The 44,849-nt window shown below is 60.4% G+C and carries 42 protein-coding genes; 11 read left to right on the top strand and 31 right to left on the bottom strand.

Features of this window, described 5'->3' with window-relative positions:
- A partial coding sequence (locus VMN77_11815; protein HTN44472.1) for a universal stress protein occupies positions 1 to 534 on the bottom strand: 534 nt, incomplete at its 3' end.
- 155 nt (positions 535 to 689) lie between these two features.
- Here VMN77_11815 and VMN77_11810 point away from each other — a divergent pair.
- Positions 690 to 2,024 (top strand): cyclic 2,3-diphosphoglycerate synthase, encoded by a 1,335-nt coding sequence (locus VMN77_11810; GenBank protein ID HTN44471.1) that lies wholly within the window; start codon positions 690 to 692, stop codon positions 2,022 to 2,024.
- Between the two features lie 16 nt (positions 2,025 to 2,040).
- Here VMN77_11810 and VMN77_11805 read toward each other — a convergent pair whose 3' ends face one another.
- The 22 genes from VMN77_11805 to gltB form a co-directional block, all read right to left on the bottom strand.
- Positions 2,041 to 2,361, bottom strand: a complete 321-nt coding sequence (locus VMN77_11805) for an antibiotic biosynthesis monooxygenase (protein ID HTN44470.1) — start codon at positions 2,359 to 2,361, stop codon at positions 2,041 to 2,043.
- A gap of 80 nt (positions 2,362 to 2,441) precedes the next feature.
- Complete coding sequence (locus VMN77_11800; protein HTN44469.1) at positions 2,442 to 2,948, bottom strand: hypothetical protein; 507 nt, start codon at positions 2,946 to 2,948, stop codon at positions 2,442 to 2,444.
- A gap of 52 nt (positions 2,949 to 3,000) precedes the next feature.
- Positions 3,001 to 3,393: a nuclear transport factor 2 family protein gene (locus VMN77_11795; protein ID HTN44468.1), complete on the bottom strand. Its 393-nt coding sequence runs from the start codon at positions 3,391 to 3,393 to the stop codon at positions 3,001 to 3,003.
- A gap of 139 nt (positions 3,394 to 3,532) precedes the next feature.
- A complete protein-coding gene (locus VMN77_11790; GenBank protein HTN44467.1) occupies positions 3,533 to 4,402 on the bottom strand; it encodes an ADP-polyphosphate phosphotransferase in 870 nt (289 codons plus the stop codon).
- Positions 4,403 to 4,595: 193 nt separating this feature from the next.
- Positions 4,596 to 5,912 (bottom strand): AAA family ATPase, encoded by a 1,317-nt coding sequence (locus VMN77_11785; GenBank protein HTN44466.1) that lies wholly within the window; start codon positions 5,910 to 5,912, stop codon positions 4,596 to 4,598.
- An 86-nt stretch (positions 5,913 to 5,998) separates the two neighbouring features.
- Positions 5,999 to 6,637 carry a thiopurine S-methyltransferase gene (tmpT, locus tag VMN77_11780; GenBank protein HTN44465.1) on the bottom strand — a complete coding sequence of 213 codons (639 nt, stop codon included), beginning with the start codon at positions 6,635 to 6,637 and terminating at the stop codon, positions 5,999 to 6,001.
- A gap of 117 nt (positions 6,638 to 6,754) precedes the next feature.
- Positions 6,755 to 7,012 carry a type II toxin-antitoxin system RelE/ParE family toxin gene (locus VMN77_11775; GenBank protein ID HTN44464.1) on the bottom strand — a complete coding sequence of 86 codons (258 nt, stop codon included), beginning with the start codon at positions 7,010 to 7,012 and terminating at the stop codon, positions 6,755 to 6,757.
- Positions 7,009 to 7,281 (bottom strand): hypothetical protein, encoded by a 273-nt coding sequence (locus VMN77_11770; GenBank protein ID HTN44463.1) that lies wholly within the window; start codon positions 7,279 to 7,281, stop codon positions 7,009 to 7,011. Before VMN77_11770 ends, VMN77_11775 begins: the two co-directional genes overlap by 4 nt.
- 197 nt (positions 7,282 to 7,478) lie before the next feature.
- A complete protein-coding gene (locus VMN77_11765) occupies positions 7,479 to 8,120 on the bottom strand; it encodes a hypothetical protein (protein ID HTN44462.1) in 642 nt (213 codons plus the stop codon).
- Positions 8,121 to 8,182: 62 nt separating this feature from the next.
- Complete coding sequence (locus tag VMN77_11760; protein ID HTN44461.1) at positions 8,183 to 9,697, bottom strand: tetratricopeptide repeat protein; 1,515 nt, start codon at positions 9,695 to 9,697, stop codon at positions 8,183 to 8,185.
- Between the two features lie 468 nt (positions 9,698 to 10,165).
- The gene (locus tag VMN77_11755) at positions 10,166 to 10,981 is read right to left on the bottom strand and encodes an OmpA family protein (protein ID HTN44460.1); all 816 of its coding nucleotides are present in this window, start codon (positions 10,979 to 10,981) and stop codon (positions 10,166 to 10,168) included.
- Between the two features lie 216 nt (positions 10,982 to 11,197).
- Positions 11,198 to 12,253, bottom strand: a complete 1,056-nt coding sequence (locus VMN77_11750) for a PDDEXK nuclease domain-containing protein (GenBank protein ID HTN44459.1) — start codon at positions 12,251 to 12,253, stop codon at positions 11,198 to 11,200.
- A 268-nt stretch (positions 12,254 to 12,521) separates the two neighbouring features.
- Positions 12,522 to 12,950 carry a GTP pyrophosphokinase gene (locus tag VMN77_11745; GenBank protein ID HTN44458.1) on the bottom strand — a complete coding sequence of 143 codons (429 nt, stop codon included), beginning with the start codon at positions 12,948 to 12,950 and terminating at the stop codon, positions 12,522 to 12,524.
- Between the two features lie 314 nt (positions 12,951 to 13,264).
- Positions 13,265 to 14,083, bottom strand: a complete 819-nt coding sequence (locus tag VMN77_11740; GenBank protein ID HTN44457.1) for an OmpA family protein — start codon at positions 14,081 to 14,083, stop codon at positions 13,265 to 13,267.
- A 501-nt stretch (positions 14,084 to 14,584) separates the two neighbouring features.
- Positions 14,585 to 15,856, bottom strand: a complete 1,272-nt coding sequence (gene proS, locus VMN77_11735; protein ID HTN44456.1) for a proline--tRNA ligase — start codon at positions 15,854 to 15,856, stop codon at positions 14,585 to 14,587.
- 75 nt (positions 15,857 to 15,931) lie between these two features.
- Positions 15,932 to 17,014, bottom strand: a complete 1,083-nt coding sequence (gene ispG / locus VMN77_11730; protein HTN44455.1) for a flavodoxin-dependent (E)-4-hydroxy-3-methylbut-2-enyl-diphosphate synthase — start codon at positions 17,012 to 17,014, stop codon at positions 15,932 to 15,934.
- Positions 17,015 to 17,041: 27 nt separating this feature from the next.
- Positions 17,042 to 18,178, bottom strand: a complete 1,137-nt coding sequence (rseP, locus tag VMN77_11725; protein HTN44454.1) for an RIP metalloprotease RseP — start codon at positions 18,176 to 18,178, stop codon at positions 17,042 to 17,044.
- 68 nt (positions 18,179 to 18,246) lie between these two features.
- Complete coding sequence (locus VMN77_11720) at positions 18,247 to 19,410, bottom strand: 1-deoxy-D-xylulose-5-phosphate reductoisomerase (GenBank protein HTN44453.1); 1,164 nt, start codon at positions 19,408 to 19,410, stop codon at positions 18,247 to 18,249.
- A 1-nt stretch (position 19,411) separates the two neighbouring features.
- Positions 19,412 to 20,233 carry a phosphatidate cytidylyltransferase gene (locus tag VMN77_11715; protein HTN44452.1) on the bottom strand — a complete coding sequence of 274 codons (822 nt, stop codon included), beginning with the start codon at positions 20,231 to 20,233 and terminating at the stop codon, positions 19,412 to 19,414.
- The gene (locus tag VMN77_11710; protein HTN44451.1) at positions 20,233 to 21,036 is read right to left on the bottom strand and encodes an isoprenyl transferase; all 804 of its coding nucleotides are present in this window, start codon (positions 21,034 to 21,036) and stop codon (positions 20,233 to 20,235) included. The genes VMN77_11715 and VMN77_11710 overlap by 1 nt, the downstream gene beginning before the upstream one ends.
- A gap of 138 nt (positions 21,037 to 21,174) precedes the next feature.
- Positions 21,175 to 22,626 (bottom strand): glutamate synthase subunit beta, encoded by a 1,452-nt coding sequence (locus tag VMN77_11705; GenBank protein ID HTN44450.1) that lies wholly within the window; start codon positions 22,624 to 22,626, stop codon positions 21,175 to 21,177.
- Positions 22,619 to 27,151 carry a glutamate synthase large subunit gene (gltB, locus tag VMN77_11700; protein ID HTN44449.1) on the bottom strand — a complete coding sequence of 1,511 codons (4,533 nt, stop codon included), beginning with the start codon at positions 27,149 to 27,151 and terminating at the stop codon, positions 22,619 to 22,621. Before gltB ends, VMN77_11705 begins: the two co-directional genes overlap by 8 nt.
- 136 nt (positions 27,152 to 27,287) lie before the next feature.
- Here gltB and VMN77_11695 point away from each other — a divergent pair, with 136 nt between their 5' ends.
- From VMN77_11695 to VMN77_11675, 5 genes are all read left to right on the top strand, one after another.
- A complete protein-coding gene (locus VMN77_11695) occupies positions 27,288 to 28,529 on the top strand; it encodes an ABC transporter permease (GenBank protein ID HTN44448.1) in 1,242 nt (413 codons plus the stop codon).
- Between the two features lie 66 nt (positions 28,530 to 28,595).
- The gene (locus VMN77_11690; GenBank protein ID HTN44447.1) at positions 28,596 to 28,790 is read left to right on the top strand and encodes a hypothetical protein; all 195 of its coding nucleotides are present in this window, start codon (positions 28,596 to 28,598) and stop codon (positions 28,788 to 28,790) included.
- A gap of 169 nt (positions 28,791 to 28,959) precedes the next feature.
- A complete protein-coding gene (locus tag VMN77_11685; GenBank protein HTN44446.1) occupies positions 28,960 to 29,496 on the top strand; it encodes a thioredoxin family protein in 537 nt (178 codons plus the stop codon).
- A 19-nt stretch (positions 29,497 to 29,515) separates the two neighbouring features.
- Positions 29,516 to 32,320 (top strand): PAS domain S-box protein, encoded by a 2,805-nt coding sequence (locus VMN77_11680; protein HTN44445.1) that lies wholly within the window; start codon positions 29,516 to 29,518, stop codon positions 32,318 to 32,320.
- A 358-nt stretch (positions 32,321 to 32,678) separates the two neighbouring features.
- On the top strand, positions 32,679 to 32,930 hold the full coding sequence (locus VMN77_11675; protein ID HTN44444.1) for a Fe(2+)-trafficking protein: 252 nt from the start codon (positions 32,679 to 32,681) through the stop codon (positions 32,928 to 32,930).
- 17 nt (positions 32,931 to 32,947) lie between these two features.
- Here the strand turns inward: VMN77_11675 and VMN77_11670 are convergent, their stop codons facing one another.
- Positions 32,948 to 33,631: a sulfite oxidase-like oxidoreductase gene (locus VMN77_11670; GenBank protein HTN44443.1), complete on the bottom strand. Its 684-nt coding sequence runs from the start codon at positions 33,629 to 33,631 to the stop codon at positions 32,948 to 32,950.
- A gap of 320 nt (positions 33,632 to 33,951) precedes the next feature.
- Between VMN77_11670 and VMN77_11665 the strand changes: the two genes are divergently transcribed.
- The gene (locus VMN77_11665) at positions 33,952 to 35,931 is read left to right on the top strand and encodes an ABC-F family ATP-binding cassette domain-containing protein (protein HTN44442.1); all 1,980 of its coding nucleotides are present in this window, start codon (positions 33,952 to 33,954) and stop codon (positions 35,929 to 35,931) included.
- Here the strand turns inward: VMN77_11665 and VMN77_11660 are convergent.
- Positions 35,918 to 36,295, bottom strand: coding sequence for a hypothetical protein (locus VMN77_11660; GenBank protein ID HTN44441.1), 378 nt, complete (start codon positions 36,293 to 36,295; stop codon positions 35,918 to 35,920). The genes VMN77_11665 and VMN77_11660 overlap by 14 nt on opposite strands.
- 66 nt (positions 36,296 to 36,361) lie before the next feature.
- Positions 36,362 to 37,300 (bottom strand): transketolase family protein, encoded by a 939-nt coding sequence (locus tag VMN77_11655; GenBank protein HTN44440.1) that lies wholly within the window; start codon positions 37,298 to 37,300, stop codon positions 36,362 to 36,364.
- Positions 37,301 to 37,531: 231 nt separating this feature from the next.
- On the opposite strand from VMN77_11655, the gene acs reads away from it, so the two are divergent.
- From acs to VMN77_11635, 4 genes are all read left to right on the top strand, one after another.
- Positions 37,532 to 39,481 (top strand): acetate--CoA ligase, encoded by a 1,950-nt coding sequence (acs, locus tag VMN77_11650; protein ID HTN44439.1) that lies wholly within the window; start codon positions 37,532 to 37,534, stop codon positions 39,479 to 39,481.
- Between the two features lie 45 nt (positions 39,482 to 39,526).
- Positions 39,527 to 40,273 carry an SDR family NAD(P)-dependent oxidoreductase gene (locus tag VMN77_11645; GenBank protein ID HTN44438.1) on the top strand — a complete coding sequence of 249 codons (747 nt, stop codon included), beginning with the start codon at positions 39,527 to 39,529 and terminating at the stop codon, positions 40,271 to 40,273.
- Positions 40,274 to 40,328: 55 nt separating this feature from the next.
- The gene (locus VMN77_11640; protein HTN44437.1) at positions 40,329 to 41,399 is read left to right on the top strand and encodes a zinc-binding dehydrogenase; all 1,071 of its coding nucleotides are present in this window, start codon (positions 40,329 to 40,331) and stop codon (positions 41,397 to 41,399) included.
- 94 nt (positions 41,400 to 41,493) lie between these two features.
- Positions 41,494 to 41,892 carry a CBS domain-containing protein gene (locus VMN77_11635; protein HTN44436.1) on the top strand — a complete coding sequence of 133 codons (399 nt, stop codon included), beginning with the start codon at positions 41,494 to 41,496 and terminating at the stop codon, positions 41,890 to 41,892.
- 7 nt (positions 41,893 to 41,899) lie between these two features.
- Here the strand turns inward: VMN77_11635 and VMN77_11630 are convergent, their stop codons facing one another.
- From VMN77_11630 to VMN77_11610, 5 genes are all read right to left on the bottom strand, one after another.
- Positions 41,900 to 42,319: a peptide chain release factor-like protein gene (locus VMN77_11630; protein ID HTN44435.1), complete on the bottom strand. Its 420-nt coding sequence runs from the start codon at positions 42,317 to 42,319 to the stop codon at positions 41,900 to 41,902.
- 8 nt (positions 42,320 to 42,327) lie between these two features.
- Positions 42,328 to 42,843, bottom strand: a complete 516-nt coding sequence (locus VMN77_11625) for a VOC family protein (GenBank protein HTN44434.1) — start codon at positions 42,841 to 42,843, stop codon at positions 42,328 to 42,330.
- 4 nt (positions 42,844 to 42,847) lie between these two features.
- On the bottom strand, positions 42,848 to 44,053 hold the full coding sequence (locus VMN77_11620; GenBank protein ID HTN44433.1) for a saccharopine dehydrogenase C-terminal domain-containing protein: 1,206 nt from the start codon (positions 44,051 to 44,053) through the stop codon (positions 42,848 to 42,850).
- Positions 44,054 to 44,161: 108 nt separating this feature from the next.
- Positions 44,162 to 44,665, bottom strand: a complete 504-nt coding sequence (locus VMN77_11615) for a MogA/MoaB family molybdenum cofactor biosynthesis protein (GenBank protein HTN44432.1) — start codon at positions 44,663 to 44,665, stop codon at positions 44,162 to 44,164.
- 54 nt (positions 44,666 to 44,719) lie between these two features.
- On the bottom strand, positions 44,720 to 44,849 hold a 130-nt coding region (locus VMN77_11610; protein ID HTN44431.1), incomplete at its 5' end, for a (2Fe-2S) ferredoxin domain-containing protein.

Below are 44,849 nucleotides of genomic sequence, written 5' to 3'. Positions count from 1 at the left end.
CCGGGAATGCTCGGAGAAATCGGTACAGAAAAGAATCCGGCCCAGGCGGACGGGATCCCGCTCGTGACCCGGACCGGCGAAGTCGTGCGCCGGTTTACGCACGACCAACACCGGGCACGAGGCCTTTCGAAGCACCCGCTCGGTCGCCGATCCCAGCATCAGGCGGTCGAATCCGCGCCGGCCGTGCGTTCCCATGACGATCATGTCCGCCTTCTGCGCGTCCGCAAAAGACAGAATCGCGTCCGAAGTTTCCCCTTGCTGCACAACGCATTCCGGCTCAATCTCCTCGTGTGTGTATTGCTTCACAAATGCCTTCAGCTGTTCCTTGCCCTTCTCGGAAAGTCCCCGGCAGAACTCATCAAAGGAATCCGCGGAGGGGGCATAGTAAACCGAAGGATGGTGCCCGAGCTCCACGATGTGTTGCACGAAAAGCTTGGCCCGATAATGCCGGGCCAGCGATAGGGCATAGCGATACGCACTTACGGAGAACTCCGAGAAATCCACGGGACAAACAATGCGCCTCAGTTCCAGCATGGCGGCTCCTTGCCGGCGTGTTTCTTGACTTCCACCCCCCCCCGGTTCCGCCTTCCTCGCGCGAGGCCGGAGAGGAATCTCCCGAGAAGAACGGTATTCCGACCCCCTTAGTTTACCATTGCCCGGCCGACCGACTCTATAGTAAATTATCACGAATGGAACGGATTCGTGTTCTAATCATGGGGGCCGCCGGCCGGGATTTTCACAACTTCAACGTGGCGTTTCGACAGAATCCTCGGTACGAGGTGGCGGCGTTCACGGCGGCGCAGATTCCGAACATCGCGGGACGAACGTATCCCCCGTCTCTCGCGGGGGCGCTGTATCCCGAGGGCATTCCGATCCACCCGGAGGCGGAGCTGGAGTCGCTGATCGAGGCCCGCCGGATCGATCGAGTCGTGTTTGCCTACAGCGACGTGTCCCACGAGGAGGTCATGCACGCGGCGTCCCGTGTCATCGCAAGCGGCGCCGACTTTGCGCTGCTGGGCCCGCGGGCCACCATGATCCCTTCCCGTAAACCCGTGGTGTCGGTCTGCGCGGTCCGAACGGGAGCGGGCAAGAGTCCGGCGGTTCGCGCCATCGCCCGGCGGCTTCGGGACGAGAGGCTCCGGGCGGTTGTGGTGCGTCATCCCATGCCTTACGGGGATCTCGCCAAGCAGGCGGTCCAACGCTTCGAATCCCTCGAGGATCTGAAACGGGCCGATTGCACCATCGAGGAAATGGAAGAATATGCCCCTCATCTTCGGGAGGGCGGGGTGGTCTACGCCGGCGTCGACTACGAGCGGATCATTCGGCAGGCCGAAGGCGAGGCCGATGTCATCCTCTGGGAGGGAGGGAACAACGACCTGCCCTTTCTCCGGTCCGACCTGGAGATCGTCCTCGTGGACCCGCACCGCGCCGGGCATGAAAGGACCTACTTTCCGGGAGAGGCCAACCTGTTGCGGGCGGATGTCTTGATCCTGACCAAGGTCGACACCGCCGGCGCGGCGCAGATCGACGCCGTGCGGGCCAACATTCGCACCTACAATCCGCACGCCGTCGTTCTGGAGTCCTCCATGCCGGTCGCGATCGACCACCCGGAGCGGGTTCGAGGGGCGCGGGTCCTCGTAATCGAGGACGGACCGACCCTGACTCATGGCGGGATGACGTTCGGGGCCGGCGTGCTGGCCGCCCGCCAGGCGGGCGCCCGGGAGCTCGTGGACCCGCGCCGGTATGCCGTCGGGAGCCTAGCGGACACGTTCGCCCGCTACCCGCACCTTGGGAATGTGCTGCCGGCCATGGGATACGGACCCGGCCAAATCGACGAGCTGGCCGAAACCATCCGCCGGACCGACTGTGATACGGTGGTGATCGCGACACCGGCGGACCTCCGGCGGGTCATCGAGATCCGACAACCGAGCTGCCGTGTCACCTACGAGTTTCAAGAGCGCGCGGGTCCTTCGTTGCGAGAGGTCCTGAGGGACGTGATCGCGAAGGCACGGGCCCAGGTCTGAGCCGCTGTGAGGGCCGTTAAGTCTCGGTCCCGTCCGTGATGATTTCATAATGCTGCGCCCGTTCGTCGAAACGGAGGAGGATCGCCCTCGCCCGGTCCGGGACCACGGCCGCCTCGTAATTCACTCCCGCAAAACGGCGCACGGCGTCCAGGGAATCAAACCGCATGATCGTGACGAATTCGACTTCTCCGCCGGCCTCGCGGCGGAGCAATTGTATATGCCTGAAGCCGGGAATTCGCCGATTCTGAATTCCGACGAAGATTTCATCCTTAAGCAGCGCCTCGTATTTGTCCGCGTCGTCCGGGGCTGTCCATCCGTGCCAGATTCGAGCCATCATTTTTTCCTCCTCACTTTCGAATTTAATTTCCCTTCGTGGGTCTCCCGCGGCCGCGCCCGGGGCCGGAGGGGGGCCGAGGTTCAATAGGGCCGGCCGGAAATCCAGGCGCGATCCACCACCTCGTTGAGGTCCAGCCTCCAGCGGCCGTCTTCGAGAACCAGGATGAAGGTTTCGCGTTCATACTCCGGAAGCATCGGCGCGAAGGGCGGCCGACTGATCGCGTACTTGGTATATTGATAGGCGACCGTGACCGAAACTTCAACCTGCTTCGGGTCGATCAAGCGCCCCTCGGCCTTCTGGAAACGCGTAAAGCAGCATTGAGGGCTTCGGGTCGCGTTTCGCATCAGGAAGGAGAAATGCTCCGCTGTCATCGAAGCCCGGAACCCTCTCGTCCCCAGCGCATACAGATCATCGTAGCGTTCCTCCTCCCATAACTCCGTCATCTTATCCAGACTCCGGATCGCCTCGGAGACCCGCTCCTCGATCTGTCTGTCCGTGAGGGCCGCCGCTTGCAGACCCGGCCCGTGCGATAACGTCCCGAATAAAACCGCCGCGCCCACGAAATAGGATCGGGATATCTTCATCATCGGCGGCACCCCGCCCCCTTTCGCAAGGACAAAGGCAGAGACGCTTCCCGCTCTATCGCCCCCCGGAATGATGCATGTGAACGACCTTCCATCCGTTTTTATATCGGCACAGGACGCAGGTCCAGCGGGTCTCGAAACTCCCGGCCTTGCTTCCGCCGACCTCGTTGTAGCGCAGGTCATACGCCGCCCAGGCCGTGTCCCCGTTCACCTTGATCGCGCTGTCGAGCGCCTCCGACTCGATCGCGCTCGTCTCGCGGAACTGCTCCTCGAACGAGGCCTTGATCGCGGGCCAGCCCACCTGCTTGTCCCCCGCCTGGGAGCCGTAGAAGACCATGTCGGGCTCGTGCGCCACCGCCGCTTCCAGCGCCTTGATGTCCCGCTTTTGAACCGCGTCCCTGAATTTTTCGATCACCGCCCTCACATCCTTCACCACCTGCGTTTCCATGATACACCTCCTCGATTGATGAATTCCGTTTCACCGAACATGTTCTCCTGCTTAACATCCCTCCTTTCCCCCGCGCGCGGAGAAAAAGGGGAGCCGGACTGGATTCTAAAACCCAAAAAGCCGAAGCCGACCCCGCCCCTCATTTGGCCAGCTGCGCGCGAAGGGCCCGCAATTCCCTCCGGCGCGCCGGGCTGGTCTCGGGATAACGCAGCCTGAGCCCCTGGAGCGTGTCGAGAATGATTTGCGAAATGACCAGGCGCGCGTTCTCCTTGTCGTCGGCCGGCACGATGTACCACGGCGCGGTGGGGGTGCTGGTCGCGCTCAGGCAGGCTTCATAGGCCTTCATATAGGCCCCCCATCGCCCCCTCTCGGCCAAATCGGCCCGGCTGAACTTCCAGTTCTTGTCGGGGTTGTCGATCCGGGCCAGGAGACGGCGGCGCTGCTCCTCCTTGGAGACGTGGAGGAAAAATTTCACGATCCGGGTGCCGTTGCGGTGTAGGTGCTTTTCCAGATCGAGAATCGACCGGTACCGGCCCGGCCAGATCTTCCCCTTGTCCAAAACCTCCTCCGGCAAGGCCTCGCTTCGCAGGACCTCGGGATGCACGCGCACGATCAGGACCTCCTCATAATAGGAGCGGTTGAAGATTCCGATCCGGCCCCGTTCCGGAAGACAGCGGGTCGTGCGCCAGAGAAAATCGTGCTCCAGCTCCTGCGGGCTCGGATGCGAAAAGCTGAAGACCTGGCAGCCCTGCGGGTTCACCCCGGACATCACGTGCTTGATCGCGCCGTCCTTCCCGGCCGCGTCCATGGCCTGAAAGATCAACAACAGCGCGTACCGATTGTGCGCGTACAGCATGTTTTGCAGCCGTCTGAGCCGCCCGATGTGGTCGGCCAGCAGCCGTTCGTAGTGCGCCTTCGACGCGTAAAAGGGTTTTACGCGCGTCGGCCACTTCCTGAGCTGCACCCCCTCCCCCTCACGAACCCGGAATGGCTTGACCTTGATTTTCATGCCCGGCCTATTCGAATATTGTCAATCGTAAATATTCTTTACGGCCATAACAAAACCCGTTAAAAAAACCCGGGCTGGTATGATTCCACTGCCCATGGCTCCATTCTCGAGCCCTCCCCCGGGCGTGAGGCCGGAGGGGGCGGAATACGTCGCACCGGACCCGCAGGGGCGCTTCGCGATGCGCCCCGCCGCGTCATGGCCCGTTATGAAACCGGGACACCGTCCCGTCCAGGATGATATCCGAAGGCTGGATGGGCTTCATCAAACGTATCCCTTCGATCGACCGGCAGCGGCTCAGGGCCACGTAGGTCTGCCCGTGCGCGAACGCGCCGCGCCCCAGATCGATGATCACGTTATCGAAGGTCTTGCCCTGGCTCTTATGGATGGTGATCGCCCAGGCGAGCTTGATCGGGTACTGCTTGAAGGAACCGGTCACCTTGGGCTCGATCCGGCCCTCGGCCTTGTTATATTCATAGCCGATTTTCTCCCACTCCGACGGCTCGACCGCGCAGGCGGAGTCGCCCAACGCGACGGTGATCGAATCGCGTGAAAGCTTTTGAACCACGCCGAGACTTCCGTTGACCCAGCGTTTGGAGGGATCATTCCGGACCATCATCACCTGGGCCCCCGCCTTCAGCTCCAAGCGTTCGTCCGTCGGGTAGGAGGCCTCGTCGAAATCCCCGTTCACCGCGGCGTCGAAGGCGTAGCCTTCCGAGTCCAGGGCCTCCAGACGGCTTCGATTGATGGCCGACGCACGCCGATTGGTGCTGGTGAGCGTGATCGCCGGACCCTCCTTCTCAAACCCCAAAGAGGGATCGCAGCGTCGATTGAGATCGACCAGATCGGATTCTTCGAGCTCGTTATTGCGGATTTTATTCAAGAGCCCGATAAAGCCGGAATCGCTCTGCCGGAACACCTTCCCCAGCTCGATCACTTCGAACTTATTTTCCTTAAACACACGGGCGTCGAAAAAGTACGGGCTCTCGTAGGTGTCGGCCAGATAATCCTGCAACTCCGGCTCGACGATGGGCGGGAGCTGGTAGAGATCCCCGATGCAGATCACCTGGACGCCCCCGAAGGCCTCGTCCGGGCGGTGGCGGTTCAATCGCAGGGCGTGATCGACGGCGTCCAAGACATCCGCACGCACCATCGAGACTTCATCGATTACGATCGTGTCCAAGGCGGCCAACAGCTTCTCCCGGCCCCGAACCCGCCTCAGTTCGTTCGGGGTGATGAGCCGGGGAGGAAAGCGAAAAAACGAATGGATCGTCGAGCCGCCCACGTTGATGGCGGCCACGCCCGTGGGGGCCAATACGATGACGTTCCGCGCGGTCTTCTCTTTGAAATATTGAAGGAGGGTGGATTTCCCCGTCCCGGCCTTCCCCGTTAGGTAGACGTGACGGCGGGAATGTTCCATCAGGTCGAAGGCATGTTCGATCTCCGGGGTGATTTCAAAATCGTCCGGGATGACGACAGCCTGTTGAGAAGCCATTTTTTTCACCGGGTCCATTCCGTCACTCCGCTCACCTATTTGATCTATGGATCACTGATTATACACGCCGTCCCCGGACACCGGCACTTAAAAAGATGCACCGATTAGTCTTTTTGTAGCAGCCAAACGTTCTCTTTGGCGGCGCATTTTCCCTTCAATCCACCCGGGACATCCGTGCTTGCCAGGAGCGTTAAATCATAACGATCTCTGTAGTGTTTTTTGACTTCCTCGTTGCTGACGGAAAAAGGAGGGCCGTCCATCAGGCTTTGGTCGTACTCATAGGAAATGAGTAGCTGCGGAGCATTATCCGTAATCGCCGTTAAGTGCGCGGTGTATCGAGGGCGCATGGCTTCGGGCAGTGCCACTAAAGCGGCCCGGTCATAGATTGCATCGACCGGGCCGAGCATCCTGCGTGACAAATCGAAAAAATCCCCCACATATATGTCGATATTTTCAGCGCCGTGGTGATCGGCTTGACCCACCCCCGATATTTTGGGTTCCACCCCAAGCTCCGAAAATAATTGCTCAACGGCTATTTTACTCAATTCGGCCCCAGCCACTCGATAGCCATGGGAAAGCAACCAGGCAATATCAAGAGTCTTGCCGCACAAGGGTAAAAATACGCGACGGCCTTTCGCCACCGAAAGCTCTTTGAAATATTTGACCAGGAGCGGGTTGGCTTCACGGGCGTGGAAAGGAATTTCATTTTTCTGCCACCGTTGGTGCCAAAAACTTGGATCCATAATAACTCCTTTCGAGCGCTATCCCTTCCAAACAAAGAAGCCGACCGTTAGGTATGCTGTCCCCGGAACTAAGGGAGCCGGAATGGATATACGCCGACCCCGTTATACTGAAAAGCATCAGCGGTAAACATCCCTGCGGTGCCGGACCCCCAGGATGCCGACCACTCCGGCCTTGTGATCCACCGCGGAGACGATCCGGTAATCGCCTTGACGCACCCGGCAGAGATTCTCTTCCCCGACCAGTTTTTTGGCGCCCACGGGGTTTGGCTGGAGCGCCAGCGCTTGAATGGTTTTATCGATTCGCACGAGATCTTTTTGTGGGATGCGGTCCAGATCCTTGAGCACCCGCTTCTCAAAGCGGAGGACGTAACTCATTTTTTGGCGAGCCGGCGTCGGATATAGCGATCGTATTCTTCCCGTGAGACGAACTCGGCATCGGCCAATCGACCGCGGGCCATCGCGACGTCCCGGATCTCCTCTTCCGCCTCCCCCAATTTATCCTGAAGAGCCCTTTTCACGAAATGGCTCATTTTCAGCCCGTGTTCCAGGCAGAACCGGTTCAGCTTCTCTTTAAGCTCCTTCGGAATCCGGGCTCCAAGCGCAACCTCCTCGGTTTTTCCCCTCTCTTTGACAACGGTTTTCATCGCCCCCCTCCTCCATTTGAAATCAAATGATATCATGCGATATCATTTGGTGTCAAGGATGTTCAGGAGAACGATTTTGTCTTATTCCCTCCCCAGGGGCGAGCGAGGCCGGAGGGAGAGGGGAAATAAATCTGTCCCCGTTTTTTTCCGTTTTTGTAGCCGGTCGCATTTCCTTTGTGCCCCTTCATCTTGATGAATCACGTCTCCTTTTTTTGTATTTCAATGGAGAATATGGCTTCATTCTCTCCGGTATATTCTCTTAAGATAAAACTCCTTTCCCCAAGGGCGTGCGCCCTTAACCAATGGAACCCCGGGCGCGGCAAACGAATGTCGTATACACTGCCGTAAGAACTAATATGGGTACTTCCCGAAAAGGAACAGGGGCGGTCTACATAAACCAGAATCAAGTATTCTCTGGACTCGGCATCAATGAAACTGCTCCCCCCGATGGCATTCCCTGTGTTCCGGTCATAGGCAAGGGTTGCCACACGGGCGAACCGTGTCGAGGGTGGATCGATCGTCAGCCCCTCTGTTTCAACGGTATTTTTCAATGTTTCCGCCGCCTCGTCCAGCCTCCTTGACATACGGCCTAAATCAAGCTGAAACTCGGAACCCTCGATCACCTGGAGGGTCTGCAGCGGTGGCGAGTTGAATGAGCCGTTAAACTGGCCGGGAATGTACGGAAAGTACAAAACGATATCCTTCGGAGGATGATCCACTTGAACCGGCCGCCGTGCATGGTCAACGAACTCCACCCGCGAATTTATTATATAGACCGTCGAGCCGTCCGGCATCAGCAGGCCGGCCCGCGGAAGCGCACACGCCGCCAATGCGATCAATAATGCAAGCCTGAGAACCCTCATCTTCCCAACCCACCCGGCGATGACCGTTGAGCGCTTAATTAGAGGTTCCCGCCTCGCCCTCCGGGTGCACCGATCGTGTCAAGCCATCGCTTGGCTTGATCGATCATTTGGCGCTTGGTCGGCGAATCCGGAGCCAGCCTTTCAAACTCTCTGATCTCTTTTTCTGCTTCGGACGCGTTTTTCTGACCCATGAGCGCCATCGCGAGAACATAGTGGGCCTGCGCATTGTTCGGATTCAGGCCAAGCGCGACGCGGTACTCCTTAATGGCTTCCTCAAAATCTCCTTTGCTGTAAAACACGGCCCCCAGATCCATGTGGGGATTAATTTCATTCGGGTTCAAGCGAATGGCTGTTCTGTATTCCGCGATCGCCCCCTCCAAATCCCCCTTGAAATGGAACGCAGCCCCAAGATTGGTGTGCGCTTTTAGGTCGTTCGGATCCAGGCGAAGGGCATAGAGATACTCGGAAATAGCCCCGTTGAGGTCCCCTTTCCGAAAGAGTGCGACTCCCAAATCAAAATGAGCCATTTCAAAATTCGGGTTCAGCCGTATGGCGGTGCGGTCCTCGGTTATCGATTCATCAAGTTTCCCCTTGTTAAGCAGTGCAATGCCCAAATTGAAGTGCGCGATCGAATTGCCCGGATCGATGCCGATTGCGGCGCGGTGTTCCGCAATGGCGCCATCAAGATCCCCCTTGCCGTTAAGGGCAACCCCGAGATTGGTGTGAGCCTGGTCATCCTTCGGATTCAGGCGAATGGCCGTCCGGAATTCCGCAATCGCGCCATCCAGGTCCCCTTTATCCGCCAGCACATTGCCGAGTCCGTCGTGCCCGTATCCATCACTCGGGTTCAGGCGGATGGCCGCGCGGAACTCCGCCATCGCCCCATCCAGATCCCTTTTGCGCGCCAGCACGGCCCCGAGGCCATCGTGCGAGTAGGTATCGTTCGGATTTAGCCGAAGGGCGGTCTCATACTCTTTGGTCGCGCCGTCGAAATCCCCTTTGCCCATGAGCACATTTCCGAGACCGTTGTGACCAAATGAATCGTTGGGAGCCAAGCGAACCGCCGTCCGGTACTCCGCCATGGCACCTTCGAGATCTCCTTGGTTCGCAAGCGTCGACCCGAGACCCATGTGGCCGTTTGCGTAATTTGGGTTCAGGCGAATGGCCGTACGGAACTCCGCCATCGCGCCAACGACATCTCCTTTGTCGCCTCGCACGGCCCCGAGATGATAGTGAGCGGCTGAATTGTTCGGGTTGAGACGAAGCGCGGTTTGCAACTCTTCCGTCGCTCCATCCAGATCCCCCTTTTTGCGGAGTACGACTCCGAGATTGAAGTGGGCCTCTGCATCGTTCGGATCCAGGCGAAGGGCCTCGCGATACTCTGTAATCGAACCTTCGAGATCCCCTTGATGCCGGAGCTTCGCTCCGGCCTCGTCGTGTTTCATGGCCTCCGTCGGCGCAGGCCGGGAACCAGCACAACCCGAGCCCACGGCCAGGAACGCGGCTGCCATCACCGCCATGGAGAGTTTCTCTTTCAAGTCAGCCCGCCTCATGTTTATTCCTTTAGGCCGAATTTAATTGCTCCCGCGCGAGGGCGGAGGGGAGCTCAATTTGTCCCTGTTATTTATGTCCTGTTATTTTATTTAATCTTTAAACCACTTTGGTTTGACAAAATAGAATAAAAGCCAAATCATAAAAAATACACCAATCATTCCTATGTCGAACATATGGATGTTGTTGGATTGAAGCCCGGCATTTCCTAGAAGAGCATCCAAGAAAGTTAATCCACCTAAAAATAGCACGGCCGAGATGAAAAAATTCCTGTACCATCTCTTTCTCATTTAAGAAATAAACTCAAAAACACGTCAAATCTTTTGTTTTATCCATCCTAATTATCCCCCGCGCGCGAGGCCGGAGAGGAGGCGGATATCGTTTCATTTACCCCAATGTGATATTTCAAGACCTGACCCTCGTTGCGATTTCCTTTCTTTTTCCCATCCCCCGCCACCCGTTCACGGCGGTCATTTTGTCTCGACCGCGGGCTCGGCCGGCGTTTCCGTCAACTCGTTGACCAGCTTCTTATCGTACAGCATGATGGCGATCCGCCGGTTCTTCTGGCGTCCTTCGGCCGTATTGTTCGAGGCCGTCGGTTCGTATTCGCCCCGTCCGGAGGCGATCATCGATTCCGGGGGGACCCCGGCCTCCTGAAGTATACGAACCACGGTGGTCGCCCGGAGAACCGACAGCTCCCAGTTCGACGGGAAGGTCGCATGCAGGGACTTGGGCACCGGCTTGTTGTCGGTATGGCCCACCACCCGGATGATCTTATCGTTGTAACCTTTCAAGGCCTCGCCCAGTTTCTTGAGGACCCTCTTCCCCTCCGGCTTGAGCGTCGCGCGGCCGGAATCGAAGAAGACCTGGTCCGCCAGATCGACCGTCAGCATGTTCTTGTACTGTTTCAGCTCGAGCTCGCCCTTCTGCACCTCGCTCGACAGTCCGGTCAGCAGCTTCTGGTACTCCTGCTGCTGCCCCCGGGCTGCCGCGATCAGATGGGCCTTATCAATCTCAAGTTGCTTCGCCTCACGGATCGCCGCCGCATTCTGCTGTTCCATGGCCGCGGCCCGCTGTTCCGCCGCCGCCGTCTGCCGCTTCTGATCGGCGACGTCCTTTTCGAGCGCGGTATTCTGCTGCTCGAGCACGCTTTTTTCCTGCCGGAGCGCCGCGATTTCCTGGTTCTTTTCCGTTTCTAGCTTTTTATATTTTTCCGAGCCGGCGCACCCGCCCACGATCATCCCCGCCGCCAGAACGGTGAGGCCGATAAAAAGATAATTTTTCACGTCGGTACCTCCTTTTTTGCCCGTACGATATGTTCAGGACGATTAAATCGCGAATTCCAGCGTACAAACGCAAATACCGGGAAAGCACGGGGACCTGCCCCTACGGATTCGGATGCGGGGGAATACAAGGGTTCGCCCCTACGGATTCGTATGCCCGGGCGTACGGCCGTACGCTTCTACAAGTCAACCCACGTGCCGTCACGACCCCCCCCTTCGCTATTCCGCCTCCTTGCTTTCCAGTTCCCGTCGAGCATGCCGGATGGCCTCATGAAGTTTTTTCTCCAAGAGCTTTCGGGGAGGAAGCCCGGTGAGATATTCCGCTACCCGGATGCCGCTTTTTTCCAGTTGCAGGAGCTCGACCTGTTCGGTGGATTTTCCGGCGCATAAAATGAGTCCGATCGGGTATTCTTCACCCTTTTGTTGTTCATGCCGTTCCAGCCAGCGGAGGTACAGTTCCATCTGTCCCTTGTCGGCGGGCTGAAATTTGCCCAGCTTTAATTCGATGGCAACCAATCGCCGCAGTTTGCGATGATAGAATAGCAGATCAAGGTAGTAATCTACATCCCCCACGGTAATTCTCTTTTGACGGGCCACAAAGGTGAACCCCGCTCCCAGTTCTAGAATAAAAGCCTCCATCTCCCTCAAGATCGCGGCTTCAACGTCTTTCTCGCTGTAGGTATCCTTCAAGCCGAGGAAATCCAGGAGGTAAGGGTCGCGAAAAACGAGGTCCGGGGTGAGCTGATCCTTCTCGCGGAGTTGCCGGAGTTCCATCTCGGCGAGTTTGGCCGGTTTCTTCGATAGGGCCGTTCGCTCATAAAGCATCCCGTTGATTTTCTCTCTCAGTGTGCGGACGCTCCAGCGTTCGATCCGGCACATCTCGGCATAAAATTCCCGCTGGAGAGGCTCCTTCAGCGGAATGATTTCGACGAAATGACTCCAGCCCAATTGTCTCGACAGCGTCGAGACAATTTCAAGGGCGGGGAAAACCTCCGCAAATTGGATCATTCGAAAGAGATTCGGCCTGGAAAACCCGCCTCCGAACTCGGGCGTTAATTTTCCCGACAGCGTCGAGACAATTTCTTCGCCGTACTCCGCGCGTTTCTTCTGCAGGATGTCCGTCCGAATTCGCTGTCCGACGCTCCAGTAAAGTATCACAAGCCCTGCGTTGACGGCTTGAGCCGCTTGGTTACGTGCCGCCTGAATGAGCGAACGAAGGTCTTCCAATAGTTTTTCGGGAACCGGCGCGGGAGAAGCCGTCCCTTGCTTTGTCAATAAACGATTTAATCTCCGCTTCAAAGAGTCACCCTATACCACCACCGAAGATTTATCCAATTACGTTTTCCTTCCGCCCCCCGCGCGACGGCCTCCGCCCCCGCGAAATTCGTCGATTATCTTTTTGTAGGGGCACGGCATGCCGTGCCCCTACGAATGCGGGCGGGCCCACGGGCCCGGCCCTACGAATCATGATAATCGGGCAGGCATGGGGACCTGCCTCTTCAAATCCGGGCGTACGGCCGTACGCCCCTACAAATTCATCCCGTCACCGATGCGCCGTGGCCAATCGCGCCAGTGCCGCCTTATATTTGGCGATCCGCTTCCGGTCTTTCGCGGTGGGCCGGGGACCCCGGCACTGCTCGATGTTGTCCGACAGGTCGGCCCGTTTCACCCGCCGGGCCAGCGGATGCGGAAGGATCCGCCCGATGAAATCGTCGTACGACTCGCCCTTGCGACGGGAGAGATGATCGACCGCCTGGACGACCGCGCGGCTGAAGCCCTCCTTCCGCAGATCCTTCAGCGACCAATCGGTTTGCTCGACCACGTCATGCAGAATCGCCACCGTCCGCTCCTCGTCCGTCCGCATCCGGAACATCACCCGAAGCGGGTGAAGCACGTACGGGACCCCGGGCTCGTACTCCTGCCCGCGGTGCGCCTTGACGGCGATCTGTATCGCACGGTCCAGCGTGCTCATATCACCGAAGACGCCGGCATGATGAAATTTTCATCGATTGATTGGTTCGGTAGGGGCGGTTCGGAACCGCCCCTACAAAACGATCTTGGTATTGGATTTTTGCGGAAGAAATATAAGAATAATGACGGGTGTGGCCGTTCAATGAGGCCTCCCGCCCTCCGGGGGATCGGACCGTGCGTAAAATATAGACGGCAGACATCGGGCAGGATCCCGTGCCAACGGAGTTCGATCCTGTTGCGCGGGATGGGCCCCGTTACAATGTCCGCACCGGAAGGGCTATTCTTGCCGGATTATAGTCCTTTCGGGCATACGGGTCAATCGTGACTGATCACGCTCATCTCGCTCAGCAGATTTTTATCGATCAGCATGATCTCGATCCGCCGGTTCTTCTGGCGATTCTCCGGCGTGTCGTTGGGCGCGATGGGTTGGTATTCGGCCCTTCCGGAGGCGATCATATCCTCGGGTGGGACGCCGATTTTTTGCAGGAAGCGTACGACGGTGGTGGCGCGGGCCACGGACAGCTCCCAATTCGACGGGAAGGTGGCCTGAAGGGATTTTTTGATCGCCTTGTTGTCCGTATGGCCCACGACCCGAATGATCTTGTCGGGGAAGCCTTTCAAGGCCTCGCCGACATCCTTCAAGACCTTCTGGCCCTCCGGTTTGAGCGTCGCACGGCCGGAATCGAAAAAGACCTGCTCCGCCAGCTCGACCGTCAGCATGTTCTGGTACTGCTTCACCTGGACCTGCCCCTTCTGCACCTCGCTCGACAGTGTATTCACCAGCGACTGGTACTGCTGCTGTTGCTGCCGGCTGGCCGCGATCAGCGAGGCGTTCTGCTGCTGAAGGGAACCCACCTGCTGCTCCGCCGCGGACTTCTGCGTCTCCACGGCCGATTTTTGCTGTTGCAAGGACCCGACCTCTTGCTCCGCCGCCGCTTTCTGCTGCTCGAGCGAAGCGACCTGCTGCTTCAGGTCGGCGTTGTCCTTCTCCGCCGCGGCTTTTTCCTGCTGGAGGGCGGAGATCTCCTGGTTCTTATCCGTCTCTAGCTTTTTGTACTTTCCCGAGCTGACGCAGCCGCTCACGATCAACCCCGCCGCGAGAACGGCAATTCCAATTCGAATATAATTCATCATGTCGAAACCCTCCCCTGATCTTTTTTTCATCCCGGAATCAAAATCCTTATGACCGGGCCGGAAAGATCTCTCTCCGGCGATCGCTATATTCATAATAATCAAAGCCGACCTTGTGCTTTCCGATCATTATCGTCTGCAAAAATCATGCAGTCAATAAAAAAATATTCCCCTCTTGCAGGAAGAATAAACTGGCCCGATGATTCAGTGTTTTAAACCGGAAAAAAGGATCCGGACTGCGCGGGTGGAAATGAATTGTGCGTGAAGGTCTTTAAAAGAGAGGTGTCCAAGGACTCAAATGATTTTTCGCGCGAAATAAGAAATTGAGCTGGATTTCAGGGAAATGAATTTGTCCAGGTCAATAAACACTTCTTGTCCGTAAGACAATCATATACGACCTATAGGCCCAATATGTCCTATATATATTATATATAATGATGCAGATCGAATATATTCGCCCCTTTGACGGGGGGATTTTGCGTCAAGGCGGGCCTTTCGGGCGGTTCATGATTCGGAGGGCTTTGAGTTGGGGAGGACTAGTTTTTTGACGAGATCGATCACCTCGTCGGTCGTGACCTTCGTGATTTTTCCGGTCCGGCGCTCCTTCAATTCCACGCGGCCCTCGGCCAGGTTCTTCTCACCGACCAGGATCTGGAACGGGACCCCGATCAGATCGGCGTCGTTGAACTTCACCCCGGGCCGCTCCGAGCGGTCGTCGATCAGGACCTCCACCCCCAGGTTGTTCAGCGTCCCGTAGATCAACTCCGAGGTGATCATCACGCGCTCCGACTGCTCGTTGACCGGAATGAGATGGACTTGATAAGGGGCCAGCGGAAGGGGCCAGACGATCCCCTTCGTGTCGTGGTTCTGCTCGATCGCGGCTGCGGCCGTGCGGCCAATCCCGATCCCGTAGCAGCCCATCACGCTCAAGGCCTCCTTGCCGTTGTGATCAAGGAAGGTCGCCTTCATCGCCTCGCTGTATTTCGTCCCGAGCATGAAGACATGGCCCACCTCGATCCCGCGTTGCGTGATCAGACGGCCCTTGCAGCGCGGGCAGTTCTTCCCCTTGACCTTTTCGACGTTGGCCGCAAAACCGCAGGACTCGCAGGCGACGAGGCTGTCCTCGCCCGTCTCGGCCAATACCATGAATTCCTGGGAATAGGTCCCGCCGATCACCCCGCTTTGGGCCTCGACCGGCTGGAACTTCAGACCGCAGCGCTCGAAGATCCGGTGATAGGCCTTGGACATTTTATCGTAGCTGGCCTTGGCGCTCGGCTCGTCCCGGTCGAAGCTGTAGGCGTCCTTCATCAGAAATTCCCGCCCGCGCATCAGCCCGAAGCGCGGACGGATCTCGTCCCGGAACTTGGTCTGGATCTGGTAGAGGATCTGGGGAAGGTGGCGGTAGGAACGCACATCGCCCCGCACGAGGTCCGTGATCACCTCCTCGTGCGTCGGCCCGAGGCAGAACTCCCGCTCGCCCCGGTCCTTGAGCCGCAGCAGCTCCTTCCCGTACTCGCCCCAGCGCCCGGTCTCAAGCCACAGCTCGGCCGGCTGGACCATCGGCATCAGCAGCTCCTGCGCGCCGGCGCGGTTCATCTCCTCGCGGACGATCCGCTCGACCTTCCGGATCACACGCAGGCCCAGCGGCAGATAGGTGTAGATCCCGGCCGCGACCTTCCGGATCATCCCGGCCCGGATCATCAGCCGGTGGCTGACGACCTCGGCCTCGACCGGCTCCTCGCGCAACGTGGGGATCAATAATTTCGAATAACGCATCGGTGTTCTCGTGGAAAACGCGGGCACGGCCAGCGGCGCCCCTACCTGTTCCTCCTTACTCCTTATTCTTTACTCCTAACTCCTTACTCCCTTTTCCCTCTCCCTGGCCATCGCCTCGACCTCGGCGACGAGGACGTCCGCCATCTCGGACTCCTTCACCTTTCCGACGATCTTTCCGCGCTTGAACAGCAGCCCGCCCTCTTTTCCGCCCGCGATCCCGATGTCGGCCTCCATCCCCTCGCCGATCCCGTTCACGGCGCAGCCGAGGATCGAGACGTTCAGCGGCGCCTTGATGTGGGACAGCCGCCGCTCCAGCTCGCCCACCAGCTTGAACATGTCGAATTCGAGCCGCCCGCAGGTCGGGCAGGCGATGAAATTGATCCCGTGGTGGCGAAGCTCGAGCGCTTTCAGGATCTCGAAGCCGGCCTTCACCTCCTCGACCGGATCGGCCGCGAGCGAGACCCGGATCGTGTCCCCGATCCCCTCGCCCAGCAGCAGGCCCATCCCGACGGCCGTCTTGATGCTTCCGGAGAAGGCCGTCCCGGCCTCGGTAATCCCGAGGTGGAGCGGGTAATCCGTTTTTTTCGAGATCAGCCGGTAGGCCTCGACGCAGAGGCCCACGTGCGAGGCCTTGAGCGACAGCTTCATATCGCGGAAGCCCAACTCCTCCAGCATCCCGACCGCGCGGAGCGCCGATTCGACCATCGCCTCGGGCGTGGGATAACCGTATTTTTTGAGAAGGTCCTCCTCCAGCGAGCCGGCGTTCACGCCGATCCGGATCGGGATCCCCCGGTCCCGGCAGGCCGAGACGATCTGTGCCACGCGGTCCTTCCCGCCGATGTTGCCCGGATTGATCCGGACGCAGTCGACGAAGGGCGCGGCCTGGAGGGCGAGGCGGTAATTGTAATGGATGTCGGCGATGAGGGGTATGCCGATCCGGGCCTTGATCGGCTTCAGGGCGTCGGCGGCGGCCTCGTCCACCACCGCCACGCGGACGATTTCGCAGCCGGCCCGCTCCAGTTTTTGGATCTGATCCACGGTCGCGTCGACGTCCCGCGTATCGGTCGTCGTCATGGACTGGACCGAGATCGGGGCGTCGCCGCCGATCTTCACCCCGCCGACCGTGATCGGCCTCGTTTTCCGACGTTCGATCCTCATGGAGACGTCCGCGCCCTTTTTTTGGGATCAGCCCGGTCTGACAAACAGGCGGATGATGTCGTTGTAAAACGCCAGGGCCATCAGAAGCAGCAGCAGCGCGAGGCCGACCTGCTGCGCGATCTCCCGTTTCCGGAGGCTGAGCGGCCGCCCGAGCACGGCCTCGATCACGAAGAAAAGGAGATGGCCTCCGTCCAGGACCGGGATCGGAAGGATGTTCATCACCCCCAGCGTGATGCTCAGGATCGCGATCAGAAAAAGCAGGCCCCCGATCCCCTGCGAGGCGGCCTGACCCGACATCTGCCCGATCAGGATCGGCCCGCCGATATTATCCATCGAAAGTCTTCCCTGAACGAGCCGGGCCAGCCCTTCCACCGTCAGGTAGGTCCATTGCCAGGTGGCTTGAAAACCCTTGACGAAGGCGTCCAGCGGATTGGAGGCCGCGATCTCCGCGCCGTGAGGGCTTTTGCCGATCCCGATCTGGCCGACGGTCTTCTTCCCCTCCCCGGTATCGATCGTCTTCTCGGCCGGCGTCACGGTCAGGGTCGTCGTTTGATGGTCCCGTTCCACCACGATCGTCAGGGGCTTGCCGGCGTTGCCGTAGATGATCTCGGTCATCTGGGCCCAAGTCGAGATCTTCCGGTCGTTGATCGAAACGATCCGGTCCCCCGGCTTAAAGCCGGCCGCCTGGGCGGGGGATTGATCGACCACGTTCTCGATCACCGGCATCAGGCTGTCGAAGTCCGGCACGTACATCGGGACGCCGATCGCAAGCGAGCCGGAGAAGATCAGATAGGCCAGGATCATGTTGAAGACCGGCCCGGCCGCCACGATCAGCAAGCGCTTCCAGACGGGCTGGTGCGAAAAAGAGCGCGCCCGGTCCTCCGCCGACATCGGGGCCGCCGCTTTTCCGGCCTCGTCCTCCTTTTCGGGCTCCTCGCCGAAAAGCTTCACGTACCCGCCCAGCGGAAGCGCGGAGATCAGATATTCGGTCTCGCCGACCGTCCGGCCGATCAAGCGGGGCCCGAAGCCCAGCGAGAATTTCAGGACCTTGACCCCCAGGCGGCGGGCCACCAGGAAATGGCCCAGCTCATGGAAGAAGATCAGGACGCTGAGCACGATCAGGAAATAAAACAGGTTGTTCAGGAAATGAAGCATGGATTCCATCGCGACGTCGTCACTCCTTTTCTTGACCCTTATGAACGTTCATCCATAGCCATCATCATTAAAGTATATTATACGGCCTTCAAGGCCTTTTCCCGGCCCCAGCGGTCGGCCTCGAGGACGTCCTCCAGGCTTTTCACGGCCTGGGGGACGTGCGCGTCCATCGTCTTTCGAATCAGCCGGGCGATCCCGAGGAACCCGATCCGGCCGTCCAGATAGGCCCGCACCGCCACCTCGTTGGCGGCGTTCAATACGGCCGGGAGCGACCCTCCGGCCTTGATCGCCTCGTACGCGTAGCCGAGACAGGGAAATTTTTTTAGGTCCGGCGGCTCGAAGGTCAGGGACCGGACCTTCGTCAGTTCCAGGGACGGAAGGCCGAGCGGCAGCCGTTCCGGATAGTTGAGCGCGTAGGCCAGCGGCCCGCGCATGTCCGGGACGCCCATCTGGGCGATCACGGAACCGTCCAGATATTCCACCATGGAATGGACGATGCTCTGCCGGTGGATGACGACGTCGATCCGGTCCGGCGGCATGTCGAAAAGCCAGCGGGCCTCGATCACTTCCAGGCCCTTGTTCATGAGCGTGGCCGAATCGATCGAGATTTTCGACCCCATGCGCCAGGTGGGATGCTTGAGCGCCTGGGCCGGTTTGATCGTCCGTCGTTTCGCGATCGGAAGGTCGAGGAGCGGGCCCCCGGACGCCGTCAGGATGAGCCGGCGGACGTCCCTCCGGCGCTGGCCGGACATCGACTGAAAAATGGCGCTGTGCTCGCTGTCGACCGGCAGCAGGGCGATCCCCTGACGTTGGGCCTCCTGTTGCAGGATCGGGCCGGCCATCACCAGCGGTTCCTTGTTGGCCAGCGCGATGGTCTTTTTCGCCCGGATGGCCGCGAAGGTCGGCACGAGTCCGGCCGAGCCCACGATGGCCGAGACGACCAGGTCGGCCTCCTCCATCGTCGCCACGCGGGCCAGGCCCTCCGTTCCGGACAGGATTTCGATGTCTCGATCGAGCCGATCCGGAAGCCGTTCGCAGCGTCGGCGCAAGCGGTCCGCGGCCGCGGGGTCCGCCAGCGCGACGCAGCGGGGCCGGAAGCGCCGAATTTGAGCCAGAAGTTTATCATTGTTGCTCCCGGCTGTCAAACCCACCACCCGGAAGCGATCCGGAAAATCGGCCGCCAGCCGGAGGGCGTTTGTCCCGACGGAGCCGGTCGATCCCAAGAGAACCAGATTTTTCATTTTAGATCACAATGACCCGGCCGTACTGTTTAACCCAAAGAAGATAATAATAGAACAAGGGCGTCGTGAAGATCAGGCTGTCCAACTTGTCCAGGATCCCGCCGTGGCCCGGAAGGAAATGGCCGGAATCCTTGACCCCCGCGGATCGCTTGAACATCGATTCGGTCAGATCGCCGATCTGTCCCGAAGCGCCCAGCAACAAACCCAGGACCACGCTGTCCGCCGTCGACAGGGACGGGAGAAACCATTGCCGGGCCAGGATCGCGGCGAGCACGCTGCCGGCCAGTCCCCCGACGGCCCCTTCGACGGTCTTGTTGGGGCTGAGCCGCGGGGCCAGCGGCCGGCGTCCGAACCCTTTTCCGGTATAATAGGCCCCCGCGTCGCAGGCCCAGGTCACCAAAAACAAAAAGAAGATGAGGTACTCCCCCTGCTCGAGCCCCCGGAGCAGGATCAGATGGCCCAGGAACCAGCCGACGTAGAAGACCCCCAACACCGTCACGGCCGCGTCGCTCAGGGTCGTCGCCACGTCCCGGTACGTCGCCAGCGGATAGACCAGAGCCGCCAGCACCAGCGCGGTCAGCACCTCCCGGTCCGAAAACAGCCCCGGCGCGTGAAAATGGGCGACCACCAGGGCCCCGCAGAGCAGGCCGAACAGGATCAAGCCCCGTCTCCCGACCGGATATTGAAGCCGGTAGAACTCCAGTTGGCCGAGCAGGACCGCGAACAACACGACGATGAAAAAGGCCGTCGCCGAAAGGTAGCGGACTAAAATGTAGAACAGCGGCAGGAAGAGGACGGCGGAGATGACGCGCTTGAGGTGCATCAACCCTGTCTCACCCCGCGTCGCGGTCGGATCTGATCTTTTACCAGGCCGAAACGGCGCTCCCGCTGCTGATAATTGATCAGGGCCTCCAGAAAATCGCGGCGGCGGAAGTCCGGCCACAAGGTCGGCGTGAAGTAGAGCTCGGTGTAGGCCAGCTGCCAGAGAAGAAAATTGCTGATGCGGTTCTCCCCGCTGGTCCGGATCATGAGATCGGGGTCCGGCAGGTCGGCCGTGTTCAGGTATTGACCGACGAGGGCCTCGTTCACCGCCTCCCGTTTGAACAGGCCCTTCTGAAGATCGTCATGCAGCTTTAAAATCGCCTCGACGATTTCGGCCCGGCCCCCGTAGCTCAGCGCGATCGTCAGGACCATCTTGTCGTTGGCGAGCGTGGCCGATTCGGCCTCTCGGATCCAGTGAACGACGGAGGGGGGCAGGCGATGGATTTGGCCGATCGTCTTGAAGCGGATCCGGTGCTCCATGAGCGTGGCCATTTCTTTCTGGAGGTAGCCCTCCAGCAAGGTCATGAGCTCCTTCACCTCGTCCTGAGGCCGTTGCCAGTTCTCCATCGAGAATGCATAGATCGTTAGAGCATAAATCCCCAGCTCCCGGCAGGCCGTGACGGCGTCCCGGACGGAATCGATCCCGGCGCGATGGCCGGCGATCCGGGGCAGCCCCCGCATCTCGGCCCACCGGCCGTTGCCGTCCATGATGATCGCCACGTGCCGGGGAAGGCGGGCCCGGTCGATCCGCGCCTCCAGCGGGCCGTCGCTCGATGCGTCGTTTCCCGATCCGATCTTTCTCATCTCGATTCCCGCATGGTTTTAAGCATACAACATTACCCCCATCCGGTCAAAAGGAATCGCGCTGTCGGGGAAAATGAAAAGGGCGACCGGCTGGATCGCCCCGGGAAAAACCGGCTCTGGCCCCCTCGCCGACACGGATCAGGCGGCCGGGACGGCGGGCCTTCGGGTGCGGAGGTATTGATCGATCCCTTTCGCGGCATCGCGGCCCTCGCGAATCGCCCAGACGATCAGGGAGGCGCCCCGTTTCATATCGCCGGCGGCAAAGACCCCGTCCACGCTCGTCATCTGGTTCTCGTCCACCGCAACGTTGCCGCGCGCGTCAAGCCGGACGCCGAGATCCGCGAGCAGGCCTTCCCGGACGGGGCCGGTGAATCCCATCGCCAGCAACACCAGATCCACGTCCAGATCGAATTCCGTGCCGGGCATTTCGACGAACCGGGTCCGTCCGTCCGGGTCCGTTTTCATCTCGACCCGGACCGCGTGGAGCTTCGTCACCCGTCCGTTTTGTCCCGAGAACCGAAGCGTGGAGACGCTCCATTCCCGTTTGCATCCTTCCTCATGGGCGTGGGAGCTGCGGAGCATCATCGGCCAGAGCGGCCACGGCGTCGACGGCGCGCGGGTCGCCGGGGGCTGGGGCAGCAACTCGAACTGGTAGACGTCCCTCGCGCCCTGGCGATGAGCCGTTCCGAGGCAGTCGGAGCCGGTGTCCCCCCCGCCGATGATCACCACGCGTTTGTCCCGGGCCGTGACCCGGACCGCCGGATCGATCGCGTCGCCGGCGTTGGCCTTGTTCTGCTGCGTGAGATAGTCCATGGCGAAAAGGACGCCCTCCAGATCCCGGCCGGGCACGGCCAGGTCGCGGGCGCTCATCGCGCCGCCGGCCAGGCAGACGGCGTCGAAATTCTTCCGCAGGCGGTCCGCCGGAAGATCTCGCCCGACGTCCAGGCCGGCTTTGAACACCACCCCCTCCGCGCGCATCTGGTCCAGCCGGCGGTCCAGGACGGATTTTTCCATCTTGAAATCCGGGATGCCGTACCGGAGCAGCCCTCCGATCCGGTCGGCCTTCTCGAAAACCGTGACCGCGTGTCCCGCGCGGGCCAGCTGCTGCCCGGCCGCCAGGCCGGCCGGGCCGGACCCGACCACGGCCACCTTGAAGCCGCTCGGTTTTTCCGGGAGCACCGGCGTGACCCAGCCCTCGTCGAATCCGCGGTCGATGATGTTCCATTCGACGATCCGGATGGCCACCGGTTCCTCGATGATCCCCAGCACGCAGGCCGATTCGCACGGCGCCGGACAGAGCCGCCCCGTGAATTCCGGAAAATTGTTGGTGGAATGAAGCATCTTCAACGCGTCCTTCCACCGCCCCTGAAAGACAAGGTCATTCCAGTCCGGGATCATATTCTGGACCGGACAGCCGTTGTGGCTCTGGCAGAACGGCACGCCGCAATCCATGCAGCGCGCGCCCTGGGCCTTGAGCGTTTCCTCGGAGATCGGCCGGTAGAATTCCCGCCAGTCGTGGACCCGCTCCTCGACCGGCCGGCGCATCGGGCCCTCCCTCCGGATCTTTATAAATCCCTTGGGGTCACCCATGAACGGCCGCCTCCTTCGACGCGGCTTTCTGGACCTTTCGTTGCTCGAGGACCTTTCTATACTCCACTGGCATGACGCGAACGAATTTCGGGAGCATGGCCTTCCACTGCTCCAGCACTTTCTTGGCCTTGGCGCTGCCGGCAACCTGGGCCTGCCGCTCGATCAGGTCTTTGAGAAGGGCCTGGTCCTCCCGATCCCGGACGGGCTCCAGCTCCACCATGCTCAGATTGCACCGGCGCTCGAAACCCCCGTCCGTGTTCAGCACGAACGCGACGCCCCCGCTCATCCCGGCCGCAAAATTCCTCCCGGTCCGGCCCAGGACGACCACCACGCCGCCCGTCATGTACTCGCAGCCGTGATCGCCCACGCCCTCGACGACGGCCTTCGCCCCGCTGTTGCGCACGGCGAACCGCTCGCCGGCCCGGCCGTAGATGTAGGCCTCGCCTCCCGTCGCGCCGTACAGGGCGACGTTGCCGATGAGGATCGTATCCTCCGGGACAAAAGTCGACTTCTTGAAGGGAACCACCACCAGCCGTCCGCCGGCCATCCCCTTGCCCACGTAATCGTTCGACTCGCCTTCCAGCTCCAGCGACAGCCCGTTGGCGCACCAGGCCCCGAAGCTCTGTCCGGCCGATCCGGTGAAGCGGAAATGAATCGTGTCGGGCGGGAGCCCCCCGGCCCCGTAGCGCCGCGCGATCTCTCCGGAGAGCATGGCGCCGACGGTCCGGTGAATGTTCCGGATCGGAAGCGCCGCCTCGACGCGGCGTTTCGACTCCAGCGCCGGACGGGCCAGTTCGATCAACTGATGATCCAGCGCGCCGGCCAGTCCGTGGTCCTGCGACTGAACGCAATGCGTGGGGACGTTTCCGGACGTATCCGGCCGGTACAGGATCGCGCCCAAATCGACCCCCCGCGCCTTCCAATGGTCGATCGCCTTCTGGGGCTTGATCTTGTCCGTGCGGCCGATCATCTCCTCGAACCGGCGGAAGCCCAGCTGGGCCATGATCTCCCGAACCTCCTCAGCGACGAAGAAAAAGTAATTCACGACGTGCTCCGGCTGGCCGGCAAATTTCTTCCGAAGGACGGGATCATGGGTGGCGATCCCCACCGGGCAGGTGTTGAGGTGGCATTTCCGCATCATGATGCAGCCCTCGACGATCAGCGGCGCGGTCGAGAAGCCGAATTCCTCGGCCCCGAGGAGCGCGGCGATCACGACGTCCCGTCCGGTCTTGAGCTGTCCGTCCGTCTCGATCCGGACGCGGCCGCGGAGATTGTTCATCACCAAGGTCTGCTGGGTTTCGGCCAGTCCCAGCTCCCACGGGATCCCGGCGTGCTTGATCGAGCTCCACGGCGAGGCGCCCGTGCCGCCGGAATCCCCGCTGATCAGGATCTTGTCGGCGTGGGCCTTCGCCACGCCCGCGGCGACCGTCCCCACCCCGACCTCGGCCACCAGCTTGACCGAGATCGCGGCCTGCGGGTTCACATTCTTCAGATCGTAGATCAACTGGGCCAGGTCCTCGATGGAATAGATGTCGTGATGGGGCGGGGGGGAGATCAGCTGGACCCCCGGTGTCGCGAACCGGAGCCGCGCGATCGTCTCGTCGACCTTGTGGCCGGGCAGCTGGCCGCCCTCGCCCGGCTTCGCGCCCTGGGCCATCTTGATCTGAAGCTCCCTCGCGTTTACCAGATAGTGCGTCGTGACCCCGAATCGGGCCGAAGCCACCTGCTTGATCGCGCTGTTCTTCGAATCCCCGTTCGGAAGCGGAATGAAGCGCTCGGGATCTTCGCCCCCTTCGCCCGTGTTGCTCTTGCCGCCGAGCCGGTTCATCGCGATCGCGAGGGTTTCGTGGGCCTCCTTGCCGAGCGCGCCGAACGACATCGCGCCGGTCGTGAAGCGTTTCACGATCGCCGTTGCGGGCTCCACCTCTTCCAGCGGAATGGGCGCGCCGGTTCGCAGCTCGAGCAGCCCCCGGAGATTCGACCGCCGCTCCGACTCGTCGTTGACCAGCCGGCTGAATTCCTTGAAGGTCGCGTAGCTGTCGTTCCGGGCGGCCCACTGGAGCTTGGAAATCGTCTCCGGGTTCCAGTTGTGACGCTCGCCCTGTATCCGGTAATGATACTCGCCGCCGTACTCCAGCTGGCGGATCGGCACGTCCTGGTAGGCGACCTCGTGGCGGCGAAGCACCTCCTCGGCCAGCGTCTCGATCCCGATCCCCTCGATCCGGGAGGCCGTCCCCGTGAAATACCGCTCGATCAGCCCGGCGCCTAGCCCGATCGCCTCGAAGATCTGGCCGCCGCAATAGCTCTGGACGGTCGAAATGCCCATCTTGGAAAAGATCTTTAAAAGCCCCTTGTTGATCGCCTTGATGTACTTGGACTCGGCGGTGGCGGCGTCGATCGTCTCGGGCAGATAGCCGTCGCGGGCCATGTCGGTCAGGGTCTCGAAGGCCAGGTAGGGGTTGACGCTCCCGGCGCCGTAGCCGATCAGACAGGCGAAATGGTGCACTTCTCTCGCCTCGCCCGTCTCGACGATCAGGCCGACCTCGGTCCGAGAGCATTCCCGGTTCAAATGATGGTGAACCGCCGAGATGGCCAGGAGGCTCGGAACCGGCGCCCATTCGGCATTGATGCCGCGGTCGCTCAGGATGATGAACTTATACCCGGCGCGAATCGCATCGGAGGCCTGGCGGCAAAGCCGCTCCACGGCCCCGGCCAGCCCGTGAGGGCCTTCGGCCACCTGGAACAGCATGCTCAGGGTCTGACTCTTGAAATAACCGTCCGCGATCGTCCGGATCTTTTCCAGGTCCGCGTTGGTCAGGATCGGCTGGTTTACCTTGATCCGGCGGCAGGACTCGGGCGTCTCGCCCAGGAGGTTTGCCTTGGGTCCGATGTTGGTCACGAGGGACATCACGAGCTGCTCGCGGATCGGATCGATCGGAGGGTTGGTCACCTGCGCGAACAGCTGCTTGAAGTATTTGAAGAGAAGCTGCGGCCGGTCCGAAAGGACGGCCAGCGGCGTGTCGGTGCCCATCGAGCCGACGGGCTCCTCGCCCGTGATCGCCATCGGCATCATGAGCATCTTCAAATCCTCGATCGAGTATCCGAAGACCTGCTGCCGTTGCCGGAGCGTCGCATGGTCCGGTTGCAGGACGTTCAAGGGCTCCGGGAGGTCCTCCAGGTTGATCCGGTTCGCGGTCACCCATTGGCGGTAGGGCTTGCGGGAGGCCATGTCCGACTTGATCTCCTCGTCGTCGATGATCCGCCCCTGCGCCGTGTCCACCAGGAACATCCGTCCGGGCTGCAGGCGGCCCTTGGTCCGGACCTCCTCGGGCGGAATCGGGAGCACGCCGGTCTCGGACGCCATCACCACGAAATCGTCCTTGGTCACGACATACCGGGCGGGCCGCAGCCCGTTGCGGTCCAGCGTCGCCCCGACCAGCTTCCCGTCGGTGAAACAGACCGCGGCCGGGCCGTCCCAGGGCTCCTGCATTGCGGCGTGGTATTCGTAGAATCCGCGGCGCTCGAGGTCCATGTTGGGATCGCCCGACCAGGCCTCGGGGATCAGCATCATCATGGCGTGGGGAAGCGAGCGTCCGCCCATCACCAGAAACTCCAGGGCGTTGTCCAGGCAGGCCGAGTCGCTCTGGCCTTCGGTGATGATGGGATAGAGCTTTTTGAGATCCTCCCCGAACAGATCGGAGGACATCCGGCCCTCCCGGGCGCGCATCCAGTTGATGTTTCCCTTCAAGGTGTTGATCTCGCCGTTGTGGCAGATATACCGGTAGGGATGCGCCCGGCTCCAGGTCGGAAAGGTATTGGTCGAAAATCGGGAATGGACGACCGCCAGCGCGCTGACGACGCTTTCATCCGCCAGGTCGGGATAAAAGAGCGGGATCTGGCTGGGCAAGAGGAGGCCCTTGTAAACGATCGTGTTGGCCGAAAGGCTGGGGATATAGAACGTCTCCCGGCCCTCGAGGGCGGAGCCCCGCACGGCGTGCTCGATCCGTTTGCGGATGACATACAGCTTCCGCTCGAACTCCGCCTCGCTTAAAATGTCCCTCGCGATGAAAAACTGCCGCATGCAGGGCAGGCTCTGCCGGGCTAGGTCGCCCAGGTCGGACTCCTTGACCGGCACATCGCGCCAGCCCAGAAGCCGTTGCCCTTCTTCATGGATGATTTTCTCGATCAGTTTCTCGCACGGCGTGCGTTGGGAAAGCGCGGTCGGAAGGAAAACCATACCGACGCCGTATTCCCCGGGTCCGGACAGGCGGACGCCCGCTTCGGCGCAGGCTCTTTTTAAAAATTCATGCGGGATCTGGACCAGAATACCGGCGCCGTCCCCCGTGCAGGGATCGCAGCCCACCGCGCCGCGATGCGCCAGATTTTCCAGAACCTTGAGTCCTTTACGAACGATTTCATGGGATTTGTTGCCCTTCACATTCACAACAAACCCGATCCCGCAGGCGTCTCTTTCAAACCCGGGATCGTAGAGGCCCTGGCGTTTTGGAAGTCCGTTGAAATCCATCCATTTAAAATACTAAAAATGATCTCTGGTGTCAATCATTTTTCCCGTAACTCCTGCGAAATCCAAGACATTTTGAGCCGTTTGCAGGGATAATTTGGTATATAATAAGGGCGAGAGGAAGGGTCCCGGTATTTCCATGGCAATGCCGTTACGACTTTGGGCCAGGCTGTTCTGTTCGGAGGCGATCCACGCGCTCGCCCGCCATAAAATGCGGACGGGGCTGACCGCGCTCGGGGTCATGGTCGGCGTCTCCGCCGTGATCTGGGTCGTGGCCATCGGCCAGGCCGGCATGGAGCGCACCGAAGCGGAGTTGCAAAAGCTCGGAAACAACCTGATCTGGATCGAGGCGGGCTCCCGCAACATCAACGGCGTGCGCAACGGCACCTACGGAACCACCACCCTCACCCCCGAGGATGCGGAGGCCATTCGGCGCGAGGTGCCGCTCATCGTCAGCGTTTCCGAAAACACCGACGGTACACTGCAGGCCGTCTACCGAAACCGCAACTGGTTCACTCATTACCGGGGGGTATCCCCCGAGTATACGGGTATCAAGCTTTGGCAGGTTGCGGAAGGCTCGTTCTTCACGCGCGACCAGGTCCAGCATATCGAAAGCGTCGCGGTAATCGGCGAGACCGTGCGCCGGGAGCTGTTCGGCGCATCGAACCCGATCGGGGAGGTCCTCCGCATCCAGGGCTCCCTTTTCAAGGTCGTCGGCGTGCTGACGGCGAAGGGATCGTCGGGCTGGGGCCAGGACCAGGACGACATCATCATGATGCCATGGACCACCGCGCTGAAAAAAATCGGGGGCCAGGGCATCACGTGGCTCGACGACATCGTCTGCTCGGCGGCTTCCCGGGAAGCGGTCAACCCGGCGATCGAGGCCGTTACGGCCTTGATCCGCCAACGCCACCACATTCGCCCCGGCGAGCCGGATGACTTCAACATCCGCCGCCCGGACGAGGTGATCAAGGCCCAGATCCGGCAGAGCCGGACGCTCGAGTGGCTGCTGACCAGCATCGCGTCGATTTCGCTATTGGTGGGCGGCATCGGGATCATGAACGTGATGCTGGCCTCGGTGGCGCAAAGGACGGCCGAGATCGGGCTGCGGGTCGCCGTGGGCGCGACACCATGGGCCGTCCAGATCCAGTTCCTCGGCGAGGCCGTCATGTTGAGCCTTTTCGGCGGCGTCCTGGGCGTCCTCCTCAGCTTTGTGGGGGATTTTTTTATCGAGGGAATTCTCGGATGGCCCTTGTCCACGTCTCCGCAAGGGGCCCTGCTCGCCGTCCTATTCGCCGTCGCCGTGGGTGTCTTCTTCGGCTTCTATCCCGCCTGGCGGGCCTCCCGACTCGATCCCATCGCGGCCCTTCGAAACGAGTAAACCGGACAGGTCCCCCCCTGGGGATCCCCCCGCCGGGTGGTCCGACCGACCCTTGATAAAAAACAAATGCTGGTCTATAATGCCCCTCACCCTAATAAAGCAGAAGACCCGATGGCCAAGGAACTCGGCGAGCACGGATACAACAAGGAAGAGGATTATTATTACAAAAAAAACAAGGAGCTCATCGGAAAAATTCGCGCTGACTGGACGCAAAGCGCGCCGCGCCGGAGGCCGAATCACGACAGAATGCGCAGGGGATGAAATGCCCGAAGTGCGGACACAATTTGGTGGAGGTCCCGCCGGCGGGAATCAAGGGGAATCAATGCCCGGACTGCCAGGGGACCTATTTCGACTGAGGGAAGCTGGAAACGCTCTTGGGATCACAGGAACCCAAAGGATTCTTGGAGGGTCTGAGACGACCCTTTAGAAAATGAGACTGCCGATCGGTGAAAAGGCACCGGATTTTTCTCTGCCCGGCGTAGACGGTAAAACCCACTCCCTGCGAGACTTTCCGGACAAACCCGTCCTCGTTGTGATGTTCACGTGCAACCATTGCCCCTACGTTCAGGCCTATGAGGACCGTTTGATCGCGATCCAGAATGACTACGCCGACCGGGGCGTCCAGCTGATCGCCATCAACGCGAACGAGACCCGAAACTATCCCGAAGACGATTTTCCTCACATGGTCGAACGGGTCAAGAAAAAAGCCTACAACTTCCCCTATCTGAGGGACGAAGACCAATCGGTTGCCGAGGCATACGGGGCGCATTATACGCCAGAGGTTTTTGTCCTGGACCGCGAACGCCGGCTCCGTTACACCGGGCGAATCGACGACAATTGGCAAAACCCGGAGGCGGCCAAGTCCCACGACCTCCGCCACGCCATCGAAACCCTGCTCGGCGGGCGCGCGGTTTCCCGGCCCGAGACGCACGCGACCGGCTGTACCATAAAATGGGCTAAGGTTTAATTAAAACCCCGAGGTCGAAATGAAAGAGGGTGAGCGTTTTCAACGCGCGTTTGAAGATGCCGCCATCGGCATCGCCCTCTTGGCCGTGGAGCCGCTGGGCAAATACCTCGAGGTCAATCCCACCTTCTGCCGAATGACCGGCTACTCCCGGAAAGAATTACTCTCCCGCGATTTCCAGAGCATCACGGCCGCCCGGGACATCGACAGGAACCTCGATCAGTTGCAGATGCTGGTGCGGGGAAGCCTCCCCTCCCTTCAACTGGAAAAACAATACCTCCGCAAAGATGCAAGCCCGTTCTGGGCCCGTCTGAATGTTTCGATGGTTCGGGACGACCGGGATCATCCGTTGTATTTTATCGTCCAGATCGAAGACATCGACGAACGCAAGCGTGCGGAGGAGGCGCTGCGCGACTCCGGACAACTCAACGAGCAAGTGATCCGCAGCGCCCGCGAAGGCATCGTGGTCCATGATCGCGACCTGCGATATCGCGCCTGGAATCCCTACATGGAGGAAATGACCGGATTGCGGGCGGAGATGGTGTTGGGAAAACACCCGCTCGAGCTGGTGGCCGCTCAACGAGAACACGGGAAGCACCTCCTGACGAGAGAGCAGGTCCAAGAAATTCTGGACGGCCTGGCTCGGGCCATGACCGGCGAAACCGTCACGCGGGTCGACCTCGCCGTGACCTTAAAACATACCGGGCAGACGAGCTGGAATTCGGTCCGATACGATCCGCTCCGAAACGCACAGGGCGAGATCGTGGGCGTCATTGTAACCGTCCGGGACATTACCGAACCCAAACGGGCGGAGGAGGCGCTTCGTCAAAATGAGAACCGATTGCAGGAAGCCGTCCAGGTATCTCAGACCGGCATCTTCGACCACGACCACCTCACCGATGCCATTTATTGGTCTCCGGAACAGCGGAAAATCTACGGCTTCGGGCCGGATGAACCGGTGACACTGGCGGGGTTTCTCGATTGCGTTCACCCGGAGGACCGCGAGCGAATCGGAGCGGCCGTCCGGAGGGCCCATGATCCGGCGGGAGACGGCCGGTTTGACGTGGAGCACCGGATCCTTCGGCGCGACGGCGCGGTCCGTTGGCTGACCACCCGGTCCCAGACATTTTTCAAGGGGGAGGGCGGCGCACGGCGTCCGGTCCGCACCATCGGCGCCGTGCTCGACATCACCGAGCGGCGCCGGGCGGAAGAGGCCCTTCGGGACTCAAGCCAGTTCAACCAGCAGGTCATCGCCAACGCCCGGGAAGGCATCATCGTCTACGATCGCGAACTGCGATATATCGTCTGGAACCCGTTCATGGAGGAGTTGAGCGGGGTCCGGGCGGAGGACATCCTGGGGAAGCGCCCCCGGGATTTGCCGGACATTCTTCTGGAAAAACACGGAAAACATCTCATCGAAAAGAAGACCATGGAATCCATCGAGACCAGCATCGAAAGGGCCAAGACCGGCGAGACCTTTACGTATTTTGACGTCCCGTTCTTGATTCTGAAAACCGGCATGACGGGCTGGTCTTCGGTACGATACGGCCCGTTCCGAAACGCCCAGGGCGAGATCGTGGGCGTCATCGCGACGGTAAGGGACATCACGGAGCAGAAGCGCCTGGAGGAACAGCTGCGCCATGCCCAAAAACTGGAGGCGGTCGGGCAATTGGCCGGAGGCGTCGCGCACGAATTCAACAACATGCTGACGGCCATCATCGGCAACCTCGAACTCGCCATCGACGAAGTCCCCCGGGAATCGGAGCAACACCCGCTGTTGACCGCGGCGTTGCAGGCGGGCCGCCGCGCCTCGATGCTGACGCAACAGTTGCTCACCTTCAGCCATCGCAGTCCCGTGAATCCTCAACCCCAGGATCTCGGGACCGTCGCGAACGATGTCGCGCGTCTGTTGCGTCAGACCATCGATCGACGCATCCAGGTCACGGTCCAAACCGCCGAAGACATCTGGAAGGTGCTGGCGGACGCCGGCCAGATGAATCAGGTCGTCATGAATCTCGGGGTCAACGCCCGGGACTCGCTGATCGACTGCCTGAACGGAACCTCCGGCGAACCGGTCCCGCCCGGCTGGGAACCCCGAATCGTGATGGCCGCGGAAAACGTCCGGATCGACGAGGCCTATTGCAAACTGCACCTCGACGCCCGTCCGGGAGAGTTCGTTTGCTTTTCGGTCAAAGACAACGGATACGGCATCGAGCCAACGGTCGTCCATCGTATTTTCGAACCGTTCTTCACCACAAAAGAGGTGGGACGGGGCACCGGATTGGGCCTGGCCACGGTTTATGCCATCATAAAACAGCACGAGGGATGGATCGATGTGTCGAGCGTCACATATGTAGAAACAGCCTTTAAGTTTTATCTCCCTCGCACCCGACGGACGGCCGGCACGACCCCCTTGCCAGCTTGGCCGAAAGAAGGGACCGGCCATGGAACCGAAACCGTCCTGTTCGTGGATGACGAAGCCCCCATCCGCCGGCTGGGGCAAACGATCCTCGAGCATAAGGGGTTTACCGTCCTGCTGGCCAAGGACGGAGAGGAGGCGATCGATGTCTTCCGTCGGGAACGCGGCCGGATCAAGCTCGTCGTGCTGGACCTGACGATGCCCCGTGTGTCGGGCCAGGAGGTTCTTAAGCAACTTCTCCGTCTGGACCCGACGATGCGGTTTCTGATTTCAAGCGGCCATCAAACCCCGGTTGCCTCAAGCGAACTTTTGCAACGGGGCCTGATCGACCTGATCCCGAAACCCTACAACCCCGAGGAACTGGCGCGCAGCGTTCGGAAACTTCTGGACGCCCCCGTTTCTCCGTAGCCCATTGGCCGCAGAAAACCTTCTTGATCACCCGCCGCGACGCCTGTATAATTGAGTTCGATCTATTATTGACACCAAGCTCGCAATGCGAGCGAGAGGGGAGGCAGTAAATTCCCCGCCAGGGGAACCTTTCCCTATTTTCAATTTACGATATACGTCTTGGGCGGGAAATTTGGTGAATCGAGAATGGCAAATCGTAAACAGGGAAATCAGGAGTTCAAAAGCTTAAAGACAGGGGCGACGCGAGTCCCTTAAAATTATTCAACCAGCTCGCAAAGCGAGCGAGAGGGGGAGGCTCCGAAGGCTTCGCCTTCGGAGGGGGCGACGTGAGCCCCTACAAATAGACAGGGGGAAAAGAATGGCCGAGGTGAAATGCGTTCATTGCGGATTGACCCGCGAAGGTATCACGGGCTATGCCTACGGCGGACAGCTCGAAGCCGAAATCAAGTCGAAGATATGCGGCGTCTGCTGGCAGGAATGGAAAGGGTTGTCCATCAAGATTATCAACGAATACCGCCTGGACCTCAACGATCCGAATGCGAATAAGATCCTCATCGAACAAATGAGGGCCTATCTGAACATTCCCAGCGCCGAAGGGCAGCCCAAATAGCCGGGTCACGGAACGTTCTAGGAATATCGATCTTCCGTCCACGGGTCGGCCGTATTCGAGTATCCCCTCACCTCCCAGAACCCCGGACGATCCTCGGCGAGGAAGACCATTTCCTTGATCCACTTGGCGCTCTTCCAGCCATAGCGTTTGGGAATAACCATCCGCGCCGGCCCCCCGTGCTCCCGGGTCAGCGGCTGGTCGTTCCAGCGATGCGCGATCAAAACGTCATCGTCGTTCAATACCGACAAGGGAACGTTGGTGGAGTAACCGTCGTAGGAGGCGAACAGAACATGTTTCGCCCCGGGTTTCGGGCGGACCACTTCGAGAAGTCGCTTGAAGGAAACCCCTTCCCAGCGATTGTCGAACGTGCTCCAGGTCGTCACGCAATGAAAGTCCGAAACGAGGCGGATCTGCGGCTGGGCCATAAAGTCCCGCCAATCCCACGTGACCGGATTTTCGACCAGGCCGTTGATATCGAGCGACCATCTTTCAAGCGGCACCTCGGGCTGATGGCCCAGATCCAGCACCGGGAAGCCCTTGGCCAAATGCTGACCGGGAGGCAGCCTCGGCTTTCCGATCGAAGGCGCGTCGGGATTTTGCCGGACCGAAAGGCCTTCTTCCCGTGCCTGAGGGGTGAGTCCCCGCTTTTCGCGCGCCCATTCCTCTTTTTTCCGAATCAGTTTATCTTTCGGATCGGTCATGGCGTTTCATTCTAACATCGGTCATCGGCCTATGCAAGACGGACGGCACCCCATTTGACTTAACGCCGTTCATTCTTTTATAGTATACGATCCATTGAAATTTAATCGTAACCGGCGGGCACGGCGAGCGACCTGCCGGCCGGACAGGCAGGGAGGGGGATGCAGAAAATTCCCCTCCAGGGAATCTTTCCCTATTTTCAATTTACGATTTACGTCTTGGGCGGGAAATTTGGTGAATCGAGAATGGCAAATCGTAAATAGGGAAATCAGGAGTTCAAAAGCTTGAAGGCAGGGGCGACGTGAGCCCCTTATAATAGACCATGATATCCATTCAACAAGTCTCAAAACGCTTCGGAGGACGGGTGTTGTTCCGCGAGGCCTCCCTGCGGATCGGCATGGAAGACCGCGTGGCGCTGGTCGGTCCGAACGGGGCCGGAAAGACGACGCTGATCGAGATGATCGCGGGCCGGGTGATGCCCGACAGCGGGACGATCGCGATCAACAAGAAGGCCGTGATCGGCTACCTGACCCAGGAGTTGGAGGCCCATCGGGGCAAAACCGTTTTGGAAGAAGTCCTGTCCGGCGGAGCCGATGTTTCCTCCATCGAGCATCATCTGCGGCTCTTGGAAGAAGAGATCGCGACGGCCTCCCCCGAGGCGGCCGAGGAACTGCTGGCCCATTACGGGGAACTTCAGTCGAAATACGAGCAACTCGGCGGTTACTCGCTCGAGGCCCGCGCGAAGGAGATCCTGTTCGGGCTCGGCTTCAAGGAAAAACATCTCGCGCGTCCGATGGAGGAGCTCTCGGGCGGCTGGAGGATGCGGGCGGCCCTCGCGCGACTGCTTCTGTCCGGCCCGGACGTCCTGCTTCTGGACGAGCCGACGAATCATCTCGACCTGGAATCGGTGATCTGGCTGGAGGGCTTCTTGGCCGACTATGCCGGCGCCATCCTGCTGATCTCGCACGACCGGAACTTCATGAACCGGCTCGCGACCCGCGTGGTGGAGGTCGACCGGCAACAATTGATCGCCTACGCCGGCAATTACGACCGCTTCGTCACGGCCAAGGGCCAGGCGCAGGAAATTCTCGAGGCGACCGCCAAGAACCAGCAGAAAAAAATAGACCAGACCCAGGCCTTCATCGACCGCTTCCGGTATCAGGCCACCAAGGCCCGACAGGTCCAGAGCCGGATCAAGATGCTGGACAAAATGGATAAGGTCGAGACGGCCCCGGAGCAAAAACGCGTCCGGTTCTCGTTTCCCGAACCGCCCCGGAGCGGGGAATCGGTGATCCGGCTGATCGACCTGGACAAATCCTACGACGGGAACCCGATCTACCGCGGGCTGAACGTCGAGCTGCGCCGCGGCGAGCGGATCGCCCTGGTCGGCCCGAACGGGGCCGGAAAATCCACGCTTCTCAAACTCCTGGCCGGCGTCCTTCCGTTCGAAATGGGGGAGCGTCGATTGGGCCACAACGTCACCCTGGCCTACTACGCCCAGCATCAACTCGAATTGTTAACCCCGGACAACACCGTTCTGGATGAGATCAGCGGGGCCGCGCCGCTGGAAGAGCAGTCTTTTCTTCGCGCGATCCTGGGGCGCTTCCTGTTTTCCGGAGACGACGCGAAAAAGAAAGTGACCGTCCTCTCCGGCGGTGAAAAAAGCCGCCTGGCGCTGGCCAAGATGCTGATCCGCCCGGCGAATCTTCTCCTGATGGATGAGCCGACGAACCATCTGGACATTCCCTCCCGCGACGTCCTGGAAGAAGCCCTGGGCGGATATTCCGGGACGATCTGCTTTATCACGCACGACCGGCACTTTATCCGGTCGGTCGCCAACAAGATCATCGAGGTCCGGAGCGGCGAGGTCACCTCGTACGCGGGGGACTACGACTACTACCTCTACAAAAAGAAGGCCCTGGCCGAAGGACCGTCTCTCGCAGCCGCCGGAAAGTCATCCCCGTCCGAAAACCGATCGGCCGCAGTCCCGGCGCCCCAAACCATCAAACCGCGGAAGACGAAGGAACAGAAACGGGCCGAGGCCGAGGCGCGCAATCGTCAGTACCGGAAAACGAATCCGTTGAAGGAGAAGCTGTCCCGGATCGAGTCGGAGATCGCCGAAGCCGAGAAAGAACTCCAAAATCTCACGACCGCATTGGCCGATCCGGAATTGTACCAGGACAAGAAACGGTTTTTTGAAACGGTGGACGCCCATGGCCGGGCGCAACGGAAAGTCGAGGAGTTGACGGCCGAGTGGGAGCAACTCTCGGCCGCGACGGAAAAACCGACTACAACCTTCTAAACAACGCCACCAGATCGCTGAATCCGGAGGCCTTCAGGCGCCCTTCCTCCATCAGCCGGGCGGCTTCTTTTTTCAGGACGGCGTCTTTCCGGCCCTTGGGTCCCCGCTTTTCATATTCGGAGGAGATCCGGAGCGCCTCGTGGAGGTCTTTCTCAAGCTTGTCCTTCACGATCGCGTTTTTTTCAAGATGCGGCCGAAGCGAGGCCCAGATCTGTCGGAGTTGCTCGGAAAACTGATCCGGCGCGAATTGCTCGACCGCCTTCTCACCGGCTGCCGGCTGGAGCGACTTCGATAACAAGGTATAGAACCGCGTGAGCTCGGCCGCCAGATCTAAAAACAGTTTTTCTTTGCCGGTTTCATTCATCGGATCGCCGCAATGTATCGTAGGGGCGCACGGCCGTGCGCCCCTACACGGTCAGGACACGAATTTTTAACACACGGTCTCGATCGCCTCGACAATGGCGTTCGCGGTAAGGCCGTATCGCTCGAACAATTGGGCCGGCGTCCCCGACTCGGCATACGTGTTCTTGAGGCCGACGAACTCCATCGGAACGGGATGATTCTGAACGACCACTTGGGCGACCCGGCTGCCCAAGCCGCCGTCGATCAGGTGCTCCTCCGCCGTGACGATCGCGCCGGTCTCCTTGGCCGCCGAGACGATCGCCTCTTCATCGAGCGGTTTGACGGTGGGCATATCGATCACGCGGACATCGATCCCCTTTTCCGCGCAACGCTCCGCCGCCTCAAGCGCTTCCCAGACCAGCATCCCGATGGCGATCACCGTCACGTCTTTTCCCGGCCGGAGGAGCTTGGCCCGGCCGATCTCGAACGGCTCTCCCGGCGAATAGATCAGGGGCACGTTCGGCCGGCTGGTACGGATGAAAACCGGGCCCGAATGCTCCGCCGCCCGTTTCACCAGCGCGCGCGTGGCCGTTTCATCCGCCGGAACGAGGACCGTAAACTTGGGGAGCGAACAGGCCAGCGCGAGGTCTTCCACGGCCATCTGGGAGGCGCCGTCCTGGCCGAGGCTGATCCCGCTGTGCGAGCCGCACAACTTGACGTTCAGATGGGGGTTCGCGACGGACATCCGCAGCTGATCGTAGGTCTTGCACATGAGAAAAGCCGAGAAGCTGGAGGCGAATGGAATCTTTCCGCAGGCGGCGAACCCGGACGCCGCCGAGACCAGGTTCGCTTCGGCGATGCCGAAATTGAAAAAGCGCTCCGGAAATTCCTTGGCGAAGGCCCGGCTTTTCGTCGATCCGGAGACATCGCCGTCGAGAACGACCACGTTGGGATTTTCCTTCCCGAGCTCGGCCAGCGCCGCTCCGTAGGCGTCCCGGGTCGCCGGACCCATTTTCTTTTCGCGCATCTTCACTGGAACCCCCTCCGTTTGATGGATAATGAATCCTCTTTTTCGAAACGTGGTACTGATCATAATCGCGCACGGGGGGGATGTCAAGTTCTCTCCCCCTCATGCCCCGCGGCGGTTGACAAAGTCCTTCGGGCTACACTACAATAACCGCGTTTATTGCCGGCGTCGTTCTTGATCCAAAATCACACACCACCCATCTCCCCGACAGGAGCATCCGGAGGTTTCTATATGGCTCAACCAACCATCGAATCCGTGTTGAAAGAGCGCCGCGTCTTCAAACCCCGGTCCGCCTTCAGCCGGTGGGCCCACATCAAAAGCCTGAAGGAATACAAAAAGATCGCCCAGTCGGCCGAGTCCAAACCCGAGGCGTTCTGGGCCAAGATCGCGGGCGAGCTTCATTGGTTCAAAAAATGGAAAAAAGTCCTTCAGTGGGACCCGCCGTTCGCCAAGTGGTTCGTGGGCGGCAAGATCAACATCGCCTACAACTGCATCGACCGTCACCTCCAGACCTGGCGTCGGAACAAGGCCGCGATCATCTGGGAAGGCGAGCCCGGCGACACCCGAGTCCTGACCTTCCAGGAGCTTCACCGCGAGGTCTGCAAGTTTGCCAACGTGCTGAAGCAGTTGGGGGCGAGACCCGGTGATCGCGTGGCCCTCTACATGCCCATGGTTCCGGAGCTGGCGATCGCAATGCTGGCCTGCGCCCGGATCGGGGCCACCCACAGCATCATATTCGGAGGCTTCTCGGCCGAGGCCCTCAAGGACCGGATCAACGACGCCAAGGCCCGGTTCCTCGTCACCGCCGACGGCAGCTACCGAAAGGGCGCGGTCGTTCCGCTGAAGGAGAATGTGGACAAGGCGCTGACCCAGACCCCCACCATCGAGAAAGTGGTGGTGGTCCGCCGGGTCGGATCGCCCGTCCCGATGGAGGAGAATCGCGACCTTTGGTGGCACGACCTGATGAAAGGGGCGTCCGCCGTCTGCGAGGCCGAGCCGCTGGATTCGGAGCATCCCTTATTCATTCTCTACACCAGCGGCACCACCGGAAAACCCAAGGGGGTCGTCCATTCCACGGCCGGTTACCTCGTCCAGACCTACATCAGCAGCAAGTGGGTCTTCGACTTGAAAGACGAGGACACCTACTGGTGCACCGCCGACATCGGCTGGGTCACCGGTCACAGCTACATCGTCTACGGGATCCTCGCCAACGGCGTCACCTCGGTGATGTTCGAGGGCGCGCTGACCCATCCGGGTCCAGACCGGGTCTGGGAAATGATTGAAAAATATCGCGTGAACGTCTTCTACACCGCCCCGACCGCGATCCGGGCCCTCATGAAGCTGGGAAATCAGTGGCCCGAGAAACACGACCTCGGCAGCCTCCGGCTTCTGGGAACGGTGGGCGAGCCGATCAACCCCGAAGCCTGGATGTGGTACAACACCGTCATTGGAAAGGGGCGCTCCCCCATCGTGGACACCTGGTGGCAAACCGAGACGGGGGCCATTCTTATTACGCCGTTGCCGGGAGCGACCCCCACCAAACCCGGCTCGGCCACCCTGCCCTTTCCCGGCATCGTGGCGGAGGTGGTCAACAAGGACGGCACGCCGGCCGGACCGGACCAGGGAGGCTATCTCGTGATCCGGAAACCGTGGCCGGCCATGCTCCGAACGATCTACGGGGACCCCGAACGGTATAAAACACAGTACTGGAATTTCGTCGAGGGCTGTTATTTCACGGGCGACGGCGCCCGTCGCGACAAGGACGGGTATTTTTGGGTGATGGGCCGCGTGGACGATGTGATCAACGTTTCGGGCCACCGGCTGGGCACCATGGAAATCGAGAGCGCGCTGGTCAGTCATCCGACCGTGGCCGAGGCGGCCGTGGTCGGCAAGCCGGACGAATTAAAGGGAACGGCCATCGAGGCCTTCGTCACCCTCAAAACCGGGAACAACCCTTCGGCGGCGTTGAAAGAGACGCTTCGCGAGCACGTCACGAAAGAAATCGGAGCCATCGCCCGTCCGGACGAAATCCGATTCACCGACGCGCTTCCCAAAACGCGCAGCGGGAAGATCATGCGCCGGCTGCTCCGGGACATCGCCTCGGGGAAGACGACCGTCGGGGATACCACCACCCTGGAAGATTATTCGGTCCTGACCAAGCTCATGCAGGAAGAGGAGTAAGGGCGACCGCTCGGTCGCCCCCTACCGTCATGATGTGGCGCTGCCATGCCCGCTAACCGCTTTAAGGGAACGGTGGCGCTGGTGACGGGCGGCGGACGCGGAATCGGCCGGGCGATCGCGATCCGTCTGGCCGCGGAGGGCGCTGCCGTGGCGATCTGCTCCCGGACGGAGCGGGAACTGAAGGATACGGTGGGGGAGATCACGCGGGGCTACGGCGAGGCCTCCTACCGGGTCGCGGATCTGGCGTCGGCCGCGGCCGTCCGCTCGCTGGCGAGCCATCTGCGGCGTCGCTATTCGAGAATCGATATCCTGGTCAACAATGCCTCGTTGCTGGGCCCGCGCCGGCCCATCGCCGAGTACCCGCTCAAGGATTGGGAAGCGGTATTGAAGGTCAATCTGACCGCCCCGTTTCTGCTCACGCAAGAGGTCCTGCGTTTGATGATCCCCCGACGGTCGGGCTGCATCCTCAACATCACCTCCAGCGTCGGCCGCCGGGGCCGGGCGCACTGGGGAGGCTATTCCGTTTCCAAATTCGGCCTGGAGGGACTTACGCAGATCCTGGCCGAGGAACTTCGAGAGCATCGGATCCGGGTCATGGCCTTGAACCCTGAAGGAACCCGGACCGCGATGCGGGCGGCGGCCTACCCCGAAGAGGACCCGGGCCGGCTCCCGCCCCCGGACGCGGTCGCCCGGGTCGCCCTCGATCTTCTTCTCAGGGACGACATGGCCTTGAGCGGCCATTCGTTCGATGCGCGATCGTTGATGAAGGGTCCGGTCGAGGGTTGCGGCTAAAGGGGTTTATGTTTTCCAGCGTCCACAGGGAGCGAGAGGGGGAGGCTCCAAAGGCTTGTCATTGGGAGGGGGCGACGCGAGCCCCTATAAATCCATGAAGGCGGTCGTCTTTCACGAACACGGCGGTCCCGAAAAACTGGTCTATCAGGACGTCCCGACGCCGGCCCCCGGAGAGGACGAGGTCCTGATCCGGGTCAAGGCCTGCTCGATCAATCACGTGGACATCTGGGTCCGGCAGGGCATCCCGGCCTACAAGACCACGATGCCGCACATCTCGGGCTGCGACGTCGCCGGGGTCGTGGAGGCGGTCGGACCCGGTGTCACCGGGATCAACCGGGGTGAAAAAGTGATCGTGGCGCCGGGGCTGAGCTGCTTTCGGTGCGCCTACTGCCTTTCGGGGCAGGACAACATGTGCATCGCGTACAAGATCGTGGGCGCCCATTCCAATGGAGGATACGCGGAATACCTCAACGTCCCCGCGATCAATGTCCTCACCATGCCCGGCGTGCTGAGCTTTGAGGATGCCGCCTCCTACCCGCTGGCCTTCGTCACCGCGTGGCACATGCTCATCACGCGGGCCGAACTGAAGGCCGGTCAGGAGGTGCTGGTCCTGGCGGCCGGAAGCGGAATCGGAACCGCGGCGATCCAGATCGCGAAACTGGCCGGGGCCTGGGTGATCGCCGCGGCCGGCCGGGACGACAAGCTGGAAAAGGCCAGGGCCCTCGGCGCGGATGAGGGGATCAACTACCGACGGGAGGATTTCTCGAACAAGATCCGCGAGCTCACCGGTGGGAAGGGCGTCGACATCGTTTTCGAACATGTCGGGCCGGAGACCTGGGACAAAAGCCTCACCTCCCTGGCGAAAAACGGGAAGCTCGTCACCTGCGGCGCCACCTCCGGACCGGAGGCCAGGACGGATCTCCGATACATCTTCTCGCGCCAGCTTTCGATCCTCGGCTCGATGATGGGGACGCGAAGCGAGCTGCTGGAAGTGACCAAGCTGATGGAAATCGGAAAGCTCAAGCCGGTCATTGATTCGGTCTTTCCCTTGAAGGAGGCGCGCAAGGCGCAGGAACGGATGCTGGAACGGAACAGCTTCGGCAAGCTGATCCTCGTCCCCTCCTAAACGGCCCGACCCGATTCCTTCATAACTTGCGATGCCCGATCGGATTGAGTATAATGCCACCCATCGTTGATTCCAGACGGAGGCGGAGAACGTCATGTCCTTAGCCCTATTAATGAAACGGGAAATCAAAAAAATTTCGGTGGGCACCACGATCCAGGAGGCGGCACGGATCATGGGGATCCAGAAGGTCGGCTCGTTGTTTGTCGAAAAAGAAGGTCAGCTGGTTGGGATTCTCACCGAGACCGACGTCGTCCGCAAGGCCGCGGCCAAAGGTCTCGATCTCAAGAAGGACGCGGTCGAATCGATCATCAGCAAACCGATCATCTCCATCGAGCTCACCCGATCGCCCCAGGATGCCTTCGACCTGATGGGGGAGGTGGGAATTAGGCACCTTGGAATCACCGAGCGCGGGAAGATCGTGGGGGTTCTATCCGTGCGCGACCTGCTGGTCTATTTCAAGAAACAGTCCGAGCCGCGCATGGGGATTGATTGACCAACCGCTATGGCTCCCCCGGACGCACCGCCCCCCGTTCGCGTTTTTTGACCGCTTGATGCCGCTTGTTCGCCAGCATCTTTTCCTTGGCGCGGCGCGACCGCCGGCGTTTCTGCCGCCGGATCTTCTCGACGCGTTTCCGTTCCGCGCTGACAGCTCCGAGACGCTCCCCTTCGATCCGATCCAGCATCAGCCGTCGCGCCAAAAAACGATTCAAGCCCTGCGACCGCGCCTCCTGACATTTGACCGTGATTCCGGTCGGCCGGTGGACCAACACAACGGCGGTCGAGGTCTTGTTGACGTTTTGTCCGCCCGGACCGGAGGAACGGACGAAACTTTCGTCCAGATCCTCCTCCCGGATGCCGAGCCGCTGCATCCGTTCGATCAATTGCTTCTGTTTCGGGCCTGAAACGGGGAAGAGGGGCATGAGGGCCGTTATTTCTTTCTGGCGGACTTAGCTGTTTCGTCTTTGTTTAAATCTCTCGTCGAAGCCATGAGGCGTTTGACGTTGTTGACGGAGAAGCTCTTGCTTCCCTTGCGTTGGATGATCTCGTGAATGATTCCGGTCTCGGGGGCCGGTTTGGTGAAGATCTGGGTCAACTCCTCGCTGTCCAGCACCTCTTCCGTGGTAAATTGGATCCCCCTTTTCTTCATGTCGGCCACTTCCTTTTTAATGTCGTCCACGGCATAGGCGATGTGGTGCAGCGCGTTTCCGTGCTCCTTCACCCATTCCTTGACGACGCCGCCCTCGCCCACGCCCTCGCTGAGAAAGACCGAGATCCCCTGGCCGTCCTTCGCTTTGAGGGCGGCGCATCGGGCCTTGGTATCGTCCTCAAAGTCGATAAAGAACCGATCGGTCACTTCGAATTCCATCACCTCGGTGTAAAATTTAACGGCCTTTTCCAGATCGGCCACGCGGAATGCGATGTGATCGATATGTTTTCCCGCCATCGTCTCACCCCTTTATTTTGCGCCTATTCTTACGATACACTATTTTCTCCCGGACTGCCATCCCCCGCCGGCCCAGCTCCTTCACAAAGGGTCCGGCCGGAATCGCCGTCTCGAGCGGCACAACCCCCTTTTCCCGGATCTCGCCGCGGGCCAGCATCGCGGCCACGATCCCCGTTGAGAAGCCGGTCGTCCGTTCCATGGCCGAAAATCCGGTGGCGGGATCATGATATTCGAGCATATCCAGTACCACCTCGGCCGGCCGCCGGTTTTTCCGGCCCCGGCAGATCACCCGAAGCACGACCAGGTCGCGATCCTCCGGAAAGGCGATTCGGTCGCCGACCACCTTCACGAAAAGGTCCCTGGGGGCCACGGACGTCCCCTTGACCGAGACCGGGCGGAGGTCCAGCAGTCCGAGATCGCGAAGCAGCTTGATTTTCTCATAATGCCCCGCGTAGCGGACGGTTTTATAGTCGTAGGACTGGAGCCGTCCCTCGAACGTCCAGGGGCAGCTTGAAGTCGCCCCGGCCGTCACGAAGGCCTCGCACGCCCCCAGCGGCTTCGGAAAACGGATCTTTTCCAGACCGCTGAACGTTTCGATCTCTGTTACCTTGGCGTTCCGAAGGACGTAGGCCTTTCCGAAATAGTTGTTCAACATCCCATCGAGATTAAAGACGACCCGGTAAGCCAACGGCGGCCGCGGGATTTGCGGAAGACCCCCGCAGCGGATCTGAACCGACACAGTCTCATCCAACCGTTCCATGCCGTAAACCGCCAGGATATTATTCATCCCAGGAGCCAGGCCGCAGTCCGGAACGATCGCGATGCCCGCGGCCTTCGCGGCCCCCGACAACCGTTGTACTTCGAGGACGGCTTCGATATCGCCGCCCAGATCGCACATCGGGACGGCGGCATCGATCGCGGCCCGGGCGATCCGGGGATTATAATAGTAGGGCACCGCGCTCATCACGGCCGAGGCGTCCCGCAGGACCTTCATCAAATCCGAATGGTTCTGGACCGAGATTTCAACGGCTTCAATCCGGGTGGTGTTGGAAGAGGGCAAAAGACGACGAAGCCGTTCGGCCGATTTTTGAGAAAAGTCGGGATTGGCATCCGCAAGGACGATCCGCTCGGCTTCGCCGAAGAGGGCCAGATCATAGGCACAGGCCGTGCCCTGACGTCCGGCACCGAGAATCACATAACGATAGCCCATCACGCCCTCTCCTAAATGAATCTTATTTAAGTGTAAGATGGATTTCGGAAGACGTCAAGCCTGAGCCGGGGGTCCGGTTAAGTCTGGGCCAAATTGTTTCCGAGACCCTTAGCGATTGATTTCACGGACCAGATGGCCCAGTTCGGGAAGGATCAGCTTTTCCATGGCGAGTCGGACGGCCGCTTCGGACCCGGGGATCGAGATCACGATCTTGCCCCCGTAGGTCCCCGCCACGGCGCGACTCATCATCGCCGCCGGACCGATTTCTTGATAGCTCAGGGAACGGAAAAGCTCGCCGAATCCGTCCAGTTGCTTGTCCAGCAATTTGACGACGGCTTCGTAGGTTCCGTCCCGCTTAGAAATTCCGGTCCCGCCATTTAAGATCACGGACTGAACGTCCGGATTTTGTGAAAGAGCGCCGAGAAGTTTTTGGATCTCGGCCGGCTCGTCCTTGACATGGTGGGAGGACACGATGCGATGGCCATAATCCGCGAGGAGCTTGCGGATCAAGGCGCCGCTCGTGTCCGTTTCAGGCGTGCGCGTATCACTCACCGTGACGGCGGCGCAACTCACCCTGGAGGGCGCTTGCGCTTTGTGTTCTTTATGACCCATTCGTGTTTTGTAGGGGCGTATTGCAATACGCCCCTACGATGGCTCAGCGACCTGCTAGGGCCCCCAGACCGCGTCGGGGAGAAGGAGCCGTTTAACCGGCTGCCCCTTGATGATATGTTGCTCCAGGATCTCGGCAACATCGTTGGGCGTGACCTTCTGGTACCAGGTGCCTTCCGGATAGACC

This window comes from Nitrospiria bacterium, assembly GCA_035498035.1.
Classification (GTDB): Bacteria; Nitrospirota; Nitrospiria; order JACQBZ01; family JACQBZ01; genus JACQBZ01.
The sequence above is the reverse complement of the archived record's forward strand: the minus strand, read 5'-3'. Positions and strand labels throughout refer to the sequence as shown.

Coding starts and splice junctions, on each gene's coding strand:
- VMN77_11810 (HTN44471.1), top strand. CDS start 690: ATGGAACGGATTCGTGTTCTAATCATGGGGGCCGCCGGCCGGGATTTT.
- VMN77_11770 (HTN44463.1), bottom strand. CDS start 7,281: ATGAAAACCGTTGTCAAAGAGAGGGGAAAAACCGAGGAGGTTGCGCTT.
- VMN77_11740 (HTN44457.1), bottom strand. CDS start 14,083: ATGATGAATTATATTCGAATTGGAATTGCCGTTCTCGCGGCGGGGTTG.
- VMN77_11800 (HTN44469.1), bottom strand. CDS start 2,948: ATGATGAAGATATCCCGATCCTATTTCGTGGGCGCGGCGGTTTTATTC.
- VMN77_11625 (HTN44434.1), bottom strand. CDS start 42,843: ATGGCGGGAAAACATATCGATCACATCGCATTCCGCGTGGCCGATCTG.
- VMN77_11635 (HTN44436.1), top strand. CDS start 41,494: ATGTCCTTAGCCCTATTAATGAAACGGGAAATCAAAAAAATTTCGGTG.
- VMN77_11670 (HTN44443.1), bottom strand. CDS start 33,631: ATGACCGATCCGAAAGATAAACTGATTCGGAAAAAAGAGGAATGGGCG.
- VMN77_11760 (HTN44461.1), bottom strand. CDS start 9,697: ATGAGGCGGGCTGACTTGAAAGAGAAACTCTCCATGGCGGTGATGGCA.
- VMN77_11745 (HTN44458.1), bottom strand. CDS start 12,950: ATGAGCACGCTGGACCGTGCGATACAGATCGCCGTCAAGGCGCACCGC.
- ispG (HTN44455.1), bottom strand. CDS start 17,014: ATGAGGATCGAACGTCGGAAAACGAGGCCGATCACGGTCGGCGGGGTG.
- VMN77_11680 (HTN44445.1), top strand. CDS start 29,516: ATGAAAGAGGGTGAGCGTTTTCAACGCGCGTTTGAAGATGCCGCCATC.
- VMN77_11690 (HTN44447.1), top strand. CDS start 28,596: ATGCTGGTCTATAATGCCCCTCACCCTAATAAAGCAGAAGACCCGATG.
- acs (HTN44439.1), top strand. CDS start 37,532: ATGGCTCAACCAACCATCGAATCCGTGTTGAAAGAGCGCCGCGTCTTC.
- VMN77_11615 (HTN44432.1), bottom strand. CDS start 44,665: ATGGGTCATAAAGAACACAAAGCGCAAGCGCCCTCCAGGGTGAGTTGC.
- VMN77_11665 (HTN44442.1), top strand. CDS start 33,952: ATGATATCCATTCAACAAGTCTCAAAACGCTTCGGAGGACGGGTGTTG.
- proS (HTN44456.1), bottom strand. CDS start 15,856: ATGCGTTATTCGAAATTATTGATCCCCACGTTGCGCGAGGAGCCGGTC.
- VMN77_11805 (HTN44470.1), bottom strand. CDS start 2,361: ATGATGGCTCGAATCTGGCACGGATGGACAGCCCCGGACGACGCGGAC.
- VMN77_11705 (HTN44450.1), bottom strand. CDS start 22,626: ATGGGTGACCCCAAGGGATTTATAAAGATCCGGAGGGAGGGCCCGATG.
- VMN77_11695 (HTN44448.1), top strand. CDS start 27,288: ATGGCAATGCCGTTACGACTTTGGGCCAGGCTGTTCTGTTCGGAGGCG.
- VMN77_11775 (HTN44464.1), bottom strand. CDS start 7,012: ATGAGTTACGTCCTCCGCTTTGAGAAGCGGGTGCTCAAGGATCTGGAC.
- VMN77_11710 (HTN44451.1), bottom strand. CDS start 21,036: ATGAGAAAGATCGGATCGGGAAACGACGCATCGAGCGACGGCCCGCTG.
- tmpT (HTN44465.1), bottom strand. CDS start 6,637: ATGGATCCAAGTTTTTGGCACCAACGGTGGCAGAAAAATGAAATTCCT.
- VMN77_11630 (HTN44435.1), bottom strand. CDS start 42,319: ATGCCCCTCTTCCCCGTTTCAGGCCCGAAACAGAAGCAATTGATCGAA.
- VMN77_11655 (HTN44440.1), bottom strand. CDS start 37,300: ATGCGCGAAAAGAAAATGGGTCCGGCGACCCGGGACGCCTACGGAGCG.
- VMN77_11720 (HTN44453.1), bottom strand. CDS start 19,410: ATGAAAAATCTGGTTCTCTTGGGATCGACCGGCTCCGTCGGGACAAAC.
- VMN77_11675 (HTN44444.1), top strand. CDS start 32,679: ATGGCCGAGGTGAAATGCGTTCATTGCGGATTGACCCGCGAAGGTATC.
- VMN77_11795 (HTN44468.1), bottom strand. CDS start 3,393: ATGGAAACGCAGGTGGTGAAGGATGTGAGGGCGGTGATCGAAAAATTC.
- VMN77_11685 (HTN44446.1), top strand. CDS start 28,960: ATGAGACTGCCGATCGGTGAAAAGGCACCGGATTTTTCTCTGCCCGGC.
- rseP (HTN44454.1), bottom strand. CDS start 18,178: ATGGAATCCATGCTTCATTTCCTGAACAACCTGTTTTATTTCCTGATC.
- VMN77_11645 (HTN44438.1), top strand. CDS start 39,527: ATGCCCGCTAACCGCTTTAAGGGAACGGTGGCGCTGGTGACGGGCGGC.
- VMN77_11660 (HTN44441.1), bottom strand. CDS start 36,295: ATGAATGAAACCGGCAAAGAAAAACTGTTTTTAGATCTGGCGGCCGAG.
- VMN77_11790 (HTN44467.1), bottom strand. CDS start 4,402: ATGAAAATCAAGGTCAAGCCATTCCGGGTTCGTGAGGGGGAGGGGGTG.
- VMN77_11620 (HTN44433.1), bottom strand. CDS start 44,053: ATGGGCTATCGTTATGTGATTCTCGGTGCCGGACGTCAGGGCACGGCC.
- gltB (HTN44449.1), bottom strand. CDS start 27,151: ATGGATTTCAACGGACTTCCAAAACGCCAGGGCCTCTACGATCCCGGG.
- VMN77_11785 (HTN44466.1), bottom strand. CDS start 5,912: ATGGACCCGGTGAAAAAAATGGCTTCTCAACAGGCTGTCGTCATCCCG.
- VMN77_11715 (HTN44452.1), bottom strand. CDS start 20,233: ATGCACCTCAAGCGCGTCATCTCCGCCGTCCTCTTCCTGCCGCTGTTC.